Genomic DNA, 57,671 nt, shown 5'->3' with positions numbered 1-57,671 from the left:
AGATAATCGGTAATCAGTATTTTAGAACTGTCCTGGAACTTATTGTACACCTGCCCTTTCTTCATTTCCCCAGCCCAGGCACCTTCGTTTTCCGTTTCGGTCCAGAACCTGCTGTTCTTCGGGATGAGTAATCCCAGGAAAGCCTTTCCCATCCAGTAAACACTTCCCCTGCAACTGTAAGATTGTACCGTTGGCTCAAAGGCACCGTAGAAGCCAAGTGTGGGCACCTGATCTTCCAGGAAAGATGGGTTTTGAAGGAACTGCAGCAACGTCCCGGAAGCAATTCTGCGCATCCAGCCATAATTCACACCCGGATCATCCTTCATGCCCATCAGTGGGAAGGGCACAATGGCCCCAAACCGATACGCCATACTTCTGCCCCACATGATCATTTCCCCGTTCCTGCTGAACAGGTAGGGGTAGTTGTTTTTCACTTCACTGAAATTAGCAGCGAATCGCTCGGCGTATGCCGGGTAATATTTTTTACCAAAGAATTCCGACCACAAAGGCGCGTACATCTGAAAGGCCCACATGCTGTAATAATCATAAGCGGGATTATCATTGTACCAACCATTGCCACGGTAATGCTCCAATGTTTTATCGAGGTACTCCGTGAGTAATTTTTCGTTTACGGAATAACCTTTATCCTTGAAAAAACTCAAGACGAAGATGTTGAAGAACTTCCAGTTGGAAGGAACGGTTGGACCATCGCCATAACTGATCATCACTTTCGCGAGGGCATCCTGTTGTGCTTTGGTAAGTGGTTGCCAAAGTAATTCAGGAATAGCGAACAAAGACACCGCTAACGCGCCGAACTCCACCAGTGTTTGCGAAGGGCCGCCGTTTTTTGCGCGGGGTTTGATAAAAGTAATGCTGTTGGAATCCAGCAGTTTCCCGATGTGTAACCTGTAGTAATCTGCTACGCGGATATTTTTAATGGTAAGGTTAGAATCTTCCTTCAGCAATGGCACAGCCACGAATAAGGTGCGGCAAAGGCCCTCCAGCATTTCAGTAGGCGTATGCACACCATTGCGCGGATAACTCACCCCTGGTTGTTTGGGAAACACCATGGGATCGTTGATGGCGCTTACATGCGTGAACGCGCCATCCAGCAGGTAATGCGCCGCATTAAGCCAGTGCTGGCGCATCATGCCAGTGAAAGGACTTTTGGCAAAGTCAGGTTGCTCTACGTTAAATACTTTCTGCGCAATAGTGTAACCGGAACACATGAAAAATACAATGCCGGTAAGTATGCTACGAATATTCATTTTCATCTGATTGTTCCTTTCCTTGAATTATTTTTTCTTTTATTGACTTACTCCTTTGCCGCAGCATGGCAGCACACAAAATTACTGCTATTGCTCCTGCCCAAACCAGGTAAGCATTCCATGATCACTTCACCTCAAAACTTATCATCCCTGCTTTTATACCAGCCGATTTCGCCTCAAGTGTTATTTTTCCAACTCCTTTTTCCACCTGCACAATCACCTGACATTTCCCATTGAACAACTTCCGTTTCCAAACTTCTCCTTCACTATATTGGTCCGGCTCATGACTACTTGGATCTCCATTGCCCACTCCAATGATTTTACCAGGGCCGGATAATGTGAAAGTGACGAGTTCATTCACATCCGGCACGGTTCTTCCTTTTGCATCTATCACATGAATATTAACGACAGCAGTGTTATTTTCGCCCTGATCTAACATAGTGAATTCCGACTGAAGGACGAGTTTATCGGGCGCACTGGTTGTTTCCACCACTGCCTTATTTTTTTTTCCCTTCCTCCATCCTATCGCTTCCAGCTTTCCAGCTTTGTAGGGAACCATCCATTTCAAATGCCGGTTCCGGGGCATATCTTTTTTTCCAAAGCTTTTCCCGTTCAGGAAAAGTTCCACCTGTTCCGCATTTGAGTTTACCCAGACTTCTATTGGCTCCCCTTCTCTTCCCTTCCAGTTCCAGTGTGGGGAAATGTGTACCACATCTTCATCACTCCACCAGGATTTGTAGTAATAGTAGATGTTTTTAGGAAAGCCGCACACATCCATCACGCCGAAATGGGAATTGATATTGGGCCATTCGTAAGGCGTGGGTTCTCCCCGGTAATCGAATCCTGTCCAGATGAATCCCCCCATCCAGTAATCATTCACGGCGGCGAGCGTCCACCATTCTTCAGCTGTACTTGCCCACCAGGGAGAAGTGATGTCCTGGTCCGGCACATAAGCATTCACCGTATCCACCTTGTAAATACCACGTGTGGTAACGGTGCTCCCCATTTCCGTTCCTACAATTGGCTGGCCGGGATTATCTCTGTGGTAAGCCGCTACAGCAGAATCCCTGTAATTAAACCCGCGAACAGGAATTATCTCATTGATTCCCCGCCGGAAGTTCGCAAGGTCAGCCGCGTAAGTACTGGTGCGTGTGGGATCAAGTTTTTGTTGGAGCATCAGCAACGATTGTCCGATCCTTCTGCCGAAGCTATTGGTTTGAACATATCCTTCTTCATTTCCGATGGACCACATAAAAACAGAGGGATGGTTCCTGTCGCGGCGGATCAAACGTTCCAACTGGCTGGTGTACTCCGGACTGCTGTTCAGTAAACGGTGTTCATCCATCACCAGCATCCCCAGGCTGTCGCAGGCATCCAGCAGTTCAGGATTCGGCGCGTTGTGACTAGTACGGTAGGCATTGGAGCCCATTTCCTTTAACCGCCTTATCCTGTAGTAGTGCATGGCATCAGGAAGCGCTGTCCCAATGCCGGCATGGTCATGGTGGTTATTGGTCCCCTTCAGTTTCACCTGCTTTCCGTTCAGGAATAATCCTTTGTTCGCGTCAATGGTGACCGTCCGGATACCGAATCTTTGTTTGATGGAATCGATCACTTTTCCTTCCTGCTTCACAACGGCTATTGCACGGTACAAATATGGATCTTCGATTGACCATAACCGGGGGGTATTCACCGGAATGTTCTGTTCAACTTTTTCTGTCCCAAGTATTCCGAGGGCAACCGGAAAAGCTGCGGAACGTGCCATTTCCCTGCCGTTCCGGTCCGTGATGTATACCTGCACTGAAACATCTGCAGGTGTCAATGCTTTATTCACCAGTTCAGTTTCCACTGTTACAAGCGCATTGCTTCCTTCGTGCTTTGCATGAACGAAAACGCCATTTTCACGGATATGCGTATTGTGGTATTTGTTCAGCCATACATGCCGGTAAATACCCGCGCCTTCATAAAACCATCCTTCATATTGTGTGGCATCCACGCGCAACACGAGCAGGTTTTCGCGGTCGTAGTGCAGGTAATCCGTTACGTCAAAAGTTTCACCCACATATCCGCTTTCATTGTTTCCTACGTAAAATCCGTTCAGCCATATTTTCGCATCCCGGAAAATACCATCAAACTGAATGGAAAACCTGTTGCTGGAATCCGCTCTTGCAACAGTAAACTTCTTCCTGTACCAACCAATACTGGTTTCGGGAAACAACCCGCCAACAGGTTTGTAACCATGCGCCAGTACATCATTGTTTTTTACGTTAACGAAAGGAAGCGCTACGGCCCAATCATGGGGAAGATTTACATTTTTCCATTCCCTGTCATTGAACTTAGCCTCTATCGGCGTTTTATCCGCCCTGCCTGTTTTGGCAAAAAGGTTGGCTATGCCATAATTAAAGTCTTTCGAAGGATCACCCGCATGCCCAAAATGGAATTTCCACCCATCATCCAAAAGCCTGCGCTCCCGCGGATTCGTTTGCGAAAAGCCAGCAAAAGCTAATAAAACGGAGAGTAGAAAACTAAGTATACGCATGATCTTTTAAGTTCAAAAATTTTGATGTACGATTTTGTATTGACGCTATTCCTATATGTTGTAAATGATTTTGTAAAGTTATGCGATGCCTTCAAAAACCACTATCCGTATTTTAACGGATCGGTTCCATTATATGCATATTGCTATTCTTTTTTATAAGGTGCAGATAGCCGTTCCGTGTCTGATGCGAGTTTGGGAAGTATATAACCACCTACCTCTATCTTAACGCCAGGAAATTCTTTATGAAGCGCCTGCACCTCTTCCTGCGAAACATTTGTCTGGAATACCGTTATTTCACGGAGCGATGGCAGTCCCTTTAAAGCCAGCAGGCCTTTTGCAGAAACTTTTGTACCGTGCAAATTGATGTATTTCAACGATGGAAACCTGGTGAGTGCTTTCAACCCCGCATCTGTAATCGCAGTATGTTCCAGGCCTAACCTTACCAGGTTGGGCAGCACAGGCATCGTTTTCAATCCGGCATCGGTAATCCGTGACCCGTTGAAATAAACAAATACGAGTTGTTGCGATAATGGCGCAAGCAACTTCACTTCCACATCACCAAATTCCGGCGCGTTCAGGCAACGCAGCGAAAGATAATTACCTGATGTGGAAACCGGCATCAATAAAGCGCCCGTCTTTTTTATTGCCTCTATATCTTCTTCCGGAGCCTGCGGCACGGTTGAGGTTGGAATATCTTTGTCCGGAACATTTTTCGATTCCTGCACGTCCCCGGTTTCTCCCTGCAATGCCGTTAGCAAAGCCTGTTCTTTTTCATCCGCCTTCAATGCTTTCACTTTCGCGGTGAAAGAAGCACCTTCCCTGATCCACCACAACAGCAACTTCAGTTCCTGCTCCGTGATTTGTGGTTTTCCTTTGGGCGCCATGTGTTTTTCATCACTCACCGGAAGCAATACGCGCCGGATGAGTTCGCTTTTTTCCACATCCCCGGCAACCAATGCGGCACCTGTTTTTCCACCTTTCATCAGTAGTTCCGGTGTATGTAACTGAAGGCCGCCTTTCTTTTTACCCGCATTGTGGCAACTGGTACATTTTCGTTGAAATATGGGTTCAATCACATCAGCATATGCAATGGCTTCGTTGATGTCTGCTATAGGTTTAGGAGCATCTTCACCGGTTTCAGAAACCGCTGCCATTAGAAAATCCGCGCCATGTGTGAGCGTTCCGCCATAATGCCCCGCGCCTGTCAGCAGCAGGAGTATAAGCCCGCCTGTTACCAACTGCCATTTCTGTGCCCGACCGGTTTTGCTCAGCCAATATCCCCCTACCGCCAATGCAGCCGTGGCAATTCCGAGCCACTGGTGCAAAGAAAGTGTGGTTTCATCATAACCGCCACTTTGGGATAGCAGATAGCCGGAAATACAGGAAAGAACAGCGCCTGCCGCTCCAACGAGCCAGGTCAGCGGAAGCGCTGCACGCAGCGGTTTGAAACGCGGACGCAGGGCCAGGAACTGGAAGAACACCGCCAGCAGTAATATGCCAATGGGTAAATGGACCAGCAAAGGATGGAACCTTCCTATAAAAACGAGGCTGTTGTTCAATGTGTACTATTTATACCTTTTTTGCAAGAGGTCCTTCATGTAAGCGTTGATCTCCCATTGGTTGCCGATTTCCTGTTTGGTATAAGGAAGCGTGGGCATATAATTGGCCGGGCCAAACTCCGTGGTGAACGTGATGAAGGGTGCTTTTTTCCTGGTCCGTGCCGCTACAACGGCATCCCACCAGGCAAAATGTTTCTCCACCACCCTGCTCCATTCCGGTGCGCGTGGATCGTTTACCTGCGGCCCCTCCTGGTGGCCGATACGGGCATGTATATGCGCCGTTCTTTCTATTGCAAGCGCCACCGCTTCCGGCTGGTCGTCGAGCAACGACTCGTGCACGTTGCACCAATGCGAGATATCTAATGTCAATTCAAGGGAAGGAACGGCTTCAAGGTAGTTCCGGGCAATGTGCGCAGCGAAAAGCAACCTGGAACGGTGCGTTTCATGGTAAATCGGGATACCGGTTTTTTGCGCGACTTCCTTTGTATGCGCATAAATCTTTTTGCCCTCTTCCATCGGGAAATAATCTCTTCCGCTGTGGCAGTTGATGAACAATGGTTTCATGGAAGCGGCATAAGCGAGGTTCTGCTCAAACTGTGCCAGGTGCTTACTGAAATTGCTTTCAGAGGCGCCCGCGAGAAAAGCGAATTTCAATTCGTATTTCCGGACGGCTGAAAGAAAAGCATCTTTTTCATTTTCCGGTGGCGCCCACACTTCCACCCCATCGTAGCCCGAGTGCTTCGCCGCGTTGCAAAACTGGTCCCAATTGCCTTTAAAGCCCCAGTTGGTAGCCAATACATACAATGGAACGGCGGATGGAATTTTAGGGACATCTTTTGAGAAAAGCGTGGAAGGCAACAAAGCACCGCTGCCGAGCACTGTTGATTTCGCGATAAAATCTCTTCTGGAAACGGACATTCGTAGAGGGTTATGGGGTCAGGCAATAATTTGTTTGATCACTTCTCCTTCCACATCGGTGAGCCGGAAGTTTCTTCCCTGGAAGGGGTAGGTCAGTTTTTCATGGTCGAAGCCAAGCTGGTTGAGGATGGTGGCTTGCACGTCAAACACGGATACCCTTCCGCTTACCGGCGCATAACCGATCTCGTCCGTTTCTCCATGGGTATGTCCTTTTTTGATGCCGCCTCCGGCCATCCACATGGTGAAGGCCTCGGTGTGGTGGTCCCTTCCTTTGAAGGGCAATGTTTTGCCGTTGCGGTTTTCCTGCATGGGCGTTCTGCCGAATTCTCCACCCCATACCACCAGTGTTTCGTCCAGCAGTCCTCTTTGTTTGAGGTCGAGGAGCAGGGCGGTGATGGGTTTATCGATCTGGCGGCACTTGTTGATCATACCCACATCAATGGCGAGGTTGGCATCGGTGCCGTGCGCATCCCATCCCCAATCAAACAACTGGACGAAGCGCACACCTTTTTCCACCAGCTTCCTGGCGAGGAGCACATTGTTGGCGAAAGACAGTTTTCCCGGCTCAGTGCCATACATTTCGTGAATATATGCAGGTTCATCATTGATGTTCATCACTTCAGGAACGGATATCTGCATTTTATAGGCCATCTCATACTGCGCGATCCGGGAAAGGATTTCGGGGTCTTTGAACTGTTCGTATTCCAGTTGATTGACTTTATTGATCGCATCGATTGACGCCTTACGCATTTCACGGTCCACCCCATGCGGATCTTTCAGGTACAGCACCGGTTCTCCTTCCGAACGACACTGCACGCCCTGGTAAACGGAGGGCAGGAAACCGCTGCCCCAAACACTTTTACCGGCATCGGGATTGTTACCGCCGGAAGTAAGTACCACAAATCCCGGAAGGTCGCTGTTCACAGAACCTAACCCATAGGTGGCCCAGGCGCCGATGCTGGGTCTGCCGAGCCTCGGACTTCCCGTATGCATCAGCAGTTGGGCGGGTGCGTGGTTGAACTGATCGGTATGTACTGCTTTCAGAAAGGAAACTTCATCGGCCACGCCGGCAAAATGAGGCAGGTGTTCTGAAACCCAGGCGCCGCTTTGTCCACGTTGCTGAAAACTGGCCTGCGGACCCAGCATTTTGGGCACGCCTCTTATGAATGCAAAACGTTTTCCTTCCAGCAAAGAAGCGGGACAATCCAATCCGTCGAGTTTCATAAGGTCGGGCTTGTAATCGAAGAGTTCCAGTTGGGAAGGAGCGCCGGCCATATGCAGGTAGATCACCGATTTGGCCCTGCCCGGAAACAATGGCGGTTTCGGTGCGAGGGGGTTGGAAAGGTCCATGATACCCGACGACGTATTCCCGGAGAAAAGATCGCAACCATTGAGGAGCGATCCGAAGGCGAAAAGCCCCATTCCCGTGGCGCATTGCTTCAGGAAATGCTTTCTCGTCTGAAACTGCATTCCCAGTTTCAGCGCTTCTTCATGAATATTATCCGTTGGTTTCTTTTGCATGCCACATCAGGATTTTGTAATGAATTCATCCATATTCAACAAAGCGTTCGCCACCAGTTTCAGCGCCTCCTTTTCTTTCTCATCTCCTTTCCCCTCCACAGCATTGATTGCCTTATGGTAAAGCGCTTCAAACACGGCTCTTTTTTCGATGGAAATTTCTTTACCCATGGCCATACGGTAACCGGCTGCGATGCGTTCCTTCAATTGCCTGCCGCTTTGGCTCATCTTTTCCGCAAGTTTTTCCGCCGCTTCCACATACACGGGATCATTCAGCAATACCAATGCCTGTAAAGGTGTGTTGGTGCGTATTCTACGTGCGGAGCATACGTTTCTCGCGGCCCCGTCGAAAGCGATCATGGAAGGATATGGGCTGCCCCGCTTCCAGAATGTATAGATGGCCCGCCTGTACTGGTCCTCCCCTTCGCTTTTGGTCCATTTCGCGCCGTCCCAGGGTGCCAGCCAGATGCCATCAGGTTGGTAAGGCATTACACTTTGTCCGTACATTTTATAAGACAATAAACCACTCACGGCCAGCGACTGGTCCCGTATCTGTTCCGCACTCAGCCGCACCCTTGCGCCCCGTGCCAGGAAACGGTTATCGGGGTCTTTTTCCACGTCGGCGGTACGCAGTTCCGCCCGTTGCCTGTAGGTGGCCGACATCACCATTTTTTTCAGCGTTTTCTTTATGCTCCATTGGTGGTTGTGCATGAACTCCCAGGCCAGGAAATCGAGTAGTTCCGGATGTGTGGGAGCGAAACCTTGTGAGCCGAAATCCTCCACGGTTTCCACGATTCCTCTTCCGAAGAGTTGTTCCCATAACCTGTTCACCATCACACGCGCCGTTAAAGGGTTTTGTGTACTGGTGAGCCACCGGGCCATGTCCAGCCTGGTTTTGGGCGTATTCCCTTTCAGGGCGCCCAGGTACACCGGTACATTGGCCTGCACTTCTTTTCCTTTCACCAACCAGTTCCCTCTTTCAAAGAGGAAACTTTTCCGTTGCATGTTTTGGGGAAAATCCACCATAACAGGAACCACTTCTGAAGGGGCATTCAGCAAAGCAAGGTATTGTTCTTCCGGGAAGTCTGCCGGAAAAGCGGGTGCAAAACTGAACCAGCTGAAATTTACCCCGAAGCTTTCCGTATTGCCTTTCAGTTCAGGCGTAGCATATACAAAATACAGGTCATGCGTGCCCTGCACCGGCGGGACATCAAAGCGGTGTATCTCCCAACGTTTGGTGGCGGGAAGTTGTATGGTAGTGAGGATAGGCCCGTTCGCACTATCGAGCCTGATCTGCCATTGCGCCTGTTTGAAACCAGTAGCATACCGAACGATCAATTGGCGGGCACCGTCCAGGTTTACCTTGCGCAACCTGGCCGTACTGTTATTGCTCATGCCCAGCCATTTTGTATCCAGCAAGGCGGCACCGTTGAAATCGTCGCAGGTGACTGAATTATAGGCGGGCTGGTAGGTACGCAGGAGTTTGGTCCAGTATCCGGATTGAGCTTTGGGGTACGCCTGTTTCATCCAGGCAATCAGCGAATCGGCACGAGCGCTGTCTGCGCCGTGAAAGGAACGCAGTACCGGATAATCTTCATACGAATCCTCGTCTCCGGATTGGTTGAAGAAAGCGAGGAAAGTATAATAATCTTCATGAAAGAAGGGGTCGTAGGGGTGGCTATGGCATTGCACGCAGGAGAAAGTGGTACCCAGAACGGCTTCCCAGGTGGTGTTCACACGATCCATGAGTGCGGCGTTCCTGAATTCTTCGTTATCGGTACCGCCTTCATCGTTGGTTTGTGTATTGCGGTGAAAGGCGGTGGCGATATACTGCGCATCGGTGGGATCCGGCAGCAGGTCGCCTGCCAGTTGTTCTACCAGGAACTGGTTGTAAGGCATATCACTGTTGAAAGCATTGATCAGCCAGTCGCGGTAGCGCCAGATGGGCCTGGCACCATCCCTTTCATACCCTTTGGAATCTGCATAACGGGCGAGGTCCATCCATACCGCGGCCCATCGTTCACCGAAGCGGGGTGAGTTCAGCAATGTATCCACCAGTTTCTCGTAAGCGTTGGCGCTATTGTCTGCGAGAAAAGGAGCCTGTGCTTTTTCAGGCAGCGGCAACCCGGTAAGATCGAGGCTCACCCGCCGCAACAAAGTGCGTTGATCCGCTTCGGGAGAAGGTTCCAAGCCATGCTCCTTCATTTTATCGAAAGTAAAAAAGTCGATCTCATTGCGGGCCCATTCTTTTTTAGGGGAGAAGAAGGAAAAGAATCCCGGTTCGGGCACTTCAGGCTTCTTCACAGGGAGGTACGACCAGTGATCGTCCCAATGCGCGCCCTGGTCGATCCATTTTTCCAGCAGGGCTATTTCTTCTTTGGAAAGCGGATCGGCATTCATGGGCATCCTGGATTCCGGATCGGGATGCGATAGCCTTTTGATGAATTCACTGGCCGAAGCATCGCCGGGGACGATGGCCGGGTGACCACTTTCAGTTTTTTGCAGCGCCTGTTCACGGGTAAGCAGTCCGAAGCCACCGCTTTGTTTTACACCGCCGTGGCAAGAGATGCATTTCTTATTGAGTAATGGTTTCACTTCTGCATTATAATCCACCTTCCGGGAATCGCGGAAGAAAATCCCTGCAATAACTGCAATGCCTGCTAAGGCGATAATAAGTTTTATGGTCCGGCTGGTCCTGATGTTCATATAAGCAACGCAATTCCCTTTAAAGTTAGGGGCTTTTAAGAAATGGCCTTCCTGTACTATCCTAGTGGAAAAAGTACAGCTTAAAACAAATTACGGCTTTAAAAAAGAGTAAAGCAACGCAAACGAATGCGTAAAAAACGGTGGGTTTATGGTGCTTGATGCCTAAAAACAAAAATGACCACCTTTCAGTGATCATTTTCTGAGGTCCCGAGCGGATTCGAACCGCTGTACGAGCTTTTGCAGAGCTCTGCCTAGCCACTCGGCCACGGAACCATTTTTTAGATTCTGCCTATCCGCCAGGTGGCGGACAATGGAACCATTATCCTTTGCAGGACGGCAAAAGTAGGAGAATTTCCGGAAAACAAAAAAACTCCTTCCAATTATTTGATAAACAATAATATGAGCCATCTCCCAAAAAACATAATTTTGTGCTACTTTAACGCACGTTATGCAAAGGATTGGCGATTCCGAACTCATCATCAACGCACGCGGCGCCGTGTACCACCTCGACCTGAGGCCGGAAGAACTGGCCCCAACTGTTATTACCGTGGGCGACCCCGACCGGGTACGCGAAGTGAGCAAGCATTTCGACAAAGTGGAATATACCCGCCAGCACCGGGAATTCGTGACCCATACAGGGTTTATCGGCGACAAAAGCATCTCGGTTGTTTCAACCGGGATCGGCCCCGACAATATTGATATCGTACTCAACGAACTCGATGCGTTGGTGAACATCGACCTGGAAACACGAACCATCAGATCGGAAATCACCACGCTGGACATCATCCGCATCGGTACTTCCGGTTCGCTCCAGGAACATATTCCCGCAGATAGTTTCGTGGCCTCCACCCATGGGCTGGGCCTTGATAACCTCCTGCACTTCTACCGCCACGAAGAGCACGAAGAGGAAAAACAATTGTTACAGGCTTTTGTTACACAAACGCAACTGCACCACCGCGTGGCGCATCCTTATATTTCAGGTGGGGCACCGGGTCTGCTGAAGAAGTTTGTGGGGGAAGATTTTCACCATGGCATTACGGTTACCTGTCCGGGATTCTACGGTCCGCAAGGCAGGATCCTCCGCCTGGGGCTGGCACAGCCGGAACTGATCAACAGGCTTACCAGTTTCAGTATGGGGCCACACCGCATCACCAATTTCGAAATGGAAACATCGGCCATTTACGGGTTAGGGAAAATGCTCGGTCACCGCTGCCTTTCCCTCAGCGCCATCGTGGCCAACAGGGTAGCCAAAACCTTCACCAAAGACGGGCAGGGATTGATGGAAAAGCTGATTAAGGAGGCGTTAGAGCGAATCTGTAATCCATAATTTTGAATGATGGATGTTGGATGATGGAGGCCCGATTGCAGTATGTTGCTTTAAATTTGAAATGAGAAAGAAATTTGTTTCGTAAATATATTGTTGAATAAAACCGTGATACAGCGATGCCGAATAATGAATCCGCCTAAAAACGAATTCCGTTCATCATTCAACATCCAAAATTCAAAATTAATATGCACCTCAGCTTCTATAAATACCAGGGTACCGGGAACGACTTTGTGATCCTCGACAACAGGGACGGTAAATACGATACACTCTCTAACGAACAGGTGCAGTTTCTTTGCGACCGCCGCTTCGGCATCGGGGCGGATGGACTGATGTTGCTGAACACTAAAGAAGGTTACGATTTTTACATGAAATATTACAACGCCGATGGCCGGGAAAGCACCATGTGCGGCAATGGCGGGCGTTGCCTGGTAAAATTCGCCTGGGACCTGGGGCTCCGGAAAAGCAAGATACATTTCCTCGCCGTTGATGGCCCGCACGATGCCGTGGTTACTGAAAAAGGCTGGGTAAACCTCAAAATGATCGACGTGCATGGCGTGAAGGAATATTTCGGTGACCAGATCCTCCAAACCGGCTCTCCGCATTACGTGAAGATCGTGCCCAGCGCGGATGAGATCAACGTATTCGAAGAAGGCCGCGGCATCCGTTACAGCAAAGACTTCGCTGCTGACGGCATCAACGTGAACTTCCTCGAGATCACGGGCGACGACAGCATACGGGTCAGAACTTACGAACGCGGCGTGGAAGATGAAACCTATTCCTGCGGAACAGGGGTAACAGCGGCAGCCTTGGTGGCCGCCCACAACGACAACGGCTTCAACCGCGTGGAAGTCTCTACCAAAGGAGGCACCCTCAGTGTTGAATATGATAAACATGGGGAAGAAGACTTCTCCAACATCTGGCTGTGCGGCCCGGCGGAAAGGGTATTTGAAGGAAGCATTAGTATTTGAATATAAATTTTGTAGGATAAAATTCATCCTACAAAATCCAAAATTAACCACCATTGATCCAGTATTTCAAGATAGTTGACAGCCAGACCTTCGCCATCGACCGCGCCGAAAAAGGCGCCTGGGTGAACGTATTGCCCCCGCTTAAGCAGGAAGAGTTTACCGAGCTGTCGGAGAACCTGGAAATACCGCTCGACTTCCTCACCGACTCACTGGATATCGATGAAAGAACACGTTTCGAAGAAGAAGACAATGTGAAACTCATTGTAATCAAAACACCTACCGAAAACAACTCTTTCAACGACAGCGACGCGTACTACATCACCATCCCGATCTGTATTATCTTAACCCATAACCAGATCGTGACCGTGAACTCCTTTGAGAACGCGGCCATCAAAAAGTTCCTCAATACTTTCCAGAACCGTCACCCCGATAAAAGGAATATGATGGTGCTGAAGATCTTCGAAAAAGTGGTGCAGAACTTCCTCGAATACCTGAAAGAAATCAACCACCGCCGCAACCTCCTGGAGCAGAAACTCTACGATGCCAACCGGAACGAAGAACTCCTGCAACTGATGCGGATACAAAAAAGCCTGGTGTACTTTGTGACAGCGCTCCGCTCCAACGAACTGCTGCTCGTAAAACTGGAACGCACGAATTTCCTCGGTCTTAATGAAGAAGAGAAAGAATTCCTGAACGATCTTATCGTAGACAATTCACAGGCCCTTGAAATGGCGAATATCTACTCCAACATCCTTACCAGTACACTGGACGCCTTCGCCAGCATCATCGCCAACAACCAGAACGAAGTGTTGAAAAGGCTTTCCGTGATCACGATCGTACTTTCATTCCCGGTACTGGTGGCCAGCATTTACGGCATGAACGTACCCATCCCCTACGCCGATTCTCCCTTCGCTTTTTATATTCCCGTATTGTTGTCCCTCATCATTTCACTGGTGGTGGGCTGGTTTTTCCTCCGTAAAAAAATATTCTGACCCATGCCGCTTTTTAATGTACGTGTGTACGGTATTCTCATCAACGAAAACAAGCAGGTGCTCGTGGCCGATGAATACATCCGCGGCGGGTATTACACCAAGTTTCCCGGTGGTGGCCTGGAATTCGGGGAAGGAACCCGCGACTGCCTCGCCAGGGAATTTATGGAAGAGATGAACCTGCGCGTGGAAGTGCTGGAACATTTATATACCACCGATTTTTTCCAGATGAGCGCCTTCAATCCGCAACACCAGATACTGTCCATTTATTACAAAGTGAAAGCGCTGGAACCCATTACGGTAGCGCTTCGCGATACGCCTTTCGATTTTGATGAAACGCAATTGAAAGTGTATGAGTCCAAAAATGAAATTGAAACTTTTCGTTTTATCGACTGGGAAATGTTTTCCAGTGCATCTGTGACGTTGCCGATAGATAAGGTGGTAGCGGAGTTGCTGAAGAAAGGGTGATTTACCCGCTGTGCAATTTTTCTGCAAAACGTTACGCCGTAGCGTCGTTGCGAGAGATTGTATTTTTCTCGCAACGACGCTACGGCGCAACGGCCATAAATGAAATGCTTCCTAAAACACGTTATACCCGAAACTCACATAATATAGCCCACCCACTTCAGGATTACCAAAAGCGCTTCTGTAATACTTATTCAACATATTAGAGGCACCAACCTTAAAGAGATTCTTCGTTTTCGGGATACGATAACTCAACTGCGCATCCATAGTACCGTAGGAAGGAATATTTCCTGTTCCGAAGGTACCTTCCCAATACACTTTATCCTGCCAGCGGTAATTTACATTGAATCCGAACCCATTGGAGAAATCAGGGTTCCCGAAACCCAGGTTGAACCTGTACTTGGGGGTATTGAAGAAAGTAACGAGTCCATCGGGTACATCGTTGAGTTCATCGCTGGCGAAGTTGCCGTTGAAGGCGTAACCTTTGCCCATGCGGTATTCCATGCTGATGCCGTAGCCGATTGATTTCACGTCATCCGAACTGTTTTGCGGATAGGAGAAATTGTTGGAGAATGGTCTGGCGGGAATGGCGAGGTTGGCGATGGAAGCAGGTGTATTGTTCTGGGGCTGGATCACGGCCACTCTTCCGATGAAGTTTTTGTAGATGCCGTAGTAGGCGTACATATCAATCAGGAACTTCTTACCATACAATCCTTTGTATCCAATTTCATAGGAGTTGGATGTTTCCGCTTTCAGCGGAGAGAAGGTGTACGGCACAAGAACGGCAGGATTCAGCGTTTCCCTGAAGCGACGCACACTGGCCGCATCGTAAGGCGCATTGGATGCGAAATTGTATTTTTCAATGCTTTCAGCCAGTCCACCGATCAGGGTGGAGGTGCCGGTAAACAGGTCGATGTACTGGTCCTGCGTCGAAGGGAAACGGTAGGCGGTCTGGAAGCTGGCGCGCACATGACTTTCTTCCGCCACTTTTACCACGGCCGAGAAGCGGGGTGTGAAGCGCCCTTCAAAATTCTTACTCTTATCGTAGCGCACCGATCCGGTAAGTTTCAGCACATCGTTCAGCAGTTTTTTCTGGATTTGAAGGAAGCCGCCATATTCACCTATTTTGATAGCGCCTTCATCATCGTTAAACAATGTACCCTGCGAGTTGAGGATAAACTGGCGGTAGTTGCCACCGACAAGTACGTCGGCAAACTTCACGTATTCGCTCAGGTTCAGTTGCGCATCGTATTGCCACATATCGGTTTTATCCACGAACAGTGCACCTTGTTGTGAAATGGGTACTCTTCTCAGCCGGTCATAGGCACTTTCAAATGCTTCAGATCCGGGCATATAGCGTCCCTGGTCGGCAAACGCACGTGCCACAGCATGTGGATTGGGCGCGGCGCTGCCCACGGCCTGCAAGTAAGCGCCAATGTATTGCGGATACCAGGAACCCGCGAGCGCGGCGGCTGAACTGGTACTTAAACTAGGCTTCCAGGCTTCGTTGATATACGCTGCAAGCGCTGTAGTATTGTAAGATTCACCCGCATTTTCCTGGGTCGTGTATGCACGCACGAACCAGTTCTTTCCTTTTACTTCAGCCTTGTACTGACCGATTTTCAGGTTACGGAGCGAATACCTGTCGGCACCCGTGTATACTGTTGTGCCCGTTCCCCAGTAAGCCAGTAAGGAAGCTTCAATGTTGGGCGTTATATTATAATACAGTCCGCCGGAGAGCTTCACATTATAAGTGCCGTAGTCCACCATATCAGGTTCGTTGTAACCCGTTCTGGAAACGTTCTGATCGGGGATAAGGTTGTTCTGAAGGCCAAGGTAGAATGGAGAAACACCACTTCCCGCGCTTCTGAGAAACGCGTCAATTTGAGTGGCCGTAGGCATATTTCCTGTAGCCTGCATGTATTGCGCGACATATTGTTGCTGCGCCGTTCCCACAATAATCGAAGAAAGCGTTCTCATATTGAAGGACACTTCATCTCCATACACATTCACCCCATCGTAGTTAGGGTCCGAACTGCGGTCACCATTTTTGATGGCGCTGAACACATTGTTGCGATCCAGGTTGCGGAAGTCTTCAGCCTGCCAGTCGCGGGCCTGAATGTACTGGGCGGAGAGTTTGAAGGCGAATTTGTTGTTGAAGGCTTTTCCATAGCGCACGGCCCAATCGTAGTAAGGTGAGATATCGCGCTGACTTCCATCCGTGTGCATGGCCCCCTGCTTGATCTGGAAACTCAGCCCCTGGTAGCGGAACGGATTCTTACTGTTCATCAGCAAAGTACCATTCATACCACCGGAGCCATAGAGGGCGGAAGATGCGCCTGGCAGCAGCTCCACGCTTTCCACATCCAGTTCGGTCATACCGATCACGTTACCTACGGAGAAGTTCAGTCCAGGAGCCTGGTTGTCCATCCCGTCGATGAACTGGTTAAAACGGAGATTACCACTGCCGTTGAAACCGCGGGTACTCACGGTGCGAAAGGTCAGGCTCGAAGTGGTCATATCCACCCCTTTCAGGTTGGCCATACCCTCATAGAAGTTGGGCGCTGGCATATTCCGGATGGTAGCGGCATTCACCCTTTCCACCGTCACCGGCGATTCGAGTATACGTTCGGGTAACCTTGACGCGGCCACCACAATTTCTTCACCGATAGTGGCGCCTGGGGTAATGGTGACCGAGAGTTCCTCTGTAACCGAGGTTACATTCACTTCTTTTGTTTCAAATCCGATGGAGGAGAAAACAAGTATAAAAGGAGGTTTCTGGTTGGTGGATAACCGGAAGAAACCTTTGTCGTCTGTGAAGGTGCCAATCGTCGAGCCTTTGATGGTCACGGAAACTGCGGATATGGTTTCATCGTTGGAAGCATGCTTCACGGTTCCGGAGATGGTGGCAGTCTGCGCAATGGCGGCAATCGAGAAAAAGGCAGTCATCATCAGAGCGAAGGCGTAACGGAGGCTCTTTCTCATAACTGTAGTTTTTGTTTAGGTAATAAACATACTTGAATTTACAATTAGTTTGCCGTTGCATGAAAAAAATATTTTTCCCCAAACTAATTGATTACATGAAGGTTAGAGGTATTTTTTGGGGTATTTGGGTAGGAGATATAACTTCGCGCCATGAGTAATTTTTCCTTCCCCCGCCAAACAGCCTTCTACAAGGGTAAAGTACGTGATGTATATACGATTGGTGATGATCTGCTGGTGATGATCGCTTCGAACCGGATTTCGGCTTTTGATGTGATCCTTCCCAGGCCCATTCCTTATAAAGGACAGGTTTTAAACCAGATTGCTGCATACATGCTGAAAGCAACGGAAGATATTTGTCCCAACTGGCTGGAAGCATCTCCCGCACCCAATGTTTCCATTGGGAAGAAGTGTATGCCGTTTCGGGTAGAGATGGTGGTGAGAGGAAACCTCACAGGGCACGCCTGGCGCACCTACAATTCCGGTTTACGTGAATTGTGTGGTGTTCCGATGCCGGAAGGCATGAAGGAGAACGATTACTTCCCCACGCCCATCATTACACCTTCCACCAAAGCGGAAGTGGGACACGATGAAGATATTTCCAGAGAAGCGATCATCGAGCGCGGCATCGTTTCCGAAGCAGATTATGTTCAACTTGAAAAGTATACACTGGCCCTTTTTCAACGTGGCAAGGAAATCGCCGCCAAACGCGGACTGATCCTCGTGGATACCAAATATGAATTCGGTAAAATCGGCGATACCATTTATTTAATGGATGAAATCCACACACCCGATTCTTCCCGCTACTTCTATGCCGATGGTTATGAAGAGAGGCAACAAAAAGGTGAAAAGCAAAAACAACTGAGCAAAGAGTTCGTAAGGGAATGGCTCATCGCCAACAACTTCATGGGCAAGGAAGGACAATCCGTTCCTGAAATGAGTGACGAATGGATCCAAACGATTTCGCAACGCTACATTGAGTTGTACGAGCAGGTGATCGGCGAAAAATTTGTGCCGGAGGAGTTGAGTGAGGAAGAGACTTTCAGGCGCGTGGTGGGGTATCTGGGAAAGTAAGGTTTCACGCAATTGCTTCGTACCTCGCAACGCGAAGTAGCAAGGACGCAAGGAGCGGTTGAGGTGCTTGTTGCTGTTGAATGTTTTCTCGCCACGGCGCAACGACGCTACGTGGCTGCTTTATGGGGAGTGGTTGGTTTTTTGCTGGTTGGAATGGAAGATGTATTTGTCGCGCTGCTTCAGGCTGGTGACTTTTAGCCTAGAAAACGGACGCGCCACGTGTTCAAGGTGCCTCACCCCCAACCCCTCTCCCGTGGGAGAGGGGCAAGAAATCAGCGATTAGTTTTCATCATAATAAGAATTTGTAATGGTTATTACGGTAGCCGTGTATTTGAAAGTGGATAGAATACCTTTTGATAGCACGGATTTCACAGCCGTTTTTGTACATGAATAAATAAAAACTTCTAATATACACGTCACTTAAGGAAGGTGATAAACAAGCCCCTCTCCCTGGGGAGAGGGGTTGGGGGTGAGGCGATACCAACAAAATAATGCTCCAACGTTGCGCCTTTGCGCCGTGGCGAGAAATAAAAAAACTTACTCCAGCAACCGCCCTAAACACAAACAACGTCTTGCGTCCTTGCTCCTGCGAGGTACGAAGCAGTGCGCTGCGAACTGCAAAGCAGTAAGCAGTGCGTGAAAAATAATCCTTAGATTGCACCTAAAACCACCGCCAGCATGGAAGTACACATCGGCCCCTCCTGGAAAGAACAACTCAAAAACGAATTCTCCAAAACCTACTTCCAGCAAGTCACCACTTTCATCAAAATGGAAGTAATGGCCGGCAAAACCATCTACCCTCCGGGCAAATTCATCTTCCACGCATTCGATAAAACCAGCTTCGACAACGTAAAGGTCGTGATCCTCGGACAAGACCCCTATCACGGTCCCGGACAAGCGCACGGACTCAGTTTTTCCGTTCCCCCCGGCATCAAACCACCACCGTCGCTGGTGAACATCTTTAAGGAACTACATGCTGATATCGGAATGCCCATCCCTTCCCATGGCACACTCGAAAAATGGGCAGAGCAAGGCGTGCTGCTCCTCAACGCGGTACTAACGGTACGGGCAAACGAACCGGCCAGCCACTCCAAATCGGGCTGGATGGAATTTACGGATGCCGTGATCAAAACTATTTCAGAAAAGAAAAAACACGTCGTATTTATGTTGTGGGGACGTTTCGCGCATGAAAAACAGGTACTGATCGATGAAACCAAACACCTGCTCCTGAAAGCGGCCCACCCCTCTCCTTTTTCCGCCGACAAAGGCTTCTTCGGCTGCAAACATTTTTCCAAAGCCAACGCCTACCTCGCCGCGAACGGATTGGAACCGATTGATTGGTTTTTGTAGAAATTCAACCTCCAAAATTAAACATCACTCTTCCCCGTTCCCATAATATCCTACCTTTGCGCCCTATGCAAAACAAGCTTCCCCACGATGAGATAGTGCCGTTTAAAGACTCGGAAAGCACCAAAAAGAAGCAGGTAGCCGAAATGTTCAACCAGATCGCGTTCCGCTACGATTTCCTTAACCGCTTCCTTTCCATGGGCATCGATAAAGGCTGGCGCAGAAAAGCCATCCGGCTGCTCAAACCCCTTCAGCCCAAAAGGGTACTGGATGTGGCAACAGGTACAGGCGATGTAGCCATCCTGACCTGGAAAATGTTAAAACCAACCGAAATTATCGGGATTGATATCTCTGAAGGCATGCTGGATTTCGGCAGAAAGAAGCTGAAAACCAAAGGATTGGAAAAATACATCCGGCTGGAAAGCGGCGACAGCGAAACAATAAACCACCCCGACAACTCGTTTGATGCGGTAACGGTAGCGTTTGGTGTAAGGAACTTCGAAGACCTCGAAAAAGGACTCCGCGAAATGAACAGGGTGCTGCGCCCCGGTGGCCAGCTGATCGTCCTGGAATTTTCCAAACCCAAAACAGGTGGCTTCCGGAACCTGTATAATTTTTACATGGGACTGGTGGCGCCACAGTTTGGCAAGCTTTTTTCTAAAAGCAGGGAAGCCTATCAATACCTGAACGATTCCGTGAAAGCATTCCCCGAAGGCCCGGATTTTATAACTATTTTAAACAAAACCGGTTATTGCGACACCGCAATGAAACCGCTGAGCTTAGGAATATGTACAATTTACAGTGGAAAAAAGCCTTCTACGCCTGTTTCTTCCTGATCGCTTCTTTTGCGGGTCATAGCCAGCAAAAAGAACTTTACCTTCCGGATCACGATCTTAAAAAATATTATTTCGGTATCACCCTCGGTTACAACAGCAGCCGCTTTCACCTGAACCAACATCCCCGGTTCCTCCAGTACGATTCGGTTATGGTGGCGGAACCGCTGAACAACGGCGGCTTCGGGCTTGGCCTTTCGGCCACCGCGCGCCTCACGAAAAGGTTTGAAGCCCGCTTTAACCCACAACTCATTTTTGCGACCAAATCCGTTTCCTATCACCTCAAATATCCGGACGAAATCAAAGAGGAAGAACCCATTACCACCAAACCCGTGGAATCGGTGATCGTTTCTTTCCCCGCGCAACTGAAGTTCAACTCCGACCGTATTGGTAACTTCCGCGTGTACATGTTGGGTGGGTTAAAAATGGACTATGATCTAGCCTCGAATGCCCGTGCCCGCCAGGCCGAAGACCTGGTGAAGATCAAAAAAATGGACTATGGTATTGAAGCGGGCATCGGTTTCAATTTCTATTTCCAGAGTTTTATCTTCTCCCCGGAAATCAAGATATCCAACGGGCTGGGAAATATTCATGCACGGGATGAAAGCCTGAAGTTCTCGAATGTGATCGACAGGATGAGCTCCCGCATGATCATGTTCTCTATTCACCTAGAAGGCTAGTGCCGGGGAAAACCGGGAATACCTCCAATTCCGTCAGTTTACCGTTTTTTCTTTCAAAACCACGGGTATAGTACCCGTTCGTTACAATCATATAAGTAACGGGGACCGCCATATTATAACGGATCACCTGTTCCAACACCAGGGCATTCAGTTCCACATCTGTTGATTTACATTCCACCATCATCCAGGGCTGGTGCTTGCGGTCGTACACGAGGATATCGAAACGTTTCTTCGTGTCGAAGAGCTTCATTTCCTTTTCCACTGCGATCAATGAAGCAGGATACAACAAGGTTGCTGAAAAGAAATGCAGGAAATGCTGGCGCACCCACTCTTCGGGTGTTAACCGGACCCATATCTTCCTGAATTCATCGAAGATCCATTCTTTTTCCCCTTCTTTTTTTAACCTGAAGGAATGGTCGGGAAATGTAACACGGAGCATGCAACGAAGGTAATTGAAACATTTAAAGTAAATTGGGTGATCTTAAACACACGCGGATGAAAACGAAAGAAGAGATCATCAACAACTGGCTGCCGCGCTATACGGGCGAGAAACTGGAAAACTTCGGCCAGTACATCCTGCTCACGAATTTCAGCAACTACGTGAAGTTGTTCGCCGCCTGGAACAAGGTGGAAGTGGTGGGGCTTGAAAGGCCGATGCAATGCGCCACGGCCGAAGGCATCACCATCATCAATTTCGGGATGGGCAGTCCCGGCGCGGCCACCATCATGGACCTGCTCAGCGCTATCGCCCCTAAAGCCGTGCTGTTCCTGGGCAAATGCGGCGGGTTGAAGAAAAGGAATAAACTTGGTGACCTGATCCTGCCGATCGCGGCGATACGCGGAGAAGGTACTTCAAACGACTATTTCCCCCCGGAAGTACCGGCCATGCCGGCCTTCGCTTTGCAGAAAGCTATTTCCACCACGATCCGCGATTATGGCGTAGACTACTGGACGGGAACCTGCTATACCACGAACCGCCGCGTATGGGAACACGATGAAGAATTTAAAGAATACCTGCAACGCATCCGCGCTTACGCGATCGATATGGAGACCGCCACCATCTTTACCGTAGGCTTTTACAATAAAATACCTACCGGCGCGCTCCTGTTGGTGAGCGATCAGCCCATGATACCGGAAGGCGTAAAAACGGAGGAAAGCGACAAGCAAATCACCGGTAAATTCGTGGAAAATCACCTTAAAATTGGGATCGATTCCCTGAAACAACTCATCAACGACGGACTAACGGTAAGGCACCTCCGGTTTTAAAACTGAAACAAATACAGCTTTTGAGTACCATTCTTTCCATCAAAGACCTTTCCATCAGCTTTCGCGGAGCAGAAAATACTTTCCGGGCCGTTCAACACCTGAGTTGCTCCATCCGCAAAGGAGAATGGGTGGCACTGGTAGGCGAATCCGGCTCCGGCAAATCGGTGACCGCACTCTCCATCCTGCAATTGCTGGACAGGAATACAACGGCCTATGAAGGCGAGATTGTATTGCACACCAAAAACAATACGGCTATTTCCATCACGAATGCCGGAGAACAGGATATGGCCGCATTACGGGGCAAAGAAGCGGCCATGATCTTCCAGGAACCGATGACCTCGCTCAATCCGCTACTCACTTGCGGCGAACAGATCATGGAAGCAATGGTGCGTCACCAGGGGATTTCGCATACGCAAGCCCGGGACAAAGCCATTGCGCTTTGCCGGAAAGTGGAATTGCCTGACCCCGAAAAGATCATCCACAAATACCCGCACGAAATAAGCGGTGGGCAGAAGCAAAGGGTGATGATCGCCCTGGCCGTGAGTTGCGGCCCATCATTACTGATCTGCGATGAACCCACCACCGCGCTCGATTACGATGTGCAACGCTCCATCGTGGCCCTGCTCCGGCAATTGCAGCAGGAACAACAACTCGCGATCCTTTTTATTACACACGATCTTGGTTTGGTAGAGAACACCGCCGACCGCATCCTTGTCATGTATAAGGGCGAACTGGTGGAAAACAATACTACCAGTAACATTTTCACGCAAGCTGAACATCCCTATACCCGTGCGCTGCTTGCCTGCCGCCCGGCCTTGTACGCCAAAGGCACCCCGCTTCCCAACGTACAGCAACTGATGACGATCGGAGCACATCACCATGAATCTCCTCCTATTACACCCATTGCACCACGAGAAAAAAACGTATTGATATCCGTTAAAAACATGTCCGTGCTGCACTACCGGACTGCCATAAACGGGAAGAAAACCGCTTTCAGAGCGGTTGACAATATCTCCTTTGATATTTTTAAAGGAGAAACATTGGGATTAACGGGCCCTTCAGGATGTGGGAAAACCACCACGGGAAGAGCGCTTTTACACCTGGTGGCGCCTGAAAAAGAAACGGAAATACAATTTGAAGGAGAAGACATCACCCAACTGAATTCGGCCCAATGGAAAAAACTGAGGCGTAAAATGCAGTTGATCTTCCAGGATCCATATTCTTCCCTTAACCCGTCCAAAACAGTGGGGGCCTTGCTGGAAGAACCTATGCTGATACACGGTATTTTCCCGGACCGTAACGCAAGGAAAAAACGGGTGCTTGAACTGCTCGACCACGTGCAATTACCGGGTTCTTCCATCACGAAGTATCCGCACGAGTTCTCCGGAGGACAGCGGCAACGCATTTCCATTGCCCGGGCGCTTTCCATGGAACCGGCATTCATCGTATGCGATGAATCCGTCTCCGCTTTGGATGTAAGCGTTCAGGCCCAGGTGCTCAATCTCCTGAATGAGCTAAAAGCCCGGTTCAACCTCACCTTATTGTTTATTTCCCATGACCGTGAAGTGGTACGCTATTTCTGCGACCGGATCCTACGGATGGAAAAAGGTCAATTGATTCAATAACGGTCATATTCATTAAAGAAACCTGCCGAACTCTGCCTGTTCTCATAAATGAGCCGGATCAGTTGGTCCTGGAACTGCTCGTCCAGCGGCGTACCGGAGTTTATCGCCTTTTTAGTGAGCCGTACAAGATCACCTTTCACATCCACCAGTTTTTCATTGGCGGGCTGAATGCCTGAAAGCCCCAGTTGCCATTCATCGTCCGGCAATATCTTGTAGCGGAAGAAATACACCCATCCCGCTCTGCCTTTTATCGCCACCCAGGAACGGCCCTTCATTTCTACGGCGTGGAATTGTTCGTACCCTTCCGATTCCAGCAATAAACTCCTTGAAATATCCACCTGCTTTTTAAATGCCGTGGGAAACTTTGAGGCCATGCCCTGTTTCTCCAGCGCACGCAACCAGGCAGCAGAAGTGACCACACGGGAAGCGAGGTAATGGTACATGGTATCAGGTAGTGGAATCTTCTGTTCCAGCATCAGTGTCGCGATGGTCAGTTTGGTCCGTTCATCGCGCACTTCAAGCAGCCTTTTAAAATAGAGTTGCACATTGTTGTGCTGGGCGTAAAACGGCGCCAGCAAGCGTGCGTAGGTGTACACGGGCAAGTCTTTGCGGTCCTCATCTCCCTCTTCTACCATATCTCCGTCCTCTTCTTCGCGGTCCATTTTTTTCTCATCACCCACCTGCATCTTTTTCAGTTCCATCCGCGCATCTACATAAATCTGGGGGAAGTACCGCTTATAAATGGCGGCATCCAGCAGGCTACTGTCACACAATTCGATGAGCAGCCCCTGTATGTATGGTTTATAATCTTCCACCGCGGAAAGGTCCATCATATCGGGGAACAGGGTGGCTGAAAGCTGAAGTGAATCGTACAGTTTGCCGAAGAACTGGTCGTACTCGTAAATATTTTCGTACACCGGCGGACTTTCCTTGAGCAGTTTGCCCAGTAATTCGTAAGAAGTCTTGGTACGGTTGGCGGCGAGGGCTTCCAGCACGGCATTCTGCATCGCGGTGGTATCACCGGATGCGATAAATATGTTTGAAAGCGCGTCTACCAATTTATTCGTAACCGTACTGTCTCTTATATATCCAAGTTCTTTGATAAAATTGGTTTTCCTGGAGAGATAATCTTTATCACCTACGCGTAAACGCCTGATATTCCCCGTGAGGCTATCCACATCTTCCGGCCCGAAATACACGTAGGGAATCGCTTCCGTGGCACGCTTCCTGGTAGCGGAATCAGCGCTGTGGTAATCGGCGAAAAACACCGAAGACTTCCGCTCCGTCACCAACTTTTCTCCCGGTACTTTTAACGGGACGAACGAAGTATAAAATGTGGTGGCGAATGGAGATACCGCCGCGCTGTCGGAAGCATACAACACTCTGTACAGGCGGTTCTGCTGCAGCATGGCCATCAGCCAGATCTGCTTGCGGGTATTCGTATCGCGTAAGATCAGTTCGTAGCCGGAAGCGCCATCGGGGCGGGAGACCATCTTCTTGGAATGTACTATCAGGTCCTCCCTGATTTCTTCTTCGCGCAGTTCTTTCTTCCAGAAAGTAGCGGTATCCTTTACAAAGTAGTAACGGGGAAATTCCGTGAGCGAAACGTACACCGCTTCCCCTGTTTCTTTGTCGTCAAAATGCGCGTACTTGCTTTTCTCCTGGTATTGAAAATAATCCGGGATACTGTTGAGGTATTCATCGGACGTCGCTTTATGCAACAGGGAGCGTAAGTCAGGATCAAGGTCAGGCCTTTGCGGTATTTTCGCCTGGAAGCCAAACAGGGTATCACGGTAATCGTGGAAGGTGTTATAGCGGTAAGGCGTAACGGAAAATGACGAAAAGAACGGCTCGTGGGCAGCTTCCTTTTGCCTGCTTCTCGCCAGCAAAACATAGAGATCGTTGCCGGTGGTAACAAAACGCGCACGAAGGTACCCGTCATCTTTCATCTTATAGAGTGCGTTGATACAGGGAACACCATGGTGGCTGCCTTGTTTCCTGGATAAGGTCTTCTCAATCAGCTCTCCCCTTTTAAAACTTTCTTCCACCAGGCCTATGTAAAAACTGTCTTCTTCAATAAAACTCAATTGCTGAATGGTTTGTTTCCACAGCGCATAAGCATTTCCGGTAGCCGGATCGGTGGCGGTAATTTCTATTCGGCCATCCGCCGCGGTATTGTTCACGGTGGTGGAAAATGCGGGCATGGAAACAGTATACCCTCCACGAGGCGGAGCAATGGTCTTCCATCCCCCAGTGATTTTTCCGGGAAGTTGCGCGGAAGCCAGGAAGCGCTTTGCTTCGTCACCGGAAGCGTAATCGCCTGAACCGCTCACCTTGAATATCCAGACATCAAAAGGCGTGATGAATAGCTTGTATTGCTGCACATCACCCCGGCGCGTTCTGTTCACAATCATTTTACCACGATAGCCGTTTTCAGTGAACGGTTCGGAAGAGATGATCTTTCCGGGAATGCTTTCATACAACATGCTATCCAACTTCTTCATCACCACTTCTTCGGAAAACCCGGTTAAACAAGCGTGTGTTCCCAGGCGCGTGGCGGAGTAATAAGCGCCGTTCTGCATATCGGCATATTGCCAGCCCATGTACGTGCTGTTCTCGTCCTCTTTCTTATACATTTTCCCCCAGGGAGTTTCAGCGGAAAACAAACCCTGTTCCTCCCGAAACACCTCGAATTTAACCGGAACATGCAACTGATCTATTTCGTCCTTCTGACGGGCGTCACGGTCCTGCATCAATACAGGTCTCAACTGATAGCCTTTTTTCCGGAGCAGCTCAATCACTCCCCTTTCTCCCGGAAGGTGCGCGGCGCCAACGCCAACGAACAGACTTTGTTTTTTAAGAATAGTATCAATGGAATTGGCCTGAATTTCATTTCGGAGGAACATGAACTTCTCCATGAAAGCATCGGAGCGCTGCATTTTCTTTTCGAGCGAATCCAGTTCGTCCAGGTCTCCCTTACGGTAGGCTTCCTGCGCTTTCTTTTCAAGATCATAGGTAGGTTCATCCTCATTTACGGTTTTTTTCTTTTTCTCCTTCGCCATATCCAGGTAGGCTTCCGTGATCAATCTTTCCGTTTCAAAGAAATCTTCCACGCCCGTGGAGCGCTTGCCCATCTTCCGGGCCGTTTGAAAGATATAAAGGTCCAGGTAAGTATCTTCCTCGAAATCCGAACGCTGTTTGTACGTGCGGTACAGGAGGCTGTTCAACACCAGCGGCTCCTCGCCCAGCGCTTTTTTAAGGTCTTCCTCAAAGCGTTTCAGCTGGAACGACTTTTCCATGATGTAAAAACCGGATGCCTGGGCGGAAAAGCTGCGCAACTTCTTTTGCTTGTCCTGTGACACAAAAAGTTCATCCTGCCATTTTAAAGGATCAAGTTCCAGGGCCACCATATCCACGGAGCGGATACTGTTGTAGAAGGAATCGCTGAGGTGGAAGGCCATTTTACTGCTCACATGCATAGTTCCGAACAGGTAAGAAGGTGATTTCAGTCCGTTCCCGGATATTTCCCAAAGCAAACTGGGGTATTTCTTTTGTGATTGCGCGTTTGCAGTAATTGCTGTAAGGACCCACAATACCAGGGCCAGTAATTTTTTCATCCTCATTTCATTTTTTAGGGAAGGGCCGTTGCACAGGATAAACATTAAAAGGTGAAAATGAGTTCCTTACAAGAAAAGCGCCTCAACGCTAAGATAATCATTGCGGGCAAAATCCATAGGGTAAGGCAGAATTTTGCCGGATTAGAAAAATATATTATTTTTGCGGGCTTTGATTCATGCCGTAACATGAACAATCCTGGTTCCGTAAGATCAGGTAGTATTGCAGATATCCTACACTTCCTCTGCGCCCGGTTTGTTGCATGCGGCTGAATAATTTACAATAAACCGTGTTTCATATATGAAGTTATCTCAGTTCAAATTTGATCTTCCCTTAAACCTTATCGCACAAAATCCTGCCAAAAGACGTGAAGACAGCCGTTTGATGGTGGTGCACCGCAAAACCGGCCAGATCGAGAACAAGAATTTCAAAGACATCCTGGATTATTTCGACGACAAAGATTGCATGGTCGTTAACAATACCAAAGTTTTCCCGGCGCGTATGTATGGCCGTAAAGAGAAGACCGGCGCAAAGATCGAGGTTTTCCTGCTGCGCGAACTCAATAAGCCCAACCGCTTATGGGATGTGATCGTGGATCCCGCCCGTAAAATCCGCGTAGGCAACAAACTGTATTTCGGTGACAACGATGAACTGGTGGCAGAAGTGATTGACAATACCACTTCCCGCGGCCGTACCATCCGTTTCCTGTGGGACGGTACCGATGATGAATTCCGCCAGATGCTGGAGTTCCTCGGCGAAACCCCGCTTCCCAAATACATTAAACGCAAGCCGGACGAGGACGATAAAGAACGTTACCAAACGGTTTACGCCAAACATGAAGGTGCCGTTGCCGCTCCTACCGCTGGCCTGCACTTCTCCAAAGAACTGATCAAGCGCCTTGAAATCAAAGGGGTTCGTTTTGCAGAAATCACCCTTCATACCGGACTGGGTACTTTCAGGCCCATTGAAGTGGAGGACCTCAGCAAACATAAAATGGACGCGGAGTATTACAAAATTGATGAAGAAGCCTGCAAGCTCGTGAACAAAGCACGGGAAACCGGCCACCGCATCTGCTCCGTAGGTACTACCACCATGCGTGCCATCGAATCTTCTTTTACCGCGCAGAAACTGCTGAAGCCTTCTGAAGGATGGACGAACACATTCATTCATCCGCCTTATGAGTTTTCTATTGCGGATTCGCTGATTACGAATTTTCATCTGCCTAAGACCAGTCTGCTGATTATGACCTGTGCTTTTGCGGGGTATGATCTGGCGATGGAGGCGTATAAGAAGGCGATTAAGGATAAGTACAGGTTCTTTAGTTACGGGGATGCGATGGTGGTGCTTTAGTTTTTTTCACGCTACTGCTTCGTTCCTCGCAGAAGCAAGGCGTTGTTTGTGTTTGCAGTTTTTCAGTGGGGAATTTAATTTCTCGCAACGGCGCCACGACGCAAAGAGCTGTTGAATGAGCAGAGGTTAAGGGTTTGCAATTTTTATTTGCGTTTTTTTAGCGCTATTTTGTATTAAAGCTTTGAACTTAATAGCAAGAAAAAGAGAAATCATAAAAACGCTATTCGCGTTGCATAAAATGGAAGAGGCTATATCGTATGAACGATATAGCCTCTTTTTATTGTATTCTTCTCAGTTACTCCAATCCGAAAACACCTTTGTTGAGCAGTTGAAGTGTTTCGGTTTTATAATCGGAAGGTACGAGGATAGAAACATTGTGCTTGCTTCCGCCATAGCTTACCATTCGCACGGGTATCGGAGAGAGGGCTTCGAAAAGCCTTTGGAGCATATCTGTGGTTTTCACGATTTCGTTGCCCACTACCGAAACGATGGTGTGGTTCGCGTCCACTTCGATGGTGCCGAATGGTTCGAGTTCTTTCACGATCTCCTTGAGATAAGTATTGCTGTCGATCGTAAGGGAGACCGCCACTTCGGAAGTGGTGATCATATCGATCGGGGTACGGTATTTTTCGAATACCTCGAATATTTTGCGGAGGAACCCATAGGCGAGCAACATTCGGCTGCTCTTGATTTTGATGGCGATGATGCCATCCTTCGCGGCCACGGCTTTCACGCCAACCGATCCGGCTTCCGCCATGATGGTGGTACCTTTGGCTTCGGGCTGCATGGTATTGAGGAGCTTCACGGGCACATTGTACATCTGTGCGGGCCAGATGGAGGCCGGATGCAGGATTTTAGCGCCGAAATAAGCCAGCTCCGCAGCTTCATCAAAACTGAGTTGTTCGATGGGCACAGTCTTTTTTACCACGCGCGGGTCATTGTTGTGCATGCCGTCGATATCGGTCCATATTTCGCATACACTTGCTTTGATGGCCGCCGCGATCAGCGAAGCGCTGTAGTCGCTTCCGCCGCGTTTCAGGTTGTCCACTTCTCCCCTTGCGTTGCGGCAGATATATCCCTGGGTGATGAACAGTTTTTTGCCTTTGTGTTCTTCGATCAGCGCTTTGAGTTTTTCGCTGATCACGGGGACCTGAGGTTCATCGTACGCATCGATGCGCATGAATTCCAATGCGGGTAGCAGGGCATGGTCAATACCTGCTTCTTCGAGGTAAGCACTGAACATTTTGGTGCTCATCAGTTCGCCCTGGGCGAGGATGTCTTTATTGAGTGCCTCGTTGAATGATATTTTCAGGATGATGTTCAGGAACTCGAAATGCTCATCAATGATGGCTTTTGCTTTGTTGTATGTTGCTTCCTGTTTCAGAAGGTCCTTCAGGAACTGCTGGTAGTGGGCGTATAATTCGTCGATCTTCTGTTTGGCGGTTTCTTTATCGTTTTTGCTCATCGCATCCCCGATGGCCACCAGGGTGTTCGTGGTTCCGCTCAGCGCGCTCAGGATCACGATGGTTGGTTCTTCATCACGTGTGATGAGCCTTCCCACCTCGTGCATTCTTTCGGGTTTACCTACAGAGGTACCCCCAAATTTCATAACTTTCATACAATTGATTTAGACCAGATGGGTGCCTGGAGCAATCGCGGAGCACAATTTGATTGCTCCTGTTCAACAGACAATCAACGGTTGGTTTTGTGATGTTTTGTTTCGGCGCACGAAGTTAAAGCTTGCAGCCGAATTTTTGCGCCAGCGCACTCAAATCTTCTACCACAGGCTGGAGCAGCGGTATTCCTTCTGCTCTTCGGATGGCCTCATAAGCCCTTTCCGGATCACCGGGTATCAGTACTTTCTCTTCACCGGGAACTGTTTTCGCGTTCCTGAACCTGTTGATCCACTGCTCCATATCTTTGAAGAATTCTTCTTTGGGCCTGAAAGCATCCACCCGCATAGCGCCAAAGAAATGCCCAATGCCTTTACCCGGCATATTTTCAGGCATAGGAACATAGGCAGGGAATGGCGGAACCCACGGACCATAGTTTGCTCCGCTGAGTACCGCGGAGAATATGTCCACTATCGAGCCAAGTGCATACCCCTTGTGGCTTCCCTGTTCCCTGGTGCCTCCTAATGGCAGCAATGCACCGCCTGTTTTAAGCGCATGCGCATCCGAGGTGGAATTGCCCTCTTTGTCCTGTATCCAGCCGGCCGGCGCGGGCTGCTGTTTGCGCTGCAGGATTTCCAGCTTGCCGTTTGCGGCGGTTGTAGTGGCCATGTCCGCCACAAAAGCAGGCTCCTTTCCACCAGGAATCGCTACACATATAGGATTTGTGCCAAGCAGTCTTTCGGTAGAAAAAGTTGGCGCCACCAAAGGACTGGCATTGGTCATGCTCATGCCGATCATATCTTTTTCCAGCGCCATCATGGCGTGATAACCCGCAATACCATAATGATTGGAGTTGCGTACGCTCACCCAACCCGTTCCCGCATTTGCGGCCTTATCAATGGCTACCTTCATGGCGAATGGCGCCACCACAAGGCCCAGTCCACTGTCTCCGTCCACAACAGCGGTGGAAGGCGTTTCATGTACCACCCTGATATCGGGTGTAGCGTTGATGCGGCCCGCTTCCCAAAGGCGCACATAACCGCTTAACCTGGCCACTCCATGTGAATCAACACCCCGCAGGTCAGCGCTCAGCAACACTTCCGCTGCCAGGGTTGCATCTGGTTCGGAGCAGCCGATCGCCAGAAAAATATCTTTCGTGAATGCACTCAGTTGACCGTAAGAAAATGTGCTTGTTTCCATTGGTGTTGGTTTATCTCCTTTTTTCAGAACATCCTAATACCTGGGAAGGCTGCACCTGAACTGATACAACCTTCCTTCATTACCCTGCCCCGATATGGTAATTAAGGAATTACCATATTGGTGACCTGGAGATTCATTGAATTATTCCTTATGTGGTTAGAACGGAAGATCATCGGCTCCGCCATCGTTACCAGCCGGAGCTGAAGGAGCGCTGTAAGTGTTACCGCTGTTGCCGCCGGTTTGTCCGCCCGCATAACCACCACTGTATCCACCGCCATCTGGCGCACCACCTTCACTGCGGCCTCCCAGCAACTGTACGGACAATACCCTGAGCGAAAGGCTCGCGCCGTTTCTGCCGTCATTGGTGGTGTACGTCCTGATATCCGGCGCGCCGTCCACATATACCTGCGTGCCTTTTTTCAGGTAAGGAGAGATTCCTGTACGATCCGTCCAATATGCACATTCCACCCAGATCGTTTTATCTTTCAGATTACCCTGTGCATCTTTGATCTTTTCGGTGTGCGCCACGCTGAAATTGATCACCGTTCTTCCATTTACATTGTTCACCAGGCAATCTTTTCCCAGATTGCCAATAACCTGCATTTTAATCATAGTTCTGAGTTGAAAAATATGAGCCGGCAATTTAGCCAAATTATTTAATTCCGTTTTCCGTTCCCGGCACCGGCGGACCATTCTCCGGCAAATCCTGGAACGCCTCGTTGAAATCGTCACAACCTTCCCTGTCCCACGAGCGTATCTTCTTTACCACCTCCACCAATTCCGCCCGGCCAATGCTGTTCGCCGCATATCCTGGCATCCAGTAAAAACGCCCGCGGGGCTGCAATACGCCATTGATCATCTGGAGCGTATTTTCCCTGATCCTGCCCGCCAGTTCCTGGAGCGGGGTGTCCGGGCTCAGCTTAAGGATCACATGGAGTTGGTCTGACATGCAATACACCAGGTGCACCTGGTGCTTCAACTGTTTCAGCAACACAACGATCTGACGATTGATCCTGCCCCGCCAGGAAGGATCGATCCTGTGCCGTTCGTTTCCCGCAAAAAAGGCACAATGAATAAACACATGCTGCACATTCACTTTCTTTTCATTTTGTTTCAGCAAAAATATTTGGCCTTCAGCTGCCGGAAAACCGTGTTTTATGCAGCATATCCGGAGAAAAACACCGAAAAACTGCCGGTCAAAACACCTGACAGCTTTTAGCCCGCGGCTTTGTACCTTTGCAGCGCACACCAATTGAGGTAGCTGTAAAAATTGACTTTGAATCAATAAAATATGAGCAGAAAAGGAAAAGTACTGGTGGCAATGAGCGGCGGAATTGATAGCACCGTCACCGCTTTAATGCTGCACCAACAAGGTTATGAAGTAGTGGGCATCACCATGAAAACATGGGATTACGCCACCAGCGGAGGAAGCACCGGCAAAAAAGAGACCGGCTGCTGCAACCTCGATTCTTTCAACGACGCACGTATGGCCGCCGTAGAACACGGTTTCTCCCATTTTATCCTGGACATCAGGGATGAATTCGGCGATTTTGTCGTGGAAAATTTCGTGGAAGAATACCTAGCCGGTAGAACACCCAACCCCTGCGTGATGTGTAATACCCATATCAAATGGCGCGCGCTCCTGAAAAGAGCCGATGCGCTGGATTGCGAATTCATCGCCACCGGGCATTACGCCAGCATCCACCAGCACGACAACGGAAGGTATTTCATCAGCAAAGGAAAGGACGATACAAAAGACCAAAGTTATGTGTTGTGGGGGCTGCAACAGGACCTGCTGAGCAGAACACTGCTCCCGCTGGGTGGCTACCACAAATCAGAGATCAGGCAGATGGCCATGGACATGGGCTACCCTGAACTCGCCAAAAAAGCGGAAAGCTATGAAATCTGCTTTGTGCCCGACAACGACTACCGCGGCTTCCTGAAAAGAAAAGTGGACGGGCTCGAAGAAAGGGTCGCCGGCGGCAATTTTGTGGACAAAACCGGTAAGGTACTGGGACAACATAAAGGATACCCGTTCTATACCATTGGTCAACGGAAAGGATTGGACATTACCCTGGGAAGGCCCGTTTATGTGACGGATATCTTCCCCGAAACCAATACGGTGGTGCTTGGCGACGAACCTGATCTGGACCGGAACGACATGTTCGTGGGCAAAGTGAACATGATCAAATACGACACCATTACAGATGGTATGGAAGCCATCACAAAGATCCGGTACAAAGACCGTGGCGCCGTAGCCGAACTGTCGAACAAAGACGGCGGCGTGAATGTAAGGTTCAACGCGCCCGTTAAAGGAATAGCCCCGGGACAAAGCGCCGTCTTCTATGAAGGTGATCATGTGATTGGCGGGGGCATCATCCAGCGCGCAATTATTTCGTAAAGGCAATAAGCGCCGCTGAATACCGTTTCATCACCTGGTGAACCTCAAAGAACCATGAAGCATTTTTTCAGGATTTTTTTCTCCGGACTGGCCATCTCGCTGCTGGCTATTGGATGCAGTAAAGAAACAGAAACGTTGGAAACCGCATCCCTGGCTGATTACTGGCCCATGGTGCCGGGTAAATATATCATTTACCAACTGGATTCCACCATCACCCAGAACTTCGGAACCGCTTTCAAGACCGTATCCTATCAGGCACGCGACCTGGTTGATGCTGAAATCACAGACGGCATGAACCGGCCTTCTTACCGGGTGGTCCGTTCTATCAGGAACCTTGATGGCACCGGGGCCTGGAAGCCCATTGCCACCTATTCCATCACGCACAATGGCAAAACAGGCGAGAGCAACGAAGACAACCTTCGTTTCATTAAGCTGCAACTTCCTATCCGGGAGAACTTCAGTTGGAAAGGCAACAGCTATATAGATACCTACTCTCCTTCCTCTCCATTCAAATACCTCGATGGCTGGGATTATATTTATGAGATGGTAGGCATGCCTTTTGAAACACCGATGAAAACAGTGGACAGCACGATCACCATTCACCAGCGTGATGAAGAGATCGGCTCCGAATCGGATAAGCTGAATTATTTTGAAAAGAATTATTCCGTTGAAGTATATGGTAAAGGCATCGGACTGATCTATAAGGAATTCCTCCATAAAGAGTACCAGGCCGGAAATACACCTCCCGCTTCAGGTAAATATATGGACGGAACTTATGGTATCCGGCTCAGGATGATAGACCATAACTGATCAAAAAAAGTCATCACTGAATAAAGCGATCATCATAGCATTTACAGCATTTCTGCTGGGCTGCGCCTTTATATGCAAGGCGCAAACGGGCTATCATTATGTTCGCTTCACGACTAAAAAAGGAACCCCGTTTCAACTGAGCAAGCCGGAGGCATTCCTTTCCCCTCGGGCCATTTCCCGTAAAAAGTTTCATAAGATCACACTGGACAGCACCGATCTCCCTGTAAACCCGGCGTTCCTTGATAGTATCCGGAAAGCAGGCGCCGTTGTACTGAACAGTTCGAGGTGGATGAACCAGGCGCTCATTCAAACCTCGGACCCGGCTGTATTGCAACGGATACGAGCACTTCCTTTTGTTGCCGGAGATGGCCGGATGTCGCCAAGAATGGACGCTCCCGTTCCGGAGAAACGCGTGGATAAGTTTGTTGCGGAAAATGAAGAGGCGCTGTCCATTCAGCCCAGAACCACCAATACACCATTAAACTACGGCAACAGCTACCCGCAGATACATCTACATGAAGGTGATTTCCTGCATGGCAAGGGGCTTCGTGGCGAAAACATGCTGATCGCCGTGCTGGATGCGGGTTTCCAGGGCTATAAAACCAATCCTATGTTCGATAGCCTGCGCCTGCAGAACAGGGTATTGATGGAGTGGGATTTTATCAATAATGAAGCTTCTGTAAACGAGGACCATCCCCATGGCATGCAGTGCCTTTCCACACTGGCCGCCAACCGGCCCGGCGTTATGGTGGGTTCCGCTCCTTACGCGCAATACCTGTTGTTCCGCACGGAAAACGCAGCCAGGGAATACCCTTATGAAGAACAGGCCTGGCTGGTAGCCGCGGAAAAAGCGGACAGCGCCGGAGCCGATATGATCTCTTCCTCACTGGGCTACCTGGATTTTGACGACCCCGCATTCAACTATAGTTACCAGCAACGCGATGGCAATACCAGCCTGATTACCCGCGCAGCGGATATGGCCGCGGCTAAAGGCATACTGGTCATGAACAGTGCCGGCAATAACGGTAACCTTACCAACGAGAACAAGTTCGTTTCCTGTCCAGGTGATGCCGACAGTGTTTTCACGGTTGGCGCAGTAAATGTTTCTGGACAGATTGCCGGTTTCTCCAGTTGGGGTCCGGCTTATGGTGGAAAAACCAAACCCAATGCCGTATCTGTTGGGCAGGGTACGGTGGTGGCCAACAACGCCGGCAACGCGGCTTCAGGCAACGGTACTTCTTTTGCGAATCCGAATCTGGCGGGCATGGTGGCTTGTCTGTGGCAGGCCTTTCCGGATTGCAGTAACATGGAAATCATCCGCGCAGTGGAGCAAAGCAGTGATCGATACAATGCGCCACATGAAAGATATGGTTACGGGCTTCCGAATTTCAAAAAAGCACATGATATACTTGCCAGGCAGAAAGAACAAAAAAATTACCAGCAAATCCTCGGAAAGAATAACATAAAGGCCTACCCCGTTCCTTTTGATGATGAACTGAGGGTTGCTTTCAAGGCGGAGGCCGATGGGGCCTTGCAATTAAGATTGGTGGACCTGAGTGGTAAGCCAATTGATCACAAACAAATGGTGGTGCATAAGGAACAATACTACACGGTGGAATTCCGCGGACTGCTCAAACTCCCTGCCGGTGTATACTACCTTCAAACCAGCGACGGCACACAAAAAAACATGATCCCCGTTATCAGGCGGTAAAGAATGCGGCATAGAGCGTATCAGCCTTTTGCGCATACCCTTCCAGGTAAGCGGCCTTCACCAGTTTCAATCCTTTTTCCTGTTGCAGAAACGTAACCCTGTCCTCATTTTCCTCCCTGAAAACTGAACAGGTAATGTACAACAATGTTCCACCATTCTTCAAATAGGGCAATACCCTGGAAACGATCTTTTCCTGGAGTGTGGTGTATTTACCTAGATCAGCTTCCTTAAAAGCGGCGAGCTGTTCCGGCGTTCTGGCCCAGGTTCCTGATCCGCTGCACGGTACATCGGCAATAATCAGGTCGAAACTTTGTTTCTCAAGGGGAATAAAGGTTGAAGGATTGGCCAGATCGGCCACCAGGGCCTTGTATCCTCCGATACCCGCTTCTTTCATCCGCGACCGCAGGTTGTGCAAAACAGATTCCCTGACATCAGACACGGTAAGTTCCATCTTCCCCACCACATCTTTCACGAGAATGGATTTCCCACCACTCGCTGCGCAGCAATCCCATACTTTCAGCCCTTTTTCAGGCAGCAATGTTTTCATTTCTTCCATCAGTTCCCCCACCATTTGTGAACTGGCATCCTGTATCACGGCTTCCCGGTTCAGTTCCAGCACCTGGTCGAGCGGAGCTGTGGCGCCAACCGCGATGGTGGCCGGGGCGATCAGCCGGAAAGCAATACCGGCATTTTCAAGTTTCAGCAGAACGGTCTTTTTATGTCCGGGCCTGATCCGGAGGTACACATCGGGCTGTACCAGGTGCGCTTTGAAGAATTGATGGCTATCTGAAATGGCCCCGAGTTTCTCCAGGAGCGGAAAAATACCCTCTACCTGGAAAGCGGGGTATGTTTGTTGGAGCAGCGCTATTCGTTCAGTTAATGTAGCGGCGGGATGGCTTTCCCACCAGGCGAACCATTGCGGCCTGAAGGTTTGCAGCAATTCATCGCGGTGCGTAACGGTCAGGAAATACCCGGCAAGTATCCTGTCCTCCACCGGCTCCTCTTTCAAAGCGCCGCCCAACCGGAGATAACCATAACACAACTGTGAGATCATGCGCCTGTCGCGGGAACCGTATTTTTTATCCTGCTTAAAGAATTGCCGGATAAAATGGTGGAAGGGAAGGTCGCCCCGGTAAGCACCGAGCACCTGCGCAGCTGTATTTAGATAGGAATGCCACTTCATCGGCTGCAAGATACAGTATATAAAATTGTATATTTGACGACTTAACTGTTACCATCATCAGCCTTCGTGAGACCATTCCTTCTTTTTATTGATACGGAAACTTCCGGCTTGCCAAAAAAATGGGACCTCCCCTATTCGGTGGAAGGCAACTGGCCGCACGCGGTGCAATTCTCCTGGACCGTTTACACTGTGGAGGGCCGTTTGATCAAGCAGGAAAATCATTATATCGGCGACCCGGATTTTACCGTTACTCCCGAATCGATCCAGGTGCATGGCATCACACGCGAATTTCTGGACAGGAACGGTGAACCCCGACGCAAAGTTATGGAATTGCTTACCGCGGACCTGATCGCCTTCGCCCCTGTAGTGATCGGCCATTTCATTGAGCTGGACCTTCACCTGGCAGGCGCGGAATACTATAGATCTGGTATGGAGAACATCATTCAGCAATACCCCAGTTACTGCACCATGCAGGCCACCCGGCACCTGGTGCGGCATCCGCAGAAAAAGTTCTTCCGCCTCGGCGATCTCTATGAAAGACTGTTCCAGCGCGAACTCGGTAACCAGCACAATGCCTATACCGATGTGAACGCCACGGCCCAGTGTTTTTTTGAACTGCTGCGCAGAAAAGAAATATCCATTCATACCATTGGGCAACAAAAAGAAGAAATCATTCAGGCAAGAAAAATTTCCAGAAAAGCGGGATGGGGCATTTTTGCCCTTATGATTACCCTGCTTTCCGCTTTAATCGCCTTTTGCTTATGAACCAATACACCAGCTTCCTTCAAACTGTTCCTCCTTTCAACCTGTTACCGGCAGAGAAACTGGAAGCGATTTCCAATGCCGTTCAGGAAATTGAATACAACAAAGATACCCTGATCTATAAGCAGGAAGTAACCGCGATGAAAGGCGTGGACATCATCGCCGAAGGGGCGTACGAATCCTTTTTTTACGATTCCCAGCAGAACAAACGGCTCGTGGAGCTGCACGATAAGGGTTATTGCTATGGTGGTGTTTCCGTGCTGTTGAACCGCAGACAATCCTTGCGAACGGTAATCGCGCTGAAGGGCACCAAAGTGTATTTTCTGCCACGCAAAGAGTTCAAACAACTCTGCCAGGAATATGAATCCTTCAACAACTACTTTACCGCAGAATTCGGTAAAAGAATGATGAATGAAGAATTCGCCCATTTCTTTAAACGGACACCGGTGTTCGACGAAAATTTCACCGCATCCGCGGAAATATATTCACGCAGAATAGAAAGTATTGAAACACGCGACATCGTTTCCTGTCCCGCGGCCACACCCGTTTTTGAAGCTGCAAGAACAATGGCGCTGCACAAGGTGAGTTGCATCTTCATCACCAACGAAGCAGGCGGTATTATTGGTTTCGCGACAGACATCACCCTCCGTGACCGGGTGATCGCGGAACAGGGAGATACCGCACAGCCCATTGCAAACGTAATGGACAACCCCATCGTGACTATTTCATCTGAAGCCTATGTATACGAGGCCATCCTGATGATGTTCCGCACCAAAACCCGTTACCTGGTGGTGGAACGGAATGGTGTGCCGGTGGGCTTTCTCAGCAGGAACAAACTCCTGAGCGAGCAGGCGCAATCACCACTGGTGTTTATCCAAAGCGTGAAACTCGCCCGCTCGGAAGACGAGTTGAAAAGAAAATGGGAACAGGTGCCGCAAATGGTACAGCAACTGCTGACCCGGGGCGTGAACGCAGCCATCGCCAACCAGGTGATCACGACCATCTCTGATACCATCGCACTGAAAGTAATTGAAAGTGTGATTGAAACGATGGGACCACCACCCGCGCGCTTCGTATTCATGGTGCTGGGCAGCGAAGGACGGAAAGAACAGACCCTCAAAACCGACCAGGACAACGCCATCATTTACGAAGACAAAGCCAACGAACACCGCGAAGAAGTGCGTGCTTATTTCCTTGATTTCGCTACGCAGGTGTCGGAAAAACTCAATTATATCGGGTTCGTTTTCTGCACCGGCGGGTTCATGGCGAAGAACCCTAAATGGACGCATTCGCTGTCGCACTGGAAACGGAACTACGAAAGCTGGATGCAGGAATCCGTGCCGGAGACGGTGATCAAGTTCTCCACCTTCTTCGACTGCAGGTACCTTTATGGCGACGAAACGATCATGGAGGAACTGAAAGCCTTTCTCCACCAGGAATTGCAGAAGCCACAGGAAAAGCTGTTTTTCTTCCTGGCCAAGAACGCGCTTCAATACAAGCCACCACTTACTTTCTTTAAAAATATCCGCACCTTCACCAAAGGCTCACAGGAAGTTTTCGATATCAAAAAAGCAATGACACCCATTGTGGACCTCGTGCGGGTTTACGCCCTGAAACACCATATTTTCGAAGTAAATACCGGTGAACGGTTAAAGGCCTTAAAAGAAAAAGGTGTTTTTACCGAAACGGAATACCAGGAACTGATGCAATCCTATTATCTGCTGATGGGGATGCGTTTAAAGAAACAGGCCCGTCAACTGATCCTCGATAAAACGGAGCCGGATAATTATTATCCGTTGAATGCGCTTACACGGATAGAGCAACTTTCATTGAGAGAGATATTCAGAACGATTGAGAATTTTCAGACGGGGATTAAGGTGAGGTTTACGAGTGAGTTGTTTGCTTAGGCCTCACCCCCATCCCCTCTCCCCGGGGAGAGGGGCGATTGTTCAGGGTTGGGATGAATACTAGGTAGTCGAATAATTGTGCGGCTGGTAGTTGGAATTGGGAAACGTAAATGGTTAAAGTGGGAAACAATGGGTAAAGAACTTTAAGTGACTGAAAGCCAACTTCTTGTTTATAAGCATTTAATTTTCAAGCGTATGCAAATAGAAAATATTCTATGCCCGCAATCCATGGTTTCGCTAACTTTACAATGATATGGTTTGGACTGATGCCAATGGTATCGTCACAATAAATATCTTTAAAACCTGGCCTCATGAAACATATACTTATCGCCGACGACCACGCCATTGTGCGGTCGGGGCTGGCGCACCTGCTGCAGAAAATCGGCATCGCCGTTTCCATCACTGAAGCCCGTTGTGGCGAAGAAGTGAGCGAACACATCAAAGCAACACAATTCGACCTGGTAGTAATGGACATTAACATGCCCAATACCGACTCGCTCAGCCTGGTGCAGTACCTGCTCGCCAAACAACCCCATCTCAGGATACTCATTTTCTCGATGAGCCCTGAACACATCTTCGCGAAGCGTTACCAGAAACTCGGTGTTTACGGTTACCTCAGTAAAGACGCGTCTGATTCTGAAATTCTCCGTTCGGTAACCCAGATACTGCTGTACAATAAGCCGTATGTAAGTGAAAAACTGATCGAAACATTCTTTTTCGATGATAAGAAACCATCCAGGCACAGCCCATTCGAATTCCTTTCCGATCGCGAAACGGAGGTAATGCGGCACCTGGTGCAAGGAAAGTCCGTTTCTGAGATATCCGCGAGTTTAAAACTGCATACTTCCACCATTGGTACACACAAAGCGCGCATTTTCGAGAAACTGCACGTCACCAATATCATAGAGTTGAACAAACTCGCGGAGGCCTACCATATGGAACTTACCTGAACGGGAATACGCACGGTAACCCGTGTGCCCTTTCCAGGCGTACTTACAATACTCAATTTGCCTTTCATTTTTTCCAGAAGGGTATGTATAACAGTATAGCCTATCCCAAAAGTTCTGGCGATGGAAACGCGGTTACCGGGCGACGCGTTCATCAGCATGTGCAACTGCCTTTCGTCCATGCCGATACCGGTGTCCTCCACCACGATGGACAGGTGCTTTTCGTGGAGCAGGGCAATCACAAGAATGTTTCCGTTCGAGGTGAACTTGTTCGCGTTATCGATCAGGTTCCTCACCACCACTTTAATTAGTTCGTAAGGCACAAGTAATTCCAGGCCTTGCGCCACCTTCATCTCCAACTGGTTTCCTTTGGAAGAAACGATCTTGCTGTACAACTCTACCACATCTTTCATGAGCGCGCCCATATCCATACGCTGCGCCTGCGGCAACTCCTCTAATGTTTTTATCTCCTGCAACAGCAGCATATCCAGCGCCAGGTGGTAAACCGCGGTCGCTTCCACCCAAAGATCTGATATGGATTCCTGGGAGATGTTCAGTTGTTCATTGGCCGCTTCATCTGCCAGTTGCCTGGCACGCATCATTAAGAAACGGAGCGGACTTTTAAGATCATGTACCACCATAGAGAAGAAGAAGTCTCTTTCTTCTTTTTCATCCTGTAAGGAAGTGCATTGCCGCTGCAACTCGTTCATAAGTTGTCTTGCATCGCGCAATTCTTCTGACTGACGCCTGATCCTTCTACGAAGTTTTTTCCTTACCCTCACTAATACAATCAATAACAATAAGGACTTCAAGAACAGCAACAGCGCAATGATCAGCCAGAAGTCTGCCTCAACAGATAAGATTTTTCCATTGCCATTACAAGCTGAAATAACACAACAGCACAGCAGGAACAAACCTGCGGATGTTCTTTTCATGGATGAGATTTTAGGGGGTGCTTGCGCACGGGGTTATCACAGCGAAAAATAAATGGAATCCCCCTGTGTAAGTATAGAAAAAGACCCATTCGGGAATAGTAAAAACACGAATATTCTTATACTTAATTTATAATCAACATTTTAAGTAAGAAAGAAATCTAAGATAAATCGAATATTTTTTACGATTTCTGGCACAAAACCTGCATTCCTTTGTTATATCATGTATAAACGAATACTTATGAAAAAACAAAAGATCAGGTATTATGAACCTGTTTCAACGCTTCGTTTATCCATATCCGTAATGTTACTTGCTGCTATGCACCTGGCCATTGTATTGGCCTACTTATCTAAAGCATAGTTATTTTTCTATGGCAGAACGGAGTTTTGTCTATATGACAGCAACGGGCCGCCATATAGCTTTGTACAAAATGAAAAACCTCAGATTCGCGATTTCAATACTTATGAAAAATCATCCTACAGACGGTCAGTTTCTACTGATGTAGCACAAAGGGTACGGGGATGGGGGCGAGAGCCCCCATTTTTTATGCATATATTCAATTATTCCGGCGACTGATCGGGAGATTTACCGATTTTCTTTTTCAACCCCTGCCTTGATTTGCTGAAGATCATTTGTCCGTTATCGGTTCCCTTTCTTTTTAACTTCTGTTCTTCTTCCGGAAGTTGCGCCGTTTCGTAACAATCTTTGCTGCAGCATCCATTAAAGGTGGCGGCGCATTGTTCACACTGAATAAAAAGCAGGTGACACCCATCGTTCTTACAGTTGGTATGCGTATCGCAAGGCGCGCCGCACTGGTGACACTGCGCGATCACTTCATCTGAAATGCGTTCGCCCAGTCTTTCATCGAAAACAAAGTTTTTGCCCCGGAACTTATTGGCCAATCCCTGCTCTTTTACTTTGTTGGCGTAGTGTATAATGCCGCCTTCGAGGTGGAACACATTTTTGAAACCGTTGTGCAGCATATAGGCGCTGGCCTTTTCGCAACGGATTCCGCCTGTGCAGTACATGATGATGTTCTTTTCCTTATCGTGCTTCAGCATGTCTACGGCCATGGGCAATTGTTCCCTGAAAGTATCACTGGGTACTTCTATGGCTTTGTCGAAATGCCCCACTTCATATTCGTAGTGGTTGCGCATATCTATCACCACCGTATCAGGATCATCCGTGAGTTTATTAAACGCTTCCGCATCCACATACTTTCCTTTGTTCCGCATATCGAAAGCCGGATCGGTGATGCCATCTGCGACTATTTTATCGCGTACTTTGATGCGCAATACCCAGAACGATTTCCCGTCATCGTCCACAGCGATGTTCAGTCTTAATCCTTCCAGGGGAGGAAAACTATACAGGTAGTTTTTCAGCGCTTCAAAGTTTGGCGTTGGAACGGATATTTGCGCGTTCACGCCTTCTGAAGCCACATAAATACGACCGAATACTTTTAACGCATTCAGTTTCAGGTACCATTCGTCCCGAAAAGCCTTTGGGTCCTCAATGGGAAAATACTGGTAGAAAGAGATGGTGGTGCGGGGCTCCGTTTCCGCATAGAGCCGCATTTTGAGTTCCTCGTTGGAAACCCGGTTGTGTAGAACTGCCATTTAAAATGAAATTTTAAGGACACTTGCCTGGTGAACAAAATTTCCGAACGGTGCAAAGGTACGATGAAGCTTCTACTTTTCAATAAATAGAATCATTCCGGGGCGCCCTGGGCATATCATGTATACCCAGCAGTTTCTTGCGCCTCTTTTCTTTTTTTTCTGAAATAAAATCATCAAGTAAAACCCAATAAATTGGAGCAGGAATACAAAATGCAACAATTGCGATCACCCAATTCAGGTTTGCCATTACCACTTCTATCATAACTTTTTGATTAAGTTCTTGATCTTGTTGTACAAAAGTGTGGTGGCAATGAGAAGAACAAAGGTAAGTAAGATGCCTGATATCAGCAATCCTCTTTCATAACCCGAATAATTGTTTTTCAAAATAATGGATGCCATACCCGAGGCACATGCCACTTTAAGCAACAATGCAGCGCGCAAGAGTTCCGTATAAAACTTAATCTGCTCTTTCACCTGGTCCATACACACTTGTTTTACAGTGTGCAAGTTATGTAGGTCCGCTGATACTGGACAGGTAGAAAAACACCTACTCGTTTCCGGCGCGGATATTTCCACCGATCAATCCACCCAAACCCAGTCTTAGCCCCACCATACCGGTTCTGCCGTTGAGCCAGGAGCCCACCACATCTACGCGGAGTACTTTGAAGATGTTCTCGATCCCAGCGAAGCCCTCAATGTAATTGTTATTTTCCCGCACGTAGAAGGCGTTTCCGCCCGCCACCAGGTTCCAGTTCAGTCTCCGGAACAAGGGTATCTTATTCGTGAGCATCCCGTTAAAATGGTGTTCCAGGTGCGCGGTGGTATAGAAGGCGGCCGTGGTGCTGTTGGCGTAATAAGGCGCAAGTTGGAAACTGTTCAGGTACTCGCCTGCAAACAATGTCTGGTTCCCATTGAAGTGTTGGTAATCCTGTATAAAAACGGATTTCCTGTTGAGGAAACCACCGATGTTCCAACGGTATTTCAACTGACCTTTCAGTTTAAAATTCATTTCATCGCTGATCCCGAGTTGCCATTTGTCGAAATTGCTTTCACTGCCGAGCAGGTCGGGAATGCCTTTTTCATACTTCAGACTAAATACAGGTTTATCGGATCCGATGGCAACTTTCCGGTAAGGGTACTCAATATAATACTGGCCGGGCTGCCAACTGAAGTTCAGGAGGAAGTTCACGGACTGGTGCCTTGCAAATTGCGCACTCAATTGTTCTACCGGATAATTTGGGGTAAAGTTTCTGGTCTTATCTGAATAAACAGAATAATCAGCGGTATTCTCCAATGGAAGCCTTTCTTCGTAACGAAGGCCGAGGCTTATGGAGAATTCGTTCTCCCAGTTCTTTTTCCAGCCCAATGAACCGAACCAGGTTTCGTACAATTTCATATAGTTCTTACGCCGCAACAAAGTGTACGCGGCATTCATAATATCGGAGATCGGCTTCTCGCGGTTGAACTGCAGGATCGTTTTACCGCCACCCGCTTCCCAGGTTCCCGCTCTTTTTGCCGACAAAGGCTCGCCCGCCACCCGGGGTTTATTTCGTGTGTACGATACCGTTCCCCAGGCGTTAAAGTGTTCGTTGCTGAAACCATACCGGGCAAAAGGCCTGAGCGAGACAGCGGTTCCGTTCTTCCAGCGTTTGTTCATATACCCCTGCGCCTGTAAAGCAATCCCTTCCACCGTATTGTATTTAACGCCCTTCGCCAACGCATCCATGCCGTAACTGAAATTATTTTTCTCCCGGAAGGTGCTCCGGTTCACCCCGGACCAGATGATCTGCATCGGTTTAACCGGCCCCTGCCGTTTCCGCAACGAGTCCAGGTTCCTGGGAAGGGAGTCGCGTCCCGCGATGAACAAGCTATCCTTTACTTTATAATCCTTTATCTCTTCCGTTTCCAATGGCACCGGCCGGATGCTGTCCCAGTAAGTCTTCGACTTTTTATTCACCGCGGTATCATACTTCACCAGTGTTTTGTTGAAATATTTTTCGGCGAAAACCGGATCAAGGTTATAGTTATTGTACACGTTCAGGAAGTTCCCGTTCGCTTTGATGCCGAACTGGGCGAAGTTAAAATACACCACCTGGTCCTTTGTGCGCCATACATTTCCGGCCACCGGCACCTGTGTCTGGCGGATGGAAAGACTGTCCAGCAGTTGCAACTGGGATGTTTTAGTGAGCACAAGATCGAGGCTGTGTATCCGCCAGTCGCCTTCCGTGATGCGGATGGTACCTGAAAAAAGCGGTTCGTATTTTCGGCGGGCGATGACCTGTATATCGTGTATTTCCTTCCCATCTTCCACGAAAGAACCGAGGTATTTGTACCGGTAAAAGTTCATCGCGTTTTCCGCCACGGGGGAAACGAATCCGCGGGGATTCAACTGGCTCACCATCACGTTGACCTGGTTTTCATAGAAATTGATGAACGTAGGGAAATTGAATCCGTAACCCGATGAACCGCTTTGCCTGCCCGACCGCACTTCCAGTTTAAGCTGCCCTGGTTTTTTAAACGCAATGTCCGTGATGGATTCAGAAAGAAACATCACACCTTTCCCTGCCGAATCAACGCCCATCTCCTCTTTGTCCTTTTCTTCTATCTTCTGCCCGAAAATACGGGAAGGGAGTTTTTCGGTCCTTACAATGGTTTTGATATAAGCTTCGCAGGTGAAAGCATCCACAGGATCAACGTAATCCTTCCGTTTCCTGATGGCCTGGCGCATGATTTCATAGGCGGGATCTTCCGCTCCGGGCCTTATCACCACTTCATCCAGGTCCAGCGCCTGTTTGCTTAAACTGAAATCAACCGTCAGCGCGGCATTGCCCACCACGACTTTTTTCTCGGCCCTTGTATGGCCGATATACTGACACACTAAGGTGTAGGTTCCCGCAGGAAGATCAAGGTAGTAAGTACCTTTTTCTCCGGAGGTGGTGCCTGTTGTGGAACCTTTTACAAATATGGAGGCGAATGGAAGCGGCTGTCCTTTATCATCCGTTACGTTTCCGCTGATGCGCGTGGCGAAGCAGGATAAAGAGACCAGCAGGCAAAGAAGGGGTAGCAGTATTTTCATTGGTATAAAGCTGTACAACGAAAATACCTTTCCTCCTGTTACAGAAATGGTAAAGATTTATCGCTTGCGGAGGTATGCGCCTGAAAGCGCCGCCAATCCACCAATCAGGGCGCCCAGCAAACAGGTTACCGGGATCAGCACAGCAGCGCCACCTTTAACGGAAAGTACATTCCCTACCCTTTCCGCCATTACACCATTGTTGTTGCTATTCAGGAACAGCAGCAATACCAGCCATAACAGCAATACACCCATAAACCCCGCTAGGAAGGATTTGAAGGGCTGCTGCGGAATGAGTGCGCCTACGGCGAATACGGCTACGGCAAATGCCCACCAGGGAAAATACAATCCCGCCACAAAAGATAAAAGGGCCGAAAGCAGTATGGATACTATAAGTTTCATCTGAATAAATTTGGGGTGATGGATCAGGATGCGGGTTCAAAATGCAGCGTCCACTTCACACGGGGATCAGCGGCTTCAGTTTGCTTCATCATCCAGAGTTTGTAGTATTTCCCCGCGGCCCAGTCGTCCACGAAATTATCATAGTACTTGCTGGAAGGATTCCCGTTCTGACCACCCGGATAAATACCATACGCTTCCGTTTCATCCGTAAGGTGCACCACCATTTTCCAGCTGGGTCCATGGAATTGTTTGGTCGCGTTGATGATATGCCTTCCGCCTCCGGTAGTCAGGTGGAACCTGCTCAGTGCTTCCATGCGCAGAAGGTGGCGGATGCCCGTATCCTTGAATTTACTCCAGGCGAGGGTATTATTCTGCTCCAATACTTCGAGTTGCGCGGAGGCTTTTTTGAAAGCGGCGGTAACCACATCGAACAGGGTTTCCGCAGCAGGCGTTTCTATATTGTTGATGAAAGGGAATGCGCTGTCCTTCAGCAATTGCTCCGCGAGGGTATATTCTTCCGGCCATGTATATACGCCGTTTACCTGTTTAAATTCATCGTACCATATTTCCTGTTCCAGGGAATCGAACCAATGCGAAAACACGGTGGCCCCAATGGATTCCGGGGTGTTCTCCAGGTTCCAGGCGTCGAGTATCTGGGCGAACTTTTGTTCTTTGGGCGAAAGTTTTGAACGGTCGAGGTATTTCCGGAAGATGGGCATGGCGGTTTCCGCGAACAGGTTGTAGTTATCGTTCTGCAAACGTTGCATATCGGCTGGTGTAATGCCGTACATGCCCGATAGCTTCCGGTTAATGATCTTTCCGCGGTACAGGTCATGTACCCCGCCAATATAATACGGATAACTGGAATCAACGGGGAGTTGGTTGGCGCTGCTCACGAATCCGCGTTCTGGGTTCACGAGGTGCGCATTCTCGATTCTCGGGATAAAGCCCTGCCAGAAAAAAGTGCTATCGTCACCCGGCATCACGAAATCGCCTTGTCTGCGCCATTTAGCCGGGAAGTCTGCCTGTTGCCACAACGCGATGTCGCCCGATTTTGACGCGAATATGCAACTCTGGCCGGTGCTACCCAGGTTCTGGATGGCCTGCAGATAATCGTTGTAATTGCGGGCCTTGTTGAGCATGTAGAACATGCGCCATTCGTTGGAGCCATCGTGCGCTTTCCATTTCACGGCGAAGTTCCTTTGCTGCGGCGCTCTTCCTTCACCGCTGAAACTTGCGTCGTACATAACCGGGCCTATATTCGTGTATGCCACTGTGTCTCTGAAAACACCACCGCCCGCAATACCGTGTTCTTCCACGCGGAACTGCGTCATGTGCCAGGAGGAGTCGAACCAGTATTGGCTGCGCGAAGCATCTTTGAACTTCACTTCGTAATAATCGCGCACATCACGCATGGCGTTGGTGAAGCCCCAGGCGCAGCTGTCGTTATAGCCGATAATCACACTCGGTACACCGGCGAAGCTCACGCCGTTGGCAGAGAAGCCGGGGGTATGCAACTGTATTTCGTACCACAGGGAGGGCATCGACAAACTAAGGTGCGGATCGCTACAAAGAATAGGTTTCCCGCTGGCGGTGCGTGTTCCGGCCACGGCCCAGTTGTTGCTGCCATTGTCTTTATCAGGACGGGAGAAACTCACCTGCACACTGTCTTTCCATTGGAAATAGAGTGAATCTGCGGTTAATGGTGTAACCGGGAGCGGTCTTGTGGGGGTGAACGTTGTTCCTTTGGGAACGATTGGGTCAAGCGAATCCTGTGTTACGGGATATAATTTATTGAAATCGGCCTGGGAGAATACCGCTTTGGCATTGGTGTATTCAAAATCATGTTCGGCACCGGAAAGATCGTAACTCATGTACATCACGAAGAGCGCAATCTTTTTCATGGTCCAGGGTTCGGGCTTGTAGTCGAGCAATTTGTATTCGAGGGGAATATCGCTTTCGCGGAGGGAGGCAATATATGCGTTCACACCTGCGGTGTATGCTTCACAAACCCTTTTGGTATCGGGGTCACGATGCATGGTTTCCAGCGTCTTTTCCGCGCCGTACACCATACCGAGGCGGCGCATCTGGCGGTCGTAATTCAGGATGGCGCTGTCTTTACCTACCCCTAGTATTTCGGTGAGCCTGCCTGCGGCCGCGTGGGTCTGGAACTCCATTTGCCAGAGCCGGAACTTTGCATGAAGGTAGCCCTGCACATAAAATGCGTCCTCTTCCTGGTCGGCGAAAACATGGGGTACCAGGCGTTCATCGAAGTAAACGGAAGCTTTCCCTTTTAAGCCATTCAGCGCAAGCTTTCCGCCAAAGTCTTCCTCTGCGGGAGCCGCGTTCTGCCAGAACCCGTGCTGCGGACTTAAAAATCCACCCAACCGGGGCGTTTCGGAACCGCCCACATTCCAGCGTGTGTTCAAAACCGTTACCAGACCTATCGTTGCCGCCGCGCTTACCAGGAAAGGGATTGTTCTCATATCGCTTGTTTCTTCTTGTAATGTACAAAAAAAGCGCTTTTCCCCCAGTAAACAGCATCAGGCCAGTAAAACCTGTTGCAGATGACGCAGATCATCTTCGGTATTGAAGGCATGAAACACCAGCCTTATGCGTTCTCTGCCGGCCGGTACAGTGGGACTTAGAATAGCCCTGGCCTGTATACCAGCTTCCAGCAGCTTCAGTTCTACTTTTTTAACGGCATCGGTACCCGGTACCACGATGCCCTGGATAGCCGTGGGCGACTCCAGTTTTTCAAAAGGAACCTCCAGTTTCTTCCAGGCCGCGATCAACCGGCTGAGACCTGCCCTTTCCTCCTGCATTTCGGGAACCACACTGTAGGCTGCTTCAATAGCCGCCAGTGCAGCTTCGGGCAGCGCCGTGGTATATATAAAGGAGCGGCAGTAATTCACGAGAAAGTCCATCAGCATAGACGAACCAGCGATCACCGCGCCATGGCAGCCCATGGCTTTTCCGAAAGTATAGATGCGCGCGAAACATTTTTTGTGCAGTTCCATGGATTGCGCCAGGCCCTCTCCTTTTTCTCCCAAAACACCCACGCCATGCGCTTCGTCAATAATCAGGTGGGCACGATACGCTTCGGCTATGGAAGCCAGTTCTTCCATGGGCGGCATATCTCCGTCCATGGAAAACACTGATTCAGTGACGATGAATCTTTCGCCCTGGCAGGGGATATCCAGTTTCCGGCGGAGGTCATCCATATTGTTGTGCCTGAAATTGTAGCTTTTCGCGAAGCTGAGCCGGATGCCGTCGCGGATACTGGCATGTGCCAGCGCATCGTAAATCACATGATCATTTTTCTGGGGAACGGAACTGAGGAGCCCGAGGTTGGCATCGTAACCGGAATTAAAGATCAGTGCGTCCTCTGAATCGTGGAAAGCGGCCAGTTTTGCTTCCAGCGCCTCCGCCAGGGCGCAGTTCCCGGCCAGTAACCTGGAGCCGGTGCTGCCGTGTTTCCAGCAGGCATAGGGATAGTGCTCTTTCAGCCAGTCCTCGATTTTTCCGGCCTGTACCACGCCGAGGTAATCGTTGGAAGACAAGTCGGTGCTTTGGTCGGGTAATACCAGCGACCTGAACGCATTGGTTTCTTTGCGCTCGTGTAGTTTTGCGCGGAGGTATAGGGGCATCGGAAAAAACTTTGAATCACAAAGGTCAACAAAAAACATGAGGTGAAACAACCGTATTTTCCCTTAGTGTTAACACCTGTTTTACACGGAGTTGCCCTGAAAAAACAATTAGTGTTTCAACGAAAACCTTTCGCTTTCCCGACAGTTCATTCCCGCCGGAAGCGCACGGTTCCTATCTTTGAAGCATGGAACAACTTTCTGAAGATACACGCAACATCCTGGGCCTTCAGTTACCCACCGATCCCCGTTGGGTTGACCTCGCCGGTATTTCCCTCCAGGCTATCCTTACCGACCATGCCTGGTGCGAGCAGAAAGCCGCCAATACCTGCATCAGTCTCATTCAGAAGTATTCAGACAAAAATCTGCTGGTGGAGGAATTATCGCCCATCGTAACGGAAGAATGGGGGCATTTCAGGCTGGTATTATCGGAACTGAAAAAACGCGGACTCGCATTAGGAAAACAGCGGAAAGACCTATACGTAAACGGCCTGCTGAATTTCACGGTAAAGGGCGGCAGCACCGAAGCGTACTTCCTGGATAAATTGCTTATCATGGCGCTGATTGAAGCCAGAAGTTGCGAACGCTTTAAACGATTAAGTGAGGGGCTGAATGACCAATACATGCGCAAATTTTACCGCCGCTTCATGGAAAGTGAAGCCGGGCACTACCGTTTATTCATTGAACTGGCGGAACATTACCTCCCGAAAGAGCAGGTCCGGACCCGTTGGAAAGCTTGGCTGGAATACGAAGCAACGCTCCTTTCTTCCCAGGAATTGAGGGGCGACCGCATCCATTAAGGCTTACACAAACGTTTTCGTTAAAATATCTGAAAATGCGCAAACGTTTGTCGTTTTTTCCATTGAAAGCCAATCCCTAATTTCAGGCATCAATAAGGAAAAAATGGATAGAAGAAACTTTGTAAAGCAGTCTGCGATTGCTGCCGCCGGACTCGCGATCCTTCCCTCGGGAAGTCTTTTCGCACAGAATAAGAAAGTCCGCCTCGCTTTTATAGGTGTTGGATACAGGGGTCAGAACCACCTCGACAATGCCCTCCGTCGCAGTGATGTGGACGTGGTAGCCATCTGCGACATCAACGACAGAATGCTCGAAATGTCGAAAAAAGTCTTCGCCAGAAACAACAAAACCGTTCCCAAAATATTCACCGGCGATCCCTATGCCTGGAAGAAAATGCTGGAAATGAAAGACATCGACGGGGTCATCATTTCCACCCCCTGGGAATGGCACAAGCCGATGATCATCAGCAGCATCGAATCAGGTATAAAATACATCGGTTCCGAGGTAATGATCGGTATTACCCTTCAGGACCATTGGGACGTGGTACATGCCGCCGAGAAAGCACAGGCGCATGTGATGATGTTAGAAAACGTATGCTACCGCCGTGATGTGATGGCCGCCCTCAATATGGTGCGCCAAGGCGTTTTCGGGGAGATCATACACCTCCAGGGCGGTTACCAGCACGACCTTCGTGCCGTTAAATTCGATGGCGCGGAATTCGGGGAGAAAGGCTTCTCCGAAGCCAGTTGGAGAACACTGCACTCCGTTCACCGTAACGGGGACCTGTATCCCACACACGGTATCGGACCAGTTGCCAACTACATCAACATCAACAGGGGTAACAAGTTCCTTAGCCTGAACTCCTTCAGCAGCAAAGCCCGCGGCCTGCACAACTATGTGGTGGAAAAAGGCGGGGAGAACCACCCCAACGCCAAAGTAAACTTCAAACTCGGCGATGTGGTGACCACTTCCATTGATTGCGCAAACGGCGAAACCATCCTCCTTCAACACGATACCAACCTGCCACGCCCCTACTCACTCGGCTTCCGCGTTCAGGGAACGAAAGGCCTGTGGATGGACGTAAATAAATCCGTGCACATCGAAGGCGTGAGTAAGGCACACCAGTGGGACGAAGCAAAAACCTGGTTCGAGAAATACGACCACCCGCTGTGGGCACGCTGGAGCAAATCGACCGAAGGCGCGGGACATGGTGGTATGGACTTCTTCGTACTGCACGCTTTCGTGGAATCCATCAAACGCAAAACCCCCACGCCAATGGATGTGTACGACGCCGCCGCTTGGAGCGCCATCACACCCCTTAGCGAACAATCTATAGAATTGGGTAACCAAACTGTTGAATTCCCCGACTTCACCGGAGGAGAATGGATGCACCGGAAGCCTGTTTTCGCTTTAAACGACGAGTACTGATCCAACAATTCACATGAACCTGGCTACGATTCAACATATACTGCCCCAATTTGGTATCGACCCCGCCCACGCGGAAATCAATCCCCTCGGGAATGGGTTGATCAACCATACCTATAAAATAACGGATCATCTGCGGCACATCAACATTGTGCTGCAGGTGGTCAACACCGCCGTGTTTCACCAACCGGAAGACATCCAGCACAACTACCTTATCGTACGGAATTACCTGGCACAAACAGGGAGCACCATCGCACTTCCAAGGCCGTTGCTAACCACAAAAGGGGAAATGGGATACACCGATGATGAAAACCGCTTCTGGCGCGGATTTGAATTCATCGAAAACACTTATTCCCCCGACCTGGCCCACAATACGCAACTCGCCTACACCGCCGCACGTTGCTTCGGACAATTCACCCACGAGCTGAACGGCTCTAACATCCACCTGCTCCGGGAAATACTTCCGCGGTTCCACGACCTTGGCTACCGCTTCGAACAATTTGAAGAAGCCATCCTGAACGCCGTGCCCGATAGAAAAATCCGGGCTGAAGAACTAGTGGACGGACTATTAAAGAAAGCTTATATCCTGAGTTTCTTTAACAGCATCCTTCAAAACCCGGACTACAGGATACGCGTGATGCACCACGATACCAAAGTGAGCAATATCCTCTTTAATAAGGATTCAAATGAAGTGGTTTGCCCCGTAGACATGGACACCGTAATGCCCGGAAGGTTCTACTCCGATATTGGCGACATGATCCGGACCATGACCTGCAGCGTAGACGAGAACAGTACCGATTTTAACGCGATCCACATCCGGAAAGAATACTATAAAGCCATCCTGAACGGTTACCTCCATGAAATGGCGCACAGCTTCACGGTGGAGGAAATGCGGCATATTCATTATTCAGGGCTGATTATGATCTACCAGCAGGCGCTGCGCTTTATGACCGATTTTCTGAAAGGAGATGTGTATTACCGGACAAGGTACCCAGATCATAACCTGGACAGGGCACGTAACCAGTTTTGTTTACTGGAGAGCCTGGAACAATTCCTGAAAGAAGAGTACAATTTCCCCGTCAGGATCCCTGCGCAAAATACAGTAGTTCCCGGCTAAGGTCGAGGTAATCATATTTTTTCTGCAGGGCGGCCGTGCGCGTAAGCTGGTCCTGCAGGAATTTTTTATGTTGAGTGGTCTCCGGGTTAAAAGGACGGTGCCTGTAAGCCAGGTCGGTTTTCCGCAACTCTTCCAGCAGGGAAATGGTGTCCTCGTCAAAACAACTTTCCGCCAGTCTCTCCCATACATAACCGGTAGCCTGGTAATTGGGGTGAACCATGTCTTCAGCGTAAAAACGGTAATCGCGAAGGTCATCTATCACCAGTTCGTAGGCGGGGAAATAATACAGTCCCTCAAACTTATCCACCAGGTGGTGCACGGCCTGGATCAACACCGCCTTACTCCGGTTGTTTTCCACCATTCCCTCGCGGAGGTGCCGCACTGGACTGATGGTGAAAATCACCTTAATAGCAGGGTTGAAAAAACGGAGCCGGTGGATCGTGTTATCCATCGCGGCCAATACATCTTCAACAGAAAGCAGCTTTCGGCGGAATATATTCGCGGGTGCCTTATGGCAGTTCGCCACGGGTTGATTGTTCTCCGCCAGTTCATAAGAAAATGCTGAACCCAGCGTAATGATTACCCATTCTGTTTGTTGAAGGAAGCTGTGTGCTTCGTTTACCGCATCATTGATCTTTTGGAGGGCAGCCTGCGGGTCAGGCGCGGAGAAACGGCTGTGGTGGTCCCAACTGTGCCAGGTTTCATTCAGTTCGAACAATTCATCCGCGGTGTACACCCGTTTCTCAATGTAGGCCCGGATGGCGGTAGCGATGCTGACAGGATTAAAAAGGATACCATGCGGGTTCTCCAGCACCCGGAATTTTCCTGCCCTTAATTTCTCACCGATGTGTTCTGAAAAGCAGGACCCGATCAGTAGGATGGGCTGCCGGTGCCGGATCGGCTCCTTCATTTTCTTTACGGCTAGCGCTCTTCTGAATTCCATCTGGCAAATTTACAGGAAAATACGCTGCGCCAACTGTACGCATTGCGCCAGTTCAGCTTGATCAATGCCCGAATCAAAGCCTTTTTCTTCCAGGAAAAAAATCAACTGCTCCATGGGTATATTGCCTACGAGCGCATTACCAGACAATGGGCAGCCACCAAACCCCATGATCGCGCCATCGAAGCGGACACAACCTGCTTCCAATGCGGCGTCTATCTTATCTTTCCAGGAATCAGGCGTCGCGTGCAGGTGAACGCCTATTGTTGTACCTGGAAAACTACGTATGATGTTGCTTGTTATATCGAATATTTCTTCCGGCGTCGCCACTCCAACCGTATCGGCCAGCGAAATAATATTGATGCCGGCCGCCACCATTTTTTCCGACCACTCCGCCACCAGTGCATTGTTGAACGGATCTTCGTAAGGATTGCCAAAACCCATCGAAAGATACACCACCAGTTCCTTCCCGGTCCGCACGCACAAGTCCTGTATCTGCTTTACTCTTTCGTAAGCTTCTTCTCTTCCGGCATTGGTGTTCCGCTGCTGAAAAGTTTCAGAAAGGGAGAAGGGAAACCCAATGTATTTGATCTTAGAAGAAGCCGCGGCCATTTCCGCTCCGCGAAGATTGCCCACGATAGCCAGCAACTGGGTATTGGAAGAAGGTAATGCGCTCAACACCTCCTGTGTGTCGGCCATTTGGGGAATGGCTTTGGGATTCACGAAACTGCCGAAGTCGAGCGTATGGAAACCGGCTTTCAGCAAAGCTGTTTCGTACGCGATTTTGGAAGCCGTGGGGATGAAATGTTCCCACCCCTGCATGGCGTCCCGCGGACATTCGATGAGTTGAAGTGGCTTCAAATTTTGAATTTTGAATGTTGAATTTTGGATGACAGGCGCTAATTCATCATTCAAAATTCAGCAGTTAAAATCGGGCTTTATCCCCGCTGGCGCATCGTTTCGTACAGCATCATACCAGTGGCAACGGATACATTGAGCGATTCGAAATCTCCTTTCATGGGAATCCTGAATTGCTGATCGCATATCTTCATGAGGGAGGGCTGTATTCCTTTTTCCTCGCTTCCTATCACCAGGGCGCAGGGGATGGAAAGATCGATGTCGCGGATGCCCGTTTCGGCGGTCATCTCGCTGGCGAAAACCTGGAGACCATTAAGGTGCATATCATCCACGGCTTTCATCAGGCTGTTCACACGGCATACGGGTATTTTTTCCAAAGCTCCGGCAGAAGTGAGTATAGCATCATCATTGAGGGCACCTACTCCTTTATCTGGGATCACGATGGCATGAACACCGCAACAATACGCGGTGCGCGCGATGGCGCCAATGTTGCGGATATCGGTAACGCCGTCAAGGATCAGGAGCAAAGGCACTTCACCTTTGTCTACGACGTAAGAGATCACCTGTTGCAGGTCGTAATACCTTATTTTGGAGATCACGGCCACAAACCCGTTGTGGTCCGTTACGTGGAAAGCGTTCAGTTTCTCCACGGGTACCCGGTTCACGGGCACCTGGTGTTCCTGGGCCAGTTTCCGCACCACATCGGCAGCCTGTCCGGTAAGATTATTCTGCATATAAATCCGGTCGAGGGCCTTTCCTTCCTGTAAGGCTTTGGAAATGGCTTCAGGACCCACGATAAGAGTACTTTTTTTGGGACGTTGCTGCTGGTTTGTACGAAAAGTGCGCATGGTGATTTTTAAGGTAGGGGCAAAAATACGGAAAGACGTTGGTTCACGCAAAGACGCTGCAGTAGATCACGCCAAGACGCAACAGCAGACTGCTTCGTACCTCGCAGGGGCAAGGACGCAAAGGGTGGCTGCATTGGTGAAATGTAAATGATTTTCAGGAAGCAAGGGAGCAGCTGAATTAGTTGAGATGTAAATCGTTTTAAGCATTGGAAGATGGGCTTTGAGTGATCCAATCGTTCATTTATTACAGCAGGCTTGGCGTTCATTAAGTTCAAAAAAAGAGGACGTACCTAAAAGGTACGCCCTCAATATTATTAAACTCAAAGGTTATAAACCAATTACACAGGGATGCTATTACTCCACAGCCCGTTGCGTCCTTGCTCCTTTGCGTCTCGTATGTTTGTGTTGTTGTAATAATTTAGCTTAATCAATGTGAAAAGTCAGGGAACCCAAA

The 57,671-nt window shown here is 49.3% G+C and carries 45 protein-coding genes and 1 tRNA gene (1 of these 46 running past the window's edge); 20 read left to right on the top strand and 26 right to left on the bottom strand.

The annotated features are described in order from the left end of the window. The 7 genes from M4J38_RS06390 to M4J38_RS06360 all read right to left on the bottom strand — a co-directional run. Window positions 1-1,268, bottom strand: partial view of a DUF2264 domain-containing protein gene (locus tag M4J38_RS06390; protein ID WP_251758708.1) — the 5' portion only. 730 nt of this gene lie to the left of the window's left edge; the window shows 1,268 of its 1,998 coding nt (coding positions 1-1,268); its start codon is at window positions 1,266-1,268; its stop codon lies off the left edge, out of view. Between the two features lie 124 nt (window positions 1,269-1,392). Next, window positions 1,393-3,804, bottom strand: a complete 2,412-nt coding sequence (gene galA, locus M4J38_RS06385; protein ID WP_251758707.1) for a beta-galactosidase GalA — start codon at window positions 3,802-3,804, stop codon at window positions 1,393-1,395. 143 nt (window positions 3,805-3,947) lie between these two features. Then, a complete protein-coding gene (locus tag M4J38_RS06380) occupies window positions 3,948-5,363 on the bottom strand; it encodes a c-type cytochrome domain-containing protein (protein ID WP_251758706.1) in 1,416 nt (471 codons plus the stop codon). 6 nt (window positions 5,364-5,369) lie between these two features. Beyond that, window positions 5,370-6,281: a sugar phosphate isomerase/epimerase gene (locus tag M4J38_RS06375; protein WP_251758705.1), complete on the bottom strand. Its 912-nt coding sequence runs from the start codon at window positions 6,279-6,281 to the stop codon at window positions 5,370-5,372. A gap of 18 nt (window positions 6,282-6,299) precedes the next feature. Next, window positions 6,300-7,802: a DUF1501 domain-containing protein gene (locus M4J38_RS06370; RefSeq protein WP_251758704.1), complete on the bottom strand. Its 1,503-nt coding sequence runs from the start codon at window positions 7,800-7,802 to the stop codon at window positions 6,300-6,302. 6 nt (window positions 7,803-7,808) lie between these two features. Beyond that, the gene (locus tag M4J38_RS06365; RefSeq protein ID WP_251758703.1) at window positions 7,809-10,505 is read right to left on the bottom strand and encodes a DUF1553 domain-containing protein; all 2,697 of its coding nucleotides are present in this window, start codon (window positions 10,503-10,505) and stop codon (window positions 7,809-7,811) included. Window positions 10,506-10,707: 202 nt separating this feature from the next. Beyond that, window positions 10,708-10,778 (bottom strand) — tRNA-Cys (locus M4J38_RS06360). A gap of 175 nt (window positions 10,779-10,953) precedes the next feature. Here M4J38_RS06360 and M4J38_RS06355 point away from each other — a divergent pair. The 4 genes from M4J38_RS06355 (at window position 10,954) to M4J38_RS06340 (ending at window position 14,257) form a co-directional block, all read left to right on the top strand. Then, complete coding sequence (locus tag M4J38_RS06355; RefSeq protein WP_251758702.1) at window positions 10,954-11,832, top strand: nucleoside phosphorylase; 879 nt, start codon at window positions 10,954-10,956, stop codon at window positions 11,830-11,832. 185 nt (window positions 11,833-12,017) lie between these two features. After that, window positions 12,018-12,800: a diaminopimelate epimerase gene (gene dapF / locus M4J38_RS06350; protein ID WP_251758701.1), complete on the top strand. Its 783-nt coding sequence runs from the start codon at window positions 12,018-12,020 to the stop codon at window positions 12,798-12,800. A 53-nt stretch (window positions 12,801-12,853) separates the two neighbouring features. After that, complete coding sequence (locus M4J38_RS06345) at window positions 12,854-13,792, top strand: magnesium transporter CorA family protein (RefSeq protein ID WP_251758700.1); 939 nt, start codon at window positions 12,854-12,856, stop codon at window positions 13,790-13,792. A gap of 3 nt (window positions 13,793-13,795) precedes the next feature. Further along, window positions 13,796-14,257, top strand: coding sequence for an NUDIX domain-containing protein (locus tag M4J38_RS06340; RefSeq protein WP_251758699.1), 462 nt, complete (start codon window positions 13,796-13,798; stop codon window positions 14,255-14,257). A gap of 111 nt (window positions 14,258-14,368) precedes the next feature. On the opposite strand, the gene M4J38_RS06335 is transcribed toward M4J38_RS06340, so the two are convergent. Beyond that, a complete protein-coding gene (locus tag M4J38_RS06335) occupies window positions 14,369-17,239 on the bottom strand; it encodes a TonB-dependent receptor (RefSeq protein WP_251758698.1) in 2,871 nt (956 codons plus the stop codon). Between the two features lie 150 nt (window positions 17,240-17,389). Here M4J38_RS06335 and M4J38_RS06330 point away from each other — a divergent pair, with 150 nt between their 5' ends. From M4J38_RS06330 to M4J38_RS06315, 4 genes are all read left to right on the top strand, one after another. After that, window positions 17,390-18,310 carry a phosphoribosylaminoimidazolesuccinocarboxamide synthase gene (locus M4J38_RS06330; RefSeq protein WP_251758697.1) on the top strand — a complete coding sequence of 307 codons (921 nt, stop codon included), beginning with the start codon at window positions 17,390-17,392 and terminating at the stop codon, window positions 18,308-18,310. A gap of 678 nt (window positions 18,311-18,988) precedes the next feature. Further along, on the top strand, window positions 18,989-19,660 hold the full coding sequence (gene ung, locus M4J38_RS06325; protein ID WP_251758696.1) for a uracil-DNA glycosylase: 672 nt from the start codon (window positions 18,989-18,991) through the stop codon (window positions 19,658-19,660). 65 nt (window positions 19,661-19,725) lie between these two features. Further along, a complete protein-coding gene (gene ubiE, locus M4J38_RS06320) occupies window positions 19,726-20,493 on the top strand; it encodes a bifunctional demethylmenaquinone methyltransferase/2-methoxy-6-polyprenyl-1,4-benzoquinol methylase UbiE (protein WP_251758695.1) in 768 nt (255 codons plus the stop codon). Next, window positions 20,445-21,170, top strand: coding sequence for an outer membrane beta-barrel protein (locus M4J38_RS06315; RefSeq protein WP_251758694.1), 726 nt, complete (start codon window positions 20,445-20,447; stop codon window positions 21,168-21,170). The genes ubiE and M4J38_RS06315 overlap by 49 nt, the downstream gene beginning before the upstream one ends. Here the strand turns inward: M4J38_RS06315 and M4J38_RS06310 are convergent. Further along, window positions 21,151-21,609, bottom strand: coding sequence for a type I restriction enzyme HsdR N-terminal domain-containing protein (locus M4J38_RS06310; RefSeq protein WP_251758693.1), 459 nt, complete (start codon window positions 21,607-21,609; stop codon window positions 21,151-21,153). The genes M4J38_RS06315 and M4J38_RS06310 overlap by 20 nt on opposite strands. Before the next feature lie 56 nt (window positions 21,610-21,665). Between M4J38_RS06310 and M4J38_RS06305 the strand changes: the two genes are divergently transcribed. Next, the gene (locus tag M4J38_RS06305) at window positions 21,666-22,436 is read left to right on the top strand and encodes an AMP nucleosidase (RefSeq protein WP_251758692.1); all 771 of its coding nucleotides are present in this window, start codon (window positions 21,666-21,668) and stop codon (window positions 22,434-22,436) included. Window positions 22,437-22,456: 20 nt separating this feature from the next. Continuing rightward, complete coding sequence (locus M4J38_RS06300) at window positions 22,457-24,061, top strand: ABC transporter ATP-binding protein (protein ID WP_251758691.1); 1,605 nt, start codon at window positions 22,457-22,459, stop codon at window positions 24,059-24,061. Here M4J38_RS06300 and M4J38_RS06295 read toward each other — a convergent pair. Beyond that, window positions 24,055-27,678 carry a TraB/GumN family protein gene (locus M4J38_RS06295; RefSeq protein ID WP_251758690.1) on the bottom strand — a complete coding sequence of 1,208 codons (3,624 nt, stop codon included), beginning with the start codon at window positions 27,676-27,678 and terminating at the stop codon, window positions 24,055-24,057. The genes M4J38_RS06300 and M4J38_RS06295 overlap by 7 nt on opposite strands. Before the next feature lie 298 nt (window positions 27,679-27,976). On the opposite strand from M4J38_RS06295, the gene queA reads away from it, so the two are divergent. Continuing rightward, window positions 27,977-29,026, top strand: a complete 1,050-nt coding sequence (queA, locus tag M4J38_RS06290; RefSeq protein ID WP_251758689.1) for a tRNA preQ1(34) S-adenosylmethionine ribosyltransferase-isomerase QueA — start codon at window positions 27,977-27,979, stop codon at window positions 29,024-29,026. Between the two features lie 295 nt (window positions 29,027-29,321). Here the strand turns inward: queA and M4J38_RS06285 are convergent, their stop codons facing one another. The 4 genes from M4J38_RS06285 to M4J38_RS06270 form a co-directional block, all read right to left on the bottom strand. Further along, window positions 29,322-30,644 (bottom strand): aspartate kinase, encoded by a 1,323-nt coding sequence (locus tag M4J38_RS06285; RefSeq protein WP_251758688.1) that lies wholly within the window; start codon window positions 30,642-30,644, stop codon window positions 29,322-29,324. A gap of 115 nt (window positions 30,645-30,759) precedes the next feature. Beyond that, window positions 30,760-31,839, bottom strand: coding sequence for an Ldh family oxidoreductase (locus tag M4J38_RS06280; RefSeq protein ID WP_251758687.1), 1,080 nt, complete (start codon window positions 31,837-31,839; stop codon window positions 30,760-30,762). A gap of 156 nt (window positions 31,840-31,995) precedes the next feature. Next, window positions 31,996-32,451 carry a single-stranded DNA-binding protein gene (locus M4J38_RS06275; protein ID WP_251758686.1) on the bottom strand — a complete coding sequence of 152 codons (456 nt, stop codon included), beginning with the start codon at window positions 32,449-32,451 and terminating at the stop codon, window positions 31,996-31,998. Window positions 32,452-32,491: 40 nt separating this feature from the next. Next, on the bottom strand, window positions 32,492-32,959 hold the full coding sequence (locus tag M4J38_RS06270) for a transposase (RefSeq protein WP_251758685.1): 468 nt from the start codon (window positions 32,957-32,959) through the stop codon (window positions 32,492-32,494). A gap of 171 nt (window positions 32,960-33,130) precedes the next feature. Here M4J38_RS06270 and mnmA point away from each other — a divergent pair, with 171 nt between their 5' ends. The 3 genes from mnmA (at window position 33,131) to M4J38_RS06255 (ending at window position 36,761) form a co-directional block, all read left to right on the top strand. Next, entirely contained in the window at window positions 33,131-34,240 is a 1,110-nt protein-coding gene (gene mnmA, locus M4J38_RS06265; protein WP_251758684.1) for a tRNA 2-thiouridine(34) synthase MnmA, read from the top strand. 54 nt (window positions 34,241-34,294) lie between these two features. Next, window positions 34,295-35,050: a hypothetical protein gene (locus M4J38_RS06260; protein ID WP_251758683.1), complete on the top strand. Its 756-nt coding sequence runs from the start codon at window positions 34,295-34,297 to the stop codon at window positions 35,048-35,050. A gap of 289 nt (window positions 35,051-35,339) precedes the next feature. Further along, the gene (locus tag M4J38_RS06255; RefSeq protein ID WP_251758682.1) at window positions 35,340-36,761 is read left to right on the top strand and encodes a S8 family peptidase; all 1,422 of its coding nucleotides are present in this window, start codon (window positions 35,340-35,342) and stop codon (window positions 36,759-36,761) included. Here the strand turns inward: M4J38_RS06255 and M4J38_RS06250 are convergent. Then, window positions 36,751-37,944: an RsmB/NOP family class I SAM-dependent RNA methyltransferase gene (locus tag M4J38_RS06250; RefSeq protein WP_251758681.1), complete on the bottom strand. Its 1,194-nt coding sequence runs from the start codon at window positions 37,942-37,944 to the stop codon at window positions 36,751-36,753. The genes M4J38_RS06255 and M4J38_RS06250 overlap by 11 nt on opposite strands. Window positions 37,945-38,010: 66 nt before the next feature. Between M4J38_RS06250 and M4J38_RS06245 the strand changes: the two genes are divergently transcribed. The 3 genes from M4J38_RS06245 to M4J38_RS06235 all read left to right on the top strand — a co-directional run bounded on the left by M4J38_RS06245 (window position 38,011) and on the right by M4J38_RS06235 (window position 41,563). Further along, complete coding sequence (locus tag M4J38_RS06245) at window positions 38,011-38,709, top strand: exonuclease domain-containing protein (RefSeq protein ID WP_374662116.1); 699 nt, start codon at window positions 38,011-38,013, stop codon at window positions 38,707-38,709. After that, the gene (locus M4J38_RS06240; protein WP_251758679.1) at window positions 38,706-40,613 is read left to right on the top strand and encodes a DUF294 nucleotidyltransferase-like domain-containing protein; all 1,908 of its coding nucleotides are present in this window, start codon (window positions 38,706-38,708) and stop codon (window positions 40,611-40,613) included. The genes M4J38_RS06245 and M4J38_RS06240 overlap by 4 nt, the downstream gene beginning before the upstream one ends. Window positions 40,614-40,924: 311 nt before the next feature. After that, window positions 40,925-41,563, top strand: coding sequence for a response regulator transcription factor (locus M4J38_RS06235; RefSeq protein WP_251758678.1), 639 nt, complete (start codon window positions 40,925-40,927; stop codon window positions 41,561-41,563). Here M4J38_RS06235 and M4J38_RS06230 read toward each other — a convergent pair. The 8 genes from M4J38_RS06230 to M4J38_RS06195 all read right to left on the bottom strand — a co-directional run bounded on the left by M4J38_RS06230 (window position 41,542) and on the right by M4J38_RS06195 (window position 51,234). Then, window positions 41,542-42,495 carry a sensor histidine kinase KdpD gene (locus tag M4J38_RS06230; protein ID WP_251758677.1) on the bottom strand — a complete coding sequence of 318 codons (954 nt, stop codon included), beginning with the start codon at window positions 42,493-42,495 and terminating at the stop codon, window positions 41,542-41,544. The two genes, M4J38_RS06235 and M4J38_RS06230, sit on opposite strands and share 22 nt — an antisense overlap. 558 nt (window positions 42,496-43,053) lie before the next feature. Next, on the bottom strand, window positions 43,054-44,109 hold the full coding sequence (locus M4J38_RS06225; protein ID WP_251758676.1) for a rhodanese-related sulfurtransferase: 1,056 nt from the start codon (window positions 44,107-44,109) through the stop codon (window positions 43,054-43,056). Between the two features lie 79 nt (window positions 44,110-44,188). Then, window positions 44,189-44,371, bottom strand: a complete 183-nt coding sequence (locus M4J38_RS06220; protein ID WP_251758675.1) for a hypothetical protein — start codon at window positions 44,369-44,371, stop codon at window positions 44,189-44,191. Further along, a complete protein-coding gene (locus M4J38_RS06215) occupies window positions 44,368-44,592 on the bottom strand; it encodes a hypothetical protein (protein ID WP_251758674.1) in 225 nt (74 codons plus the stop codon). The genes M4J38_RS06220 and M4J38_RS06215 overlap by 4 nt, the downstream gene beginning before the upstream one ends. A gap of 64 nt (window positions 44,593-44,656) precedes the next feature. After that, a complete protein-coding gene (locus tag M4J38_RS06210; RefSeq protein WP_251758673.1) occupies window positions 44,657-47,185 on the bottom strand; it encodes a DUF5686 and carboxypeptidase regulatory-like domain-containing protein in 2,529 nt (842 codons plus the stop codon). 57 nt (window positions 47,186-47,242) lie between these two features. Continuing rightward, window positions 47,243-47,584 (bottom strand): hypothetical protein, encoded by a 342-nt coding sequence (locus M4J38_RS06205; protein WP_251758672.1) that lies wholly within the window; start codon window positions 47,582-47,584, stop codon window positions 47,243-47,245. Between the two features lie 23 nt (window positions 47,585-47,607). Continuing rightward, complete coding sequence (locus tag M4J38_RS06200) at window positions 47,608-50,070, bottom strand: penicillin acylase family protein (RefSeq protein WP_251758671.1); 2,463 nt, start codon at window positions 50,068-50,070, stop codon at window positions 47,608-47,610. Window positions 50,071-50,127: 57 nt separating this feature from the next. Further along, window positions 50,128-51,234: an aminotransferase class I/II-fold pyridoxal phosphate-dependent enzyme gene (locus M4J38_RS06195; RefSeq protein WP_251758670.1), complete on the bottom strand. Its 1,107-nt coding sequence runs from the start codon at window positions 51,232-51,234 to the stop codon at window positions 50,128-50,130. Window positions 51,235-51,419: 185 nt separating this feature from the next. On the opposite strand from M4J38_RS06195, the gene M4J38_RS06190 reads away from it, so the two are divergent. The 3 genes from M4J38_RS06190 to M4J38_RS06180 all read left to right on the top strand — a co-directional run bounded on the left by M4J38_RS06190 (window position 51,420) and on the right by M4J38_RS06180 (window position 54,571). Continuing rightward, entirely contained in the window at window positions 51,420-52,031 is a 612-nt protein-coding gene (locus M4J38_RS06190; protein ID WP_251758669.1) for a tRNA-(ms[2]io[6]A)-hydroxylase, read from the top strand. 103 nt (window positions 52,032-52,134) lie between these two features. Further along, a complete protein-coding gene (locus tag M4J38_RS06185) occupies window positions 52,135-53,457 on the top strand; it encodes a Gfo/Idh/MocA family protein (RefSeq protein WP_251758668.1) in 1,323 nt (440 codons plus the stop codon). Window positions 53,458-53,470: 13 nt separating this feature from the next. Then, window positions 53,471-54,571, top strand: a complete 1,101-nt coding sequence (locus M4J38_RS06180; RefSeq protein WP_251758667.1) for a phosphotransferase enzyme family protein — start codon at window positions 53,471-53,473, stop codon at window positions 54,569-54,571. Here the strand turns inward: M4J38_RS06180 and M4J38_RS06175 are convergent. From M4J38_RS06175 to rlmB, 3 genes are all read right to left on the bottom strand, one after another. Beyond that, complete coding sequence (locus tag M4J38_RS06175; protein ID WP_251758666.1) at window positions 54,534-55,514, bottom strand: GSCFA domain-containing protein; 981 nt, start codon at window positions 55,512-55,514, stop codon at window positions 54,534-54,536. The two genes, M4J38_RS06180 and M4J38_RS06175, sit on opposite strands and share 38 nt — an antisense overlap. Window positions 55,515-55,523: 9 nt before the next feature. Then, entirely contained in the window at window positions 55,524-56,372 is an 849-nt protein-coding gene (locus tag M4J38_RS06170; protein WP_251758665.1) for a hydroxymethylglutaryl-CoA lyase, read from the bottom strand. A 77-nt stretch (window positions 56,373-56,449) separates the two neighbouring features. Beyond that, window positions 56,450-57,217, bottom strand: coding sequence for a 23S rRNA (guanosine(2251)-2'-O)-methyltransferase RlmB (gene rlmB, locus M4J38_RS06165; RefSeq protein ID WP_251758664.1), 768 nt, complete (start codon window positions 57,215-57,217; stop codon window positions 56,450-56,452). Window positions 57,218-57,671: the final 454 nt, after the last annotated feature.

The organism is Parasegetibacter sp. NRK P23 (assembly GCF_023721715.1).
Taxonomy (GTDB): domain Bacteria; phylum Bacteroidota; class Bacteroidia; order Chitinophagales; family Chitinophagaceae; genus Parasegetibacter.
This window is presented reverse-complemented; position numbering and strand designations above follow the sequence as displayed.

What these genes read in the sequence shown, in the direction of transcription:
- ubiE (WP_251758695.1), top strand. Translation starts at nt 19,726, where the DNA reads ATGCAAAACAAGCTTCCCCACGATGAGATAGTGCCGTTTAAAGACTCG.
- M4J38_RS06185 (WP_251758668.1), top strand. Translation starts at nt 52,135, where the DNA reads ATGGATAGAAGAAACTTTGTAAAGCAGTCTGCGATTGCTGCCGCCGGA.
- M4J38_RS06175 (WP_251758666.1), bottom strand. Translation starts at nt 55,514, where the DNA reads ATGGAATTCAGAAGAGCGCTAGCCGTAAAGAAAATGAAGGAGCCGATC.
- M4J38_RS06375 (WP_251758705.1), bottom strand. Translation starts at nt 6,281, where the DNA reads ATGTCCGTTTCCAGAAGAGATTTTATCGCGAAATCAACAGTGCTCGGC.
- mnmA (WP_251758684.1), top strand. Translation starts at nt 33,131, where the DNA reads ATGAGCAGAAAAGGAAAAGTACTGGTGGCAATGAGCGGCGGAATTGAT.
- M4J38_RS06225 (WP_251758676.1), bottom strand. Translation starts at nt 44,109, where the DNA reads ATGGCAGTTCTACACAACCGGGTTTCCAACGAGGAACTCAAAATGCGG.
- M4J38_RS06215 (WP_251758674.1), bottom strand. Translation starts at nt 44,592, where the DNA reads ATGGACCAGGTGAAAGAGCAGATTAAGTTTTATACGGAACTCTTGCGC.
- rlmB (WP_251758664.1), bottom strand. Translation starts at nt 57,217, where the DNA reads ATGCGCACTTTTCGTACAAACCAGCAGCAACGTCCCAAAAAAAGTACT.
- M4J38_RS06370 (WP_251758704.1), bottom strand. Translation starts at nt 7,802, where the DNA reads ATGCAAAAGAAACCAACGGATAATATTCATGAAGAAGCGCTGAAACTG.
- M4J38_RS06205 (WP_251758672.1), bottom strand. Translation starts at nt 47,584, where the DNA reads ATGAAACTTATAGTATCCATACTGCTTTCGGCCCTTTTATCTTTTGTG.
- M4J38_RS06335 (WP_251758698.1), bottom strand. Translation starts at nt 17,239, where the DNA reads ATGAGAAAGAGCCTCCGTTACGCCTTCGCTCTGATGATGACTGCCTTT.
- dapF (WP_251758701.1), top strand. Translation starts at nt 12,018, where the DNA reads ATGCACCTCAGCTTCTATAAATACCAGGGTACCGGGAACGACTTTGTG.
- M4J38_RS06275 (WP_251758686.1), bottom strand. Translation starts at nt 32,451, where the DNA reads ATGATTAAAATGCAGGTTATTGGCAATCTGGGAAAAGATTGCCTGGTG.
- galA (WP_251758707.1), bottom strand. Translation starts at nt 3,804, where the DNA reads ATGCGTATACTTAGTTTTCTACTCTCCGTTTTATTAGCTTTTGCTGGC.
- M4J38_RS06365 (WP_251758703.1), bottom strand. Translation starts at nt 10,505, where the DNA reads ATGAACATCAGGACCAGCCGGACCATAAAACTTATTATCGCCTTAGCA.
- M4J38_RS06310 (WP_251758693.1), bottom strand. Translation starts at nt 21,609, where the DNA reads ATGCTCCGTGTTACATTTCCCGACCATTCCTTCAGGTTAAAAAAAGAA.
- M4J38_RS06330 (WP_251758697.1), top strand. Translation starts at nt 17,390, where the DNA reads ATGAGTAATTTTTCCTTCCCCCGCCAAACAGCCTTCTACAAGGGTAAA.
- M4J38_RS06255 (WP_251758682.1), top strand. Translation starts at nt 35,340, where the DNA reads ATGAACCAGGCGCTCATTCAAACCTCGGACCCGGCTGTATTGCAACGG.
- M4J38_RS06280 (WP_251758687.1), bottom strand. Translation starts at nt 31,839, where the DNA reads ATGGAAACAAGCACATTTTCTTACGGTCAACTGAGTGCATTCACGAAA.
- M4J38_RS06230 (WP_251758677.1), bottom strand. Translation starts at nt 42,495, where the DNA reads ATGAAAAGAACATCCGCAGGTTTGTTCCTGCTGTGCTGTTGTGTTATT.
- M4J38_RS06355 (WP_251758702.1), top strand. Translation starts at nt 10,954, where the DNA reads ATGCAAAGGATTGGCGATTCCGAACTCATCATCAACGCACGCGGCGCC.
- queA (WP_251758689.1), top strand. Translation starts at nt 27,977, where the DNA reads ATGAAGTTATCTCAGTTCAAATTTGATCTTCCCTTAAACCTTATCGCA.
- M4J38_RS06195 (WP_251758670.1), bottom strand. Translation starts at nt 51,234, where the DNA reads ATGCCCCTATACCTCCGCGCAAAACTACACGAGCGCAAAGAAACCAAT.
- ung (WP_251758696.1), top strand. Translation starts at nt 18,989, where the DNA reads ATGGAAGTACACATCGGCCCCTCCTGGAAAGAACAACTCAAAAACGAA.
- M4J38_RS06260 (WP_251758683.1), top strand. Translation starts at nt 34,295, where the DNA reads ATGAAGCATTTTTTCAGGATTTTTTTCTCCGGACTGGCCATCTCGCTG.
- M4J38_RS06285 (WP_251758688.1), bottom strand. Translation starts at nt 30,644, where the DNA reads ATGAAAGTTATGAAATTTGGGGGTACCTCTGTAGGTAAACCCGAAAGA.
- M4J38_RS06220 (WP_251758675.1), bottom strand. Translation starts at nt 44,371, where the DNA reads ATGATAGAAGTGGTAATGGCAAACCTGAATTGGGTGATCGCAATTGTT.
- M4J38_RS06190 (WP_251758669.1), top strand. Translation starts at nt 51,420, where the DNA reads ATGGAACAACTTTCTGAAGATACACGCAACATCCTGGGCCTTCAGTTA.
- M4J38_RS06305 (WP_251758692.1), top strand. Translation starts at nt 21,666, where the DNA reads ATGAAAACGAAAGAAGAGATCATCAACAACTGGCTGCCGCGCTATACG.
- M4J38_RS06210 (WP_251758673.1), bottom strand. Translation starts at nt 47,185, where the DNA reads ATGAAAATACTGCTACCCCTTCTTTGCCTGCTGGTCTCTTTATCCTGC.
- M4J38_RS06235 (WP_251758678.1), top strand. Translation starts at nt 40,925, where the DNA reads ATGAAACATATACTTATCGCCGACGACCACGCCATTGTGCGGTCGGGG.
- M4J38_RS06295 (WP_251758690.1), bottom strand. Translation starts at nt 27,678, where the DNA reads ATGAAAAAATTACTGGCCCTGGTATTGTGGGTCCTTACAGCAATTACT.
- M4J38_RS06315 (WP_251758694.1), top strand. Translation starts at nt 20,445, where the DNA reads ATGTACAATTTACAGTGGAAAAAAGCCTTCTACGCCTGTTTCTTCCTG.
- M4J38_RS06240 (WP_251758679.1), top strand. Translation starts at nt 38,706, where the DNA reads ATGAACCAATACACCAGCTTCCTTCAAACTGTTCCTCCTTTCAACCTG.
- M4J38_RS06250 (WP_251758681.1), bottom strand. Translation starts at nt 37,944, where the DNA reads ATGAAGTGGCATTCCTATCTAAATACAGCTGCGCAGGTGCTCGGTGCT.
- M4J38_RS06180 (WP_251758667.1), top strand. Translation starts at nt 53,471, where the DNA reads ATGAACCTGGCTACGATTCAACATATACTGCCCCAATTTGGTATCGAC.
- M4J38_RS06200 (WP_251758671.1), bottom strand. Translation starts at nt 50,070, where the DNA reads ATGAGAACAATCCCTTTCCTGGTAAGCGCGGCGGCAACGATAGGTCTG.
- M4J38_RS06340 (WP_251758699.1), top strand. Translation starts at nt 13,796, where the DNA reads ATGCCGCTTTTTAATGTACGTGTGTACGGTATTCTCATCAACGAAAAC.